Source organism: Desulfogranum japonicum DSM 18378, from assembly GCF_000429945.1.
GTDB classification, from domain to species: Bacteria; Desulfobacterota; Desulfobulbia; order Desulfobulbales; family Desulfobulbaceae; genus Desulfogranum; species Desulfogranum japonicum.
This window is the reverse complement of sequence record NZ_AUCV01000034.1, coordinates 1-57,671: the sequence shown is the minus strand read 5'-3', so window position 1 is coordinate 57,671 and position 57,671 is coordinate 1. Positions and strand designations below refer to the sequence as shown.

53 protein-coding genes and 2 rRNA genes (1 of these 55 running past the window's edge) are annotated in these 57,671 nt (G+C 44.5%); 36 read left to right on the top strand and 19 right to left on the bottom strand.

What is annotated here, in order from left to right; translation table 11 throughout:
• The 5 genes from G493_RS29575 to G493_RS0115590 form a co-directional block, all read left to right on the top strand.
• Window positions 1-466: the 3' portion of a CpsD/CapB family tyrosine-protein kinase gene (locus G493_RS29575; protein WP_051309353.1), read on the top strand. 353 nt of this gene lie to the left of the window's left edge; the window shows 466 of its 819 coding nt (coding positions 354-819); its start codon lies beyond the left edge, outside the window; its stop codon occupies window positions 464-466.
• A 580-nt stretch (window positions 467-1,046) separates the two neighbouring features.
• Window positions 1,047-1,640, top strand: coding sequence for a carbonic anhydrase (locus G493_RS0115610; protein WP_028581147.1), 594 nt, complete (start codon window positions 1,047-1,049; stop codon window positions 1,638-1,640).
• 720 nt (window positions 1,641-2,360) lie between these two features.
• Window positions 2,361-3,800 carry an exodeoxyribonuclease III gene (locus G493_RS33065; protein ID WP_167332852.1) on the top strand — a complete coding sequence of 480 codons (1,440 nt, stop codon included), beginning with the start codon at window positions 2,361-2,363 and terminating at the stop codon, window positions 3,798-3,800.
• Window positions 3,801-3,813: 13 nt separating this feature from the next.
• Window positions 3,814-4,467, top strand: a complete 654-nt coding sequence (locus G493_RS0115595; protein WP_028581145.1) for a response regulator — start codon at window positions 3,814-3,816, stop codon at window positions 4,465-4,467.
• Between the two features lie 239 nt (window positions 4,468-4,706).
• Window positions 4,707-4,979: an HU family DNA-binding protein gene (locus tag G493_RS0115590; RefSeq protein ID WP_028581144.1), complete on the top strand. Its 273-nt coding sequence runs from the start codon at window positions 4,707-4,709 to the stop codon at window positions 4,977-4,979.
• Between the two features lie 34 nt (window positions 4,980-5,013).
• Here the strand turns inward: G493_RS0115590 and lgt are convergent, their stop codons facing one another.
• Together lgt and mnmG are read right to left on the bottom strand one after the other, a co-directional pair.
• Window positions 5,014-5,835 carry a prolipoprotein diacylglyceryl transferase gene (gene lgt, locus G493_RS0115585; protein ID WP_028581143.1) on the bottom strand — a complete coding sequence of 274 codons (822 nt, stop codon included), beginning with the start codon at window positions 5,833-5,835 and terminating at the stop codon, window positions 5,014-5,016.
• Window positions 5,836-5,844: 9 nt separating this feature from the next.
• On the bottom strand, window positions 5,845-7,722 hold the full coding sequence (mnmG, locus tag G493_RS0115580) for a tRNA uridine-5-carboxymethylaminomethyl(34) synthesis enzyme MnmG (protein WP_028581142.1): 1,878 nt from the start codon (window positions 7,720-7,722) through the stop codon (window positions 5,845-5,847).
• A 364-nt stretch (window positions 7,723-8,086) separates the two neighbouring features.
• On the opposite strand from mnmG, the gene rpmH reads away from it, so the two are divergent.
• The 6 genes from rpmH (at window position 8,087) to mnmE (ending at window position 12,958) form a co-directional block, all read left to right on the top strand.
• The gene (gene rpmH, locus G493_RS33060; protein ID WP_084813609.1) at window positions 8,087-8,224 is read left to right on the top strand and encodes a 50S ribosomal protein L34; all 138 of its coding nucleotides are present in this window, start codon (window positions 8,087-8,089) and stop codon (window positions 8,222-8,224) included.
• Window positions 8,225-8,229: 5 nt separating this feature from the next.
• Window positions 8,230-8,577 carry a ribonuclease P protein component gene (rnpA, locus tag G493_RS0115575; protein ID WP_028581141.1) on the top strand — a complete coding sequence of 116 codons (348 nt, stop codon included), beginning with the start codon at window positions 8,230-8,232 and terminating at the stop codon, window positions 8,575-8,577.
• An 83-nt stretch (window positions 8,578-8,660) separates the two neighbouring features.
• Window positions 8,661-8,873, top strand: coding sequence for a membrane protein insertion efficiency factor YidD (gene yidD, locus G493_RS0115570; protein ID WP_035274739.1), 213 nt, complete (start codon window positions 8,661-8,663; stop codon window positions 8,871-8,873).
• A 63-nt stretch (window positions 8,874-8,936) separates the two neighbouring features.
• Window positions 8,937-10,577, top strand: coding sequence for a membrane protein insertase YidC (gene yidC, locus G493_RS0115565; protein WP_028581139.1), 1,641 nt, complete (start codon window positions 8,937-8,939; stop codon window positions 10,575-10,577).
• A gap of 22 nt (window positions 10,578-10,599) precedes the next feature.
• Window positions 10,600-11,592: a Jag family protein gene (locus G493_RS0115560; RefSeq protein WP_051309352.1), complete on the top strand. Its 993-nt coding sequence runs from the start codon at window positions 10,600-10,602 to the stop codon at window positions 11,590-11,592.
• Window positions 11,567-12,958, top strand: a complete 1,392-nt coding sequence (gene mnmE, locus G493_RS0115555) for a tRNA uridine-5-carboxymethylaminomethyl(34) synthesis GTPase MnmE (protein WP_028581137.1) — start codon at window positions 11,567-11,569, stop codon at window positions 12,956-12,958. Before G493_RS0115560 ends, mnmE begins: the two co-directional genes overlap by 26 nt.
• Window positions 12,959-13,383: 425 nt before the next feature.
• On the opposite strand, the gene G493_RS32335 is transcribed toward mnmE, so the two are convergent.
• The 5 genes from G493_RS32335 to cmoA all read right to left on the bottom strand — a co-directional run bounded on the left by G493_RS32335 (window position 13,384) and on the right by cmoA (window position 17,441).
• Window positions 13,384-13,887 (bottom strand): bactofilin family protein, encoded by a 504-nt coding sequence (locus tag G493_RS32335; RefSeq protein WP_051309351.1) that lies wholly within the window; start codon window positions 13,885-13,887, stop codon window positions 13,384-13,386.
• Window positions 13,888-13,907: 20 nt separating this feature from the next.
• A complete protein-coding gene (locus G493_RS32330) occupies window positions 13,908-14,855 on the bottom strand; it encodes a M23 family metallopeptidase (RefSeq protein WP_153306544.1) in 948 nt (315 codons plus the stop codon).
• Between the two features lie 259 nt (window positions 14,856-15,114).
• Entirely contained in the window at window positions 15,115-15,669 is a 555-nt protein-coding gene (locus G493_RS0115540; protein WP_028581136.1) for a hypothetical protein, read from the bottom strand.
• Between the two features lie 72 nt (window positions 15,670-15,741).
• A complete protein-coding gene (cmoB, locus tag G493_RS0115535) occupies window positions 15,742-16,695 on the bottom strand; it encodes a tRNA 5-methoxyuridine(34)/uridine 5-oxyacetic acid(34) synthase CmoB (protein ID WP_028581135.1) in 954 nt (317 codons plus the stop codon).
• A gap of 5 nt (window positions 16,696-16,700) precedes the next feature.
• Entirely contained in the window at window positions 16,701-17,441 is a 741-nt protein-coding gene (cmoA, locus tag G493_RS0115530; protein ID WP_028581134.1) for a carboxy-S-adenosyl-L-methionine synthase CmoA, read from the bottom strand.
• 88 nt (window positions 17,442-17,529) lie between these two features.
• Between cmoA and G493_RS0115525 the strand changes: the two genes are divergently transcribed.
• Both G493_RS0115525 and G493_RS0115520 read left to right on the top strand, forming a co-directional pair.
• Window positions 17,530-18,036, top strand: coding sequence for a hypothetical protein (locus G493_RS0115525; protein ID WP_028581133.1), 507 nt, complete (start codon window positions 17,530-17,532; stop codon window positions 18,034-18,036).
• A 535-nt stretch (window positions 18,037-18,571) separates the two neighbouring features.
• Complete coding sequence (locus tag G493_RS0115520) at window positions 18,572-18,946, top strand: PDC sensor domain-containing protein (protein WP_028581132.1); 375 nt, start codon at window positions 18,572-18,574, stop codon at window positions 18,944-18,946.
• 484 nt (window positions 18,947-19,430) lie between these two features.
• Here G493_RS0115520 and G493_RS32325 read toward each other — a convergent pair whose 3' ends face one another.
• Window positions 19,431-20,876 (bottom strand): sensor domain-containing diguanylate cyclase, encoded by a 1,446-nt coding sequence (locus G493_RS32325; protein WP_028581131.1) that lies wholly within the window; start codon window positions 20,874-20,876, stop codon window positions 19,431-19,433.
• Window positions 20,877-20,884: 8 nt separating this feature from the next.
• Complete coding sequence (galE, locus tag G493_RS0115505; RefSeq protein ID WP_028581130.1) at window positions 20,885-21,901, bottom strand: UDP-glucose 4-epimerase GalE; 1,017 nt, start codon at window positions 21,899-21,901, stop codon at window positions 20,885-20,887.
• 606 nt (window positions 21,902-22,507) lie between these two features.
• Here galE and G493_RS0115500 point away from each other — a divergent pair.
• The 4 genes from G493_RS0115500 (at window position 22,508) to G493_RS0115485 (ending at window position 25,444) form a co-directional block, all read left to right on the top strand.
• Window positions 22,508-22,693, top strand: coding sequence for a tautomerase family protein (locus G493_RS0115500; protein ID WP_028581129.1), 186 nt, complete (start codon window positions 22,508-22,510; stop codon window positions 22,691-22,693).
• Window positions 22,694-22,698: 5 nt separating this feature from the next.
• Window positions 22,699-24,708 carry an NAD-dependent DNA ligase LigA gene (ligA, locus tag G493_RS0115495; RefSeq protein ID WP_028581128.1) on the top strand — a complete coding sequence of 670 codons (2,010 nt, stop codon included), beginning with the start codon at window positions 22,699-22,701 and terminating at the stop codon, window positions 24,706-24,708.
• Between the two features lie 66 nt (window positions 24,709-24,774).
• Complete coding sequence (locus tag G493_RS0115490; RefSeq protein WP_028581127.1) at window positions 24,775-25,050, top strand: acylphosphatase; 276 nt, start codon at window positions 24,775-24,777, stop codon at window positions 25,048-25,050.
• A 139-nt stretch (window positions 25,051-25,189) separates the two neighbouring features.
• Complete coding sequence (locus G493_RS0115485) at window positions 25,190-25,444, top strand: hypothetical protein (RefSeq protein WP_028581126.1); 255 nt, start codon at window positions 25,190-25,192, stop codon at window positions 25,442-25,444.
• Window positions 25,445-25,512: 68 nt separating this feature from the next.
• Here the strand turns inward: G493_RS0115485 and G493_RS0115480 are convergent, their stop codons facing one another.
• Complete coding sequence (locus G493_RS0115480) at window positions 25,513-25,833, bottom strand: TusE/DsrC/DsvC family sulfur relay protein (protein WP_028581125.1); 321 nt, start codon at window positions 25,831-25,833, stop codon at window positions 25,513-25,515.
• Window positions 25,834-26,085: 252 nt separating this feature from the next.
• On the opposite strand from G493_RS0115480, the gene G493_RS34730 reads away from it, so the two are divergent.
• The 3 genes from G493_RS34730 to G493_RS29555 all read left to right on the top strand — a co-directional run bounded on the left by G493_RS34730 (window position 26,086) and on the right by G493_RS29555 (window position 34,422).
• Window positions 26,086-27,960: a SurA N-terminal domain-containing protein gene (locus G493_RS34730; RefSeq protein ID WP_028581124.1), complete on the top strand. Its 1,875-nt coding sequence runs from the start codon at window positions 26,086-26,088 to the stop codon at window positions 27,958-27,960.
• 258 nt (window positions 27,961-28,218) lie between these two features.
• Window positions 28,219-32,379: an SNF2-related protein gene (locus G493_RS0115465; RefSeq protein WP_028581123.1), complete on the top strand. Its 4,161-nt coding sequence runs from the start codon at window positions 28,219-28,221 to the stop codon at window positions 32,377-32,379.
• A gap of 297 nt (window positions 32,380-32,676) precedes the next feature.
• A complete protein-coding gene (locus G493_RS29555; RefSeq protein WP_051309349.1) occupies window positions 32,677-34,422 on the top strand; it encodes a methyl-accepting chemotaxis protein in 1,746 nt (581 codons plus the stop codon).
• A gap of 158 nt (window positions 34,423-34,580) precedes the next feature.
• On the opposite strand, the gene recO is transcribed toward G493_RS29555, so the two are convergent.
• The 3 genes from recO to G493_RS0115445 are packed head-to-tail and all read right to left on the bottom strand — an operon-like array spanning window position 34,581 to window position 37,184.
• Complete coding sequence (gene recO / locus G493_RS0115455) at window positions 34,581-35,357, bottom strand: DNA repair protein RecO (RefSeq protein ID WP_028581122.1); 777 nt, start codon at window positions 35,355-35,357, stop codon at window positions 34,581-34,583.
• Window positions 35,357-36,163, bottom strand: coding sequence for a helix-turn-helix domain-containing protein (locus tag G493_RS0115450; protein ID WP_028581121.1), 807 nt, complete (start codon window positions 36,161-36,163; stop codon window positions 35,357-35,359). The genes recO and G493_RS0115450 overlap by 1 nt, the downstream gene beginning before the upstream one ends.
• A gap of 4 nt (window positions 36,164-36,167) precedes the next feature.
• Window positions 36,168-37,184: a SurA N-terminal domain-containing protein gene (locus G493_RS0115445; protein ID WP_028581120.1), complete on the bottom strand. Its 1,017-nt coding sequence runs from the start codon at window positions 37,182-37,184 to the stop codon at window positions 36,168-36,170.
• A gap of 177 nt (window positions 37,185-37,361) precedes the next feature.
• Between G493_RS0115445 and G493_RS0115440 the strand changes: the two genes are divergently transcribed.
• The 10 genes from G493_RS0115440 to G493_RS0115395 all read left to right on the top strand — a co-directional run bounded on the left by G493_RS0115440 (window position 37,362) and on the right by G493_RS0115395 (window position 44,883).
• Window positions 37,362-37,715 (top strand): flagellar basal body rod C-terminal domain-containing protein, encoded by a 354-nt coding sequence (locus G493_RS0115440; RefSeq protein WP_028581119.1) that lies wholly within the window; start codon window positions 37,362-37,364, stop codon window positions 37,713-37,715.
• Window positions 37,716-37,999: 284 nt separating this feature from the next.
• The gene (locus G493_RS0115435) at window positions 38,000-38,497 is read left to right on the top strand and encodes a TlpA disulfide reductase family protein (RefSeq protein WP_028581118.1); all 498 of its coding nucleotides are present in this window, start codon (window positions 38,000-38,002) and stop codon (window positions 38,495-38,497) included.
• A 123-nt stretch (window positions 38,498-38,620) separates the two neighbouring features.
• A complete protein-coding gene (gene extJ / locus G493_RS0115430; protein WP_028581117.1) occupies window positions 38,621-38,821 on the top strand; it encodes a selenite/tellurite reduction operon protein ExtJ in 201 nt (66 codons plus the stop codon).
• 162 nt (window positions 38,822-38,983) lie between these two features.
• Window positions 38,984-39,793: an undecaprenyl-diphosphatase UppP gene (gene uppP, locus G493_RS0115425; protein ID WP_028581116.1), complete on the top strand. Its 810-nt coding sequence runs from the start codon at window positions 38,984-38,986 to the stop codon at window positions 39,791-39,793.
• A 42-nt stretch (window positions 39,794-39,835) separates the two neighbouring features.
• Window positions 39,836-40,525, top strand: a complete 690-nt coding sequence (locus tag G493_RS0115420; RefSeq protein ID WP_028581115.1) for a class I SAM-dependent methyltransferase — start codon at window positions 39,836-39,838, stop codon at window positions 40,523-40,525.
• Between the two features lie 78 nt (window positions 40,526-40,603).
• The gene (locus G493_RS29550) at window positions 40,604-41,272 is read left to right on the top strand and encodes a precorrin-2 dehydrogenase/sirohydrochlorin ferrochelatase family protein (protein ID WP_051309348.1); all 669 of its coding nucleotides are present in this window, start codon (window positions 40,604-40,606) and stop codon (window positions 41,270-41,272) included.
• A complete protein-coding gene (gene ccsB, locus G493_RS0115410) occupies window positions 41,269-42,087 on the top strand; it encodes a c-type cytochrome biogenesis protein CcsB (protein ID WP_028581114.1) in 819 nt (272 codons plus the stop codon). The genes G493_RS29550 and ccsB overlap by 4 nt, the downstream gene beginning before the upstream one ends.
• Window positions 42,077-43,372: a glutamyl-tRNA reductase gene (gene hemA / locus G493_RS0115405; RefSeq protein ID WP_028581113.1), complete on the top strand. Its 1,296-nt coding sequence runs from the start codon at window positions 42,077-42,079 to the stop codon at window positions 43,370-43,372. Before ccsB ends, hemA begins: the two co-directional genes overlap by 11 nt.
• Window positions 43,369-43,890 carry a hypothetical protein gene (locus G493_RS0115400; protein ID WP_028581112.1) on the top strand — a complete coding sequence of 174 codons (522 nt, stop codon included), beginning with the start codon at window positions 43,369-43,371 and terminating at the stop codon, window positions 43,888-43,890. The genes hemA and G493_RS0115400 overlap by 4 nt, the downstream gene beginning before the upstream one ends.
• A gap of 18 nt (window positions 43,891-43,908) precedes the next feature.
• Entirely contained in the window at window positions 43,909-44,883 is a 975-nt protein-coding gene (locus tag G493_RS0115395; RefSeq protein WP_028581111.1) for a Gfo/Idh/MocA family protein, read from the top strand.
• A gap of 198 nt (window positions 44,884-45,081) precedes the next feature.
• Here G493_RS0115395 and G493_RS0115390 read toward each other — a convergent pair whose 3' ends face one another.
• The 3 genes from G493_RS0115390 to G493_RS0115380 all read right to left on the bottom strand — a co-directional run bounded on the left by G493_RS0115390 (window position 45,082) and on the right by G493_RS0115380 (window position 48,607).
• A complete protein-coding gene (locus G493_RS0115390) occupies window positions 45,082-46,371 on the bottom strand; it encodes an IMP cyclohydrolase (protein WP_028581110.1) in 1,290 nt (429 codons plus the stop codon).
• A gap of 232 nt (window positions 46,372-46,603) precedes the next feature.
• Window positions 46,604-47,614 carry a bifunctional UDP-N-acetylglucosamine diphosphorylase/glucosamine-1-phosphate N-acetyltransferase GlmU gene (locus G493_RS29545; protein WP_035274710.1) on the bottom strand — a complete coding sequence of 337 codons (1,011 nt, stop codon included), beginning with the start codon at window positions 47,612-47,614 and terminating at the stop codon, window positions 46,604-46,606.
• A gap of 36 nt (window positions 47,615-47,650) precedes the next feature.
• Entirely contained in the window at window positions 47,651-48,607 is a 957-nt protein-coding gene (locus G493_RS0115380) for a helix-turn-helix transcriptional regulator (RefSeq protein ID WP_028581109.1), read from the bottom strand.
• 88 nt (window positions 48,608-48,695) lie between these two features.
• Here G493_RS0115380 and G493_RS0115375 point away from each other — a divergent pair, with 88 nt between their 5' ends.
• The 5 genes from G493_RS0115375 (at window position 48,696) to G493_RS32320 (ending at window position 54,283) form a co-directional block, all read left to right on the top strand.
• Window positions 48,696-49,046 carry a hypothetical protein gene (locus G493_RS0115375; RefSeq protein ID WP_028581108.1) on the top strand — a complete coding sequence of 117 codons (351 nt, stop codon included), beginning with the start codon at window positions 48,696-48,698 and terminating at the stop codon, window positions 49,044-49,046.
• Between the two features lie 293 nt (window positions 49,047-49,339).
• On the top strand, window positions 49,340-50,263 hold the full coding sequence (locus G493_RS0115370; protein WP_028581107.1) for a homocysteine S-methyltransferase family protein: 924 nt from the start codon (window positions 49,340-49,342) through the stop codon (window positions 50,261-50,263).
• On the top strand, window positions 50,260-52,710 hold the full coding sequence (locus G493_RS0115365) for a methionine synthase (protein WP_028581106.1): 2,451 nt from the start codon (window positions 50,260-50,262) through the stop codon (window positions 52,708-52,710). Before G493_RS0115370 ends, G493_RS0115365 begins: the two co-directional genes overlap by 4 nt.
• A gap of 2 nt (window positions 52,711-52,712) precedes the next feature.
• Entirely contained in the window at window positions 52,713-52,892 is a 180-nt protein-coding gene (locus G493_RS0115360) for a rubredoxin (RefSeq protein ID WP_028581105.1), read from the top strand.
• Between the two features lie 212 nt (window positions 52,893-53,104).
• The gene (locus G493_RS32320; RefSeq protein WP_028581104.1) at window positions 53,105-54,283 is read left to right on the top strand and encodes a S1C family serine protease; all 1,179 of its coding nucleotides are present in this window, start codon (window positions 53,105-53,107) and stop codon (window positions 54,281-54,283) included.
• A 245-nt stretch (window positions 54,284-54,528) separates the two neighbouring features.
• Here the strand turns inward: G493_RS32320 and G493_RS0115350 are convergent, their stop codons facing one another.
• Entirely contained in the window at window positions 54,529-56,508 is a 1,980-nt protein-coding gene (locus G493_RS0115350; RefSeq protein WP_028581103.1) for a hypothetical protein, read from the bottom strand.
• A gap of 46 nt (window positions 56,509-56,554) precedes the next feature.
• Here G493_RS0115350 and G493_RS0115345 point away from each other — a divergent pair, with 46 nt between their 5' ends.
• Window positions 56,555-57,241 carry an RluA family pseudouridine synthase gene (locus tag G493_RS0115345; RefSeq protein ID WP_051309355.1) on the top strand — a complete coding sequence of 229 codons (687 nt, stop codon included), beginning with the start codon at window positions 56,555-56,557 and terminating at the stop codon, window positions 57,239-57,241.
• A gap of 154 nt (window positions 57,242-57,395) precedes the next feature.
• On the opposite strand, the gene rrf is transcribed toward G493_RS0115345, so the two are convergent.
• Together rrf and G493_RS0115335 are read right to left on the bottom strand one after the other, a co-directional pair.
• Window positions 57,396-57,512 (bottom strand): 5S ribosomal RNA (rrf, locus tag G493_RS0115340).
• A gap of 59 nt (window positions 57,513-57,571) precedes the next feature.
• Window positions 57,572-57,671: ribosomal RNA gene (locus G493_RS0115335) — 23S ribosomal RNA — on the bottom strand; the annotation flags it as partial.

Here is a 57,671-nt window from a genome sequence, read left to right as displayed (position 1 = left end):
CCAGCATAGACTGTTCGGCGTATCAAATTTAAAGGGGGTATCAGATTACCTCCAGGCACAAGTACCACTGGAAAACCTTATTTGTAAAAGCGGTGTACCAAAACTTTCAATATTACCCTGTGGCTCGTTACCTGAAAACCCGTCAGAGCTTTCAGGCTCGTCGAACATGGTAGCCTTGATTGAAGAACTTGAAGCAAGGTATGACGACAGATTGATTGTGTTGGACAGCCCGCCGTTAAATGCAGCGGCTGAAACTGCTATTCTTGCCCAGCAGGTTGATGGCGTTGTTTTGGTCGTCCGTCATGGACAATCTCGCCGGGAACATATCAGGGCTTTGGTGGAAACCATAGGGCGTGACAAGATTATAGGCGTAGTTTTTAACGCATATAAAACAAACCTTTTGGATTACAAAGTGTTTGGGTATTATTCTGATTATCAGAGTAAATATTATTATACCGACGAATAATGTCTCGTCGGGAGATGATATGAAGCCGTTGTCTCGTTGTCACAAGGAGATGGGCAAACCCCGTGATATAACATCTTCAAGGTAACAGGTTGTTTTTTGCCTTGGTATAAAACAATGGCAATTTTTTATGGTTGTTCTATTGATTACCTTTTTGATATGACAGATTGTAACTCTGTGAAAAGAAGAGTGAAGAATGCAACTATCAGTTTCGTTGAAGTATCATATTACTTCCCTTTAACAGTAAAAACGTGTAAATTGCCCTGTTAATTAGCAGTCATGATCCTGAAGAGGGATTTTCCAGGTTGTTAATTGGCCATTTAAAAGGATTTTTTATTAATGGCGAGGTAAGGGTAATGCTCGTCCGGAAATGATTACTCTTTACTGTGGTGTGCGCAGGCTTACATGCTGGCGCGTTCGATCTTTCGAAGAGATATATTTGTTTTATCTGTATCTCATTCCATTTTTTGCTAACAGAAGATAATTTGTGCGCAAAAAAAAGTAGATTGATCATCATCTGCGAGTGTGTCGTTTCTGGAGGGATACCGGGCTAAGGAACACCATTTACAACAAGGATAATGTGATGCAGACGGCAAATGTTAAACGATCCGGAGATGAAGTATTGGAGATGCTTCTCAACGGTAACGGGCGATTCATCGCTGGCAAGTGTGAACATCCCAATCATTGTGAAGAATCTCGTAAGGGGCTGATAAATGGTCAGGAGCCACTGGCAGTGGTTCTCACATGTGCGGATTCTCGTGTCCCGCCTGTTGATGTGTTTGATCAAGGTTTGGGAGACCTGTTTGTGGTTCGAGTCGCAGGCAATATTATTAATGACCAGATACTGGGAAGTATCGAATATGCGGTAGCTCATTTACATACTCCGCTGGTTATGGTCATGGGGCATTCCTCCTGTGGAGCCATAACGGCAGTATCTCAAGACGTGAAACTCAATGGACACATTGCCAGTCTCACTGCGCCCATAGATGCAGCCTTGAAAAAAACCAAAGAATTGGAGGGAGACTGGACAAACAATGCTGCCAAGGAACTAGCCAAAAATATGGCTGACAAAATTGCCTCTTCCGAGCCAATTTTGTCAGATCTGGTTCAAGCCGGTAAGGTGAAAGTTGTTGCGACATATTATGATCTCGCCTCTGGTCTAGTTACTGTTCTATAAGATTTTAACACGGGGAAAACATGTCTTTTCTCCGTGTTTTCTTTTTTTATTCCATCATATATCTCTTTTCCTAGAAGACTTTTGTACGGTAATAAGTTGCCTGATATATCAAAGTCGTGATACTTTAAAACTAGGTGAATTGCTCGCTTGTACTTTATCACCGGACAAGAACAGTTTGCCGAGGTTACATATGAGCCTCTGTCCGATAATAATTGTTCACGTTGTTGGTAAACATTGTAAGGAGACGGCCAGTGTGTCGCTGTACATCCCCTGTGAGTGGTCACAAAATTGTTTTTCATTGTTGGTATGGCCCTGCACCAGCTCAGCGAACATACCGGAACCTCTTCAAGATTTTGCCTCAGCATAAAATTGATCTCGGAGTCTGTCTCTCCCTCCGAGAATTTACATTGAGGATAACAAGGTCATCATGCAGCCTTGCGTGTATGATATCCATCATATACGCTTTTAGCCTGCGACGTGTTACTGTGGAGACACGTTTTGTGGCTGTAGGGATGGCTCCGTTCCGTTACATTTTTTCCTGCATTGCCAGGCGTGCAGTTGCGTAATCCTTTTCTGGCCGGTCAGATGAAAATCTGTAACAGGTGACATCCGTTTGTTTTTTTATTTCAGGATACCACGTAATTGGTTGTTTATATTTCTTATTACCTCAGCAATTAATAGCTGGGCAGAAATTTTTATTTTCACTTCAGGTAGACTACATTGGCCAGCATCGACATTGAAACTATTTTACCTATACTCAAGGAAGAGGTAGCCCAATATCAAGTACCGGTGGTCGATTTGATAGCCACCCAGAGTCAGGATCCTTTTAAAATACTTGTGGCCACAATTCTTTCCGCCCGTACCAAAGACGAGGTAACTGCCGCTGCTGTTCGCAGACTATTTCAAGAAATACATGGACCAGATGACTTAGCCCGTATTGGTAAAGAGCAACTGGAGAAAATCATATACCCAGTTGGCTTTTTTCGTAATAAGGCAAAGTATCTTGAGCAGTTGCCAGAGGCTTTGAATAGGAAGTTTCAGGGGCAGGTTCCCGCCACAATGAAAGACTTGCTTAGTCTTCCAGGAGTCGGGCGAAAAACCGCCAATCTTGTTTTAGCTGTTGCCTTTGGGAAGCCTGCCATCTGTGTGGATACCCACGTGCACAGGATCATGAACATCTGGGGATATGTAGAGACGGAAACTCCTTTACAGACAGAGATGGTGCTCCGTGAAAAGCTGCCGCAGAAGTACTGGATAGAAATCAATTCCATACTGGTTGCTTTTGGACAGGGTACATGTACGCCCCAGCGTCCCCATTGTGATCAGTGTGTAATCGCAACGCATTGTCCACAAATTGGGGTTATTCCCAGGACGATAAAGCCAGAGAAGAACACTGATGGGAGAGTGTTTGTATCCTGGAATGTGAACGGGCTGCGAGCTGCTTTGAAAAACGGGTTTATAGATGTGTTTGCTTCATTCAATGCAGATATCTTTGCTCTTCAAGAGATCAAGGCGCTGCCTGAGCAGCTCCCGGCTGAGATTGTCGATATGCCCGGGTATCACGTTTATATCAATTCCGCCAAACGTAAAGGTTATTCTGGAACCGCTATTTTCAGCAAAAAGGAACCTGTAGACGTTTATTACGGTTTAGGAGAGGAAGCTTTTGATGAGGAGGGACGTGTACTGACTTTGGAGTATGACACCTTTTTTTTCGTAAATGCTTATTTTCCCAATGCCCAGCCTGGCTTGAAAAGACTTTCCTTCAAGGAAGCCTTTAACAGTGCTATGCTCAAGTATCTGCAAAAATTGGAAGAGAAAAAAACAGTTATACTTTGTGGAGATTTGAATGTAGCTCATAAGCCCATAGATTTGGCTAATCCCAAAAGAAACGAGCAGAATCCTGGATTTTCTCCTGAAGAACGTGCATGGATGGATAAATACGTAGAGGCCGGACTTGAAGACACCTTTCGTATGTTTTCAACGGAAGCTGAACGGTATACGTGGTGGAGCTACCGTTTTAATGCCAGAGAAAAAAATATTGGCTGGCGGATAGACTACTTCCTTATTGATAAAGCTAGTCGTGACAGAATAGCTGAAGCGTCTATTCATGAACATGTAATGGGATCAGACCACTGTCCTGTCAGTATCAGGTTTCAGTGATTGATTGGCTAATATGGGAACGTATAGAGTAGTTATTGCCGATGACCACAGTCTGGTCAGACAGGGGATTAAAAGTATACTGGCTCAGGACCAGGCAATAAAGGTAGTGGGTGAAGCTTCAACAGGGATTGAGTTGCTAGATTTTCTCCGGGGTAATGAAGCTGATCTTATTATTCTTGATATTACCATGCCGCAAATCAACGGGCTGGAAGCTGTTTCTCAGATAAAAAAATCCCAACCTGATATGAAAATCCTTGTTGTAACCATGCATGGAGGCAATCAATATTTTTACCAGGCAATATCGGCTGGTGTCCATGGGTATTTGATGAAAGATGATTCTGAAGCAGAACTTTTGCAGGCCATTGCCTGTGTCAGGAGAGGTAAAACGTATGTTTCTCCCCAGTTGAGTCAGGATATTTCAGGAGATATTATTTCAGCTTTTCGTAACCAAGCTACATTACCTAAAGTGTCTTTGTCAAAAAGAGAAAAGGAAGTACTTGGTCTGGTGGTTCAGGGGCATACCAGTAAGAAGATTGGAGAGCTTTTAAAACTGAGTCCCCGGACAGTAGATCATCACAGAGCGAATCTACTCAAAAAGTTCAATATGAAGAATACTGTTGACCTGGTTAATTATGTTGTGCGCAATGATTGTTTCATTGATGGCTAAATGAAAAAAATCCTTCTCGCAGAAGCTTTTTTTTAGGATGCATACCAGTTACTAACTTCTCTCTATTAAAGGTTTTTTTTGCAAAAATAGGTAAAATTACCTAGGTGGATTTAGGTAATTCCCTCAATTGTCTTTTCTTTTAATAAACGTATAATTGCACAATCTCAAGGCAGGGCCGTCTATATGGGCGGTGTTAGGCGTGAAAAAAAAAGGAAATATGAGTTGAGAAGGAGTTTGTGATGAATAAGAATGATCTGATTGAGACAATAGCTGATACGGCACAAATCAGTAAAGCCGCTGCAGAAAGAGGGCTGAATGGCATGTTAACCATGATGTCAATGGCCATGGAAGATGGTGAGCGAGTGACATTGGCTGGTTTTGGCAGTTTCACTGTTGTTGACCGCGCCCCCCGGACAGGAAGAAATCCCAAAACAGGCGAAGTGGTACCCATTCCTCCTCGTAAGGCTGTTAAGTTCAGACCTGGCAAGCATTTGTCCAAGAAACTACAGTAAGCGCTGAACTTGCATAACCTTCCTGTTCTTCGAATCAGCTCAACCGTTGCTGTCGTGAATGTGGGTAACAGCGTGCGATCCACAATCCGAGGCCGATTATGATCATGAAGAGACTAAGAATCTGTCCCATGGTGAATGCTTGAAAGACAAGCCCTAGCTGTGGGTCAGGTTCGCGAAGGTTCTCCACGCTAAATCGAAAAGTTCCATACCCAATAAGAAAACAACAGAGAATCGAGCCGTGAATCCATGGGGGGCTTGGCGAAGATTTCCATGGTTTGGACTTGATACTCCAGAGTAAAATAAAGAGTAAGAGGCCTTCAAGAAGGGCCTCGTAGATTTGTGATGGATGACGAGGGAGTGGCCCAGCATCAGGAAATACCATTCCCCACGGTACATCGGTCACTCTCCCATATAACTCACCATTAATAAAATTACCCAGACGACCGAAAAATAATCCTATGGGTGCTGTCGCAACATAAATGTCAGCAGCTTTCAAAAATGCTATACCATGACGCCTGCAGAAAAGAAGACCAGCTATGAGGGCTCCCAGGCATCCTCCATGAAATGACATTCCTCCTTCCCAGACAGCAAAGATGTGCAGAGGATGGTCCATATAATATTGGAGATTGTACAGGATGATATATCCCAACCGACCCCCAAAAATTACTCCTATGATGAGTTGCACATTGAGATTGTCAATTTGCTCAATGAATTCATGCCATTTGAATTTTCTAGCTTGGTATTGCACCAGAATATATGCTGCAGTAAACCCGATTACATACATCATACCGTACCAGCGAAAATGTAAAGGGCCAATGGAAAAAATTTCAGGGTCGATAACCGGGTATTGCAACATGGTTTACTCTCAGGCGAGTCCTTTTCGTTTGAGGTGAATCTGAAGAATGGATATTGCCGCCGGAGTCACTCCTGATATACGTGAGGCCTGACCAAGAGAGCGGGGCTGCACTGTGGTCAGTTTTTCTACAACCTCGTTGGAGAGTCCAGGCATCCCTTTGTATGTGATGGTGTCAGGTATTTGTATTCGCTCAAGTTTTTTGAAACGGCTTACCTGTTCTTCCTGGCGCTTGATGTATCCTGCATACTTTACCTGAAGCTCAATTTCCTGGCTAAAAGAAGATGCGCGTGAAATGTCTTCTGTCTGAGTGGATTGCAGTAACTTATACAGTGTATTGAGGGTAATTTCTGGACGACGTAGTAAGTCCGCCAAGGTAAGGCTTTGGGTAATGGGAGCAGAGGGAATGGATTGGAGAAAGGTGTTGACTGTGTCTGATGGCTTTATTCTTGTCGTATAAAGATGTTGAACTTCTGTGTCGATTTGCTGTTTCTTTTCACAGAATGTGTTCCAGGTCGATTCGTCAACAAGACCTAGTTCATAGCCAATTTTTCGCAAGCGGATATCTGCATTATCTTCCCGCAGTAGAAGGCGATACTCAGCACGGGAGGTGAACAGGCGATATGGTTCTTTCGTGCCGAGCGTAATAAGGTCGTCGATAAGTACGCCAATATACGCCTGGGATCGATCTAGAACGAGCGGTTCTTTGTTTTTAACGAGTTGAGCGGCGTTTATACCGGCAATAAGTCCCTGACCTGCGGCCTCCTCATATCCAGATGTGCCGTTAATCTGACCAGCGAGGAATAAACCGGCGATTTTTTTTGTTTCAAGAGTAGCCTGTAATTCTCTTGGATCAACGTAATCATACTCTATGGCATAACCTGGCCTGATTATGCGCGCGTTTTCCAGGCCTGGTATGGAATGTACCATGTCTATCTGCGTACTGAGAGGTAGACTGGTTGGTATGCCGTTTGGGTATACTTCAACAGTATCGAGCCCTTCAGGTTCTAGAAAAATCTGGTGCCTGCTTTTTTCGGGAAACCGCATGACCTTATCCTCGATGGACGGGCAGTAGCGTGCTCCAATTCCCTCAATAATTCCGGCGAACATAGGAGATTGATCAATTGATTCGCGAATAATCCGGTGTGTATTTTCGTTGGTGTAGGTTATGTAGCAGGGCTTCTGCTCTAATACCGGTCCTTTTTGAGAAGAGAATGAGAAAAGATTTGGCGGGTCGTCGGAGTGTTGGGCTTCAAGCTTGCCATAGTCAATGGTGTTGCCGTCGAGTCTGGGGACAGTACCTGTTTTCATCCTTCCTACGTTAAACCCGTACTTCCTGAACCACTGTGCCAAGTGGAGGGATGGCACATCCCCCATACGACCGGCAGGAAAATTTTTCAGACCAACGTGTATCAACCCATTAAGAAAGGTACCTGTTGTTACAATCACTGTGTGTACACGGAAGATTTCGTCAAGGGAGGTGCGCAGGCCTGTAATTTTGCCATTTTCGACCAGTATTTCATCTACAACTGTCTGGCGGATTTGAAGGTTTGGCTGGTTTTCGAGCACAGTCTTCATGCGAAGCCTGTACAATAAACGGTCAGCTTGAGCCCGGGAACTTCTCACCGCAGGACCTTTGCTGGTGTTAAGCTGCCTGAACTGAATACCTGTTGCATCGATGTTTTTAGCCATTTCGCCACCAAGAGCATCGATTTCCCTCACCACGTGACCTTTTGCCAGACCACCGATTGCAGGGTTGCAAGACATCGCACCGATTGTGTCGGCATTAATCACACAAACCAATGTCCGGCACCCCATACGGGCTGCAGCGAGTGCGGCCTCGCATCCGGCATGCCCTGCGCCAATAACAGCTACGTCAAATTCTGTCATATATAATACTTGTTTGCTTTGAATATCTGGAAAGAGTAAATATGGAGGGCATACGAACCTACTTCAGGTGTGAGCAGAGAGCCGAATGCAAAGCTTTATTATAGAATGTATGTTGATTTTTTGCAATGGAAACACCAATCGTATGAAATGATTTGACAGAATGGTTGTACTGTGATTATTATGTGCAGTTTCGAAAAGGTGCTCGATATGCCCAGAGTTAAGGGCATATCTCCCAGCCTTGCCGCCATTTGTATACATTGCACACTGTGAATTTATGGGGCAGGGCAAACTATTCGACAGAAATCGGGAGAGTAACGGGCCGAACTTTTAAAGAATTTCTCACAGTTTTATAAGGAATCACGCTATGAGTAAGAGAACTTTTCAGCCAAGTAACACCAAACGACACCGTACACATGGATTTCGCGTGCGAATGAAAACACATGCCGGCCGTGCTGTGATTAAAAGACGCCGTGCACGGGGGCGTAAACAGTTAGCTGTCTAACCCCTATGAAACAATTTGGACTCCCAAAATGTTGTGTGCTTAGGAAAAACGGGGAGTTCAAAAGAGTATACCAGGCTGGTCGACGTCTGTATGGCGAGGGATTTGCAATAATATATCTGGCAAATAATCTGCCGCAGAGTCGCCTGGGGATAAGTGTACAGCGAAAAGTGGGGAATGCTGTGAGGAGGAATCGCATCAAGCGATTGGTGCGTGAAGTGTTTCGTTTGCATCGTGCTGAATTCCCGCAACAGGCGGATATCATTATCACTGTGCGGCCAGGTATCACCATAAACACCACAGCGGATATGTATGCGGCCATGGGTTCTGTACTATTGTTGTCTGAGAAAAGATAATGCGTAAAAATACAGAACCAGCGTGCAATATGTCTGAGCCCGGGAAAATTTCAAAGAGAAATTTTTTGGTACCTTCTGGAAAGGTGGGTGTCAAACTTTGTCTTTTTTTTATTCGTGGGTACCAGTTGTGTATTTCTCCCCTTTTTCCTCCCACATGCCGCTTTAGTCCTACCTGTTCCCAATATGCCATGGATGCGGTCAAGAAATATGGTGTATTTCGAGGTGCGGGAATGGCTATCTGGCGTGTTCTTCGTTGTCACCCGTTTTCCAAAGGTGGCTATGACCCCGTGAAATAATCAAGGAGCAATGTTGATCTGTCATAGGCTTATAGCTTTATGCAGCTCCACAGAGGATCTACAATGGATTTACACAGAGCCATATTGGCCGTTGCGATATCTTTTCTTATTCTTTTTGGATACCAGTATTTTTTTGTGAAACCTGCTCTTGAAGAGCAGAGTAAAGCTGTCCAGGAGCAGGTTGTAGAGGCGGGACAAAGTGCTGATGCGCAAGTATCTGCTGCGTCTACCTCCACTGATACCACATTACCGACTGTCGCCGTGGACTCCGAGGCGCGTGATATAACCATAGATACACCGCTGTATACCGCGGTCGTTGATGAACAGGGCGGAGGCTTTAAAAGCTTTGCATTAAAGCAATACCGTACTGATATTGATCCTCAATCAGGACCCATGCAACTGATCGTGACTGATAATCCCGCATATTCAGCAGGTGTATTCACGCTGGATAACGGCAACGGCGTGATTCCAACTTTTAGGGCAAATATGGAGAAGTTGACCCTGAAGACGCCTGGGGAATCAAAAACTTTGGTTATGAAAGCCACAATGCCTGGAAACATTCGTCTCGTACGTACATTGGTTTTTCATGCAGATACGTACTTGATAAATGATTCCTATGTGGTTGAGAATGCTGGGGATGCTGTTCAGCAGATTTCACCAGCCATATCAATGGTGAATAGGCCTTTTTCACATTCCAATGTGAATAGTCGTTACCAATTTTCAGGGCCTACAGCCTTTCATAACGGAGAATTGATTCAGACTAAGATCAAAAAATTACAGGACGGCCCCCTAACTCTGCCTGGAGGAATTACCTGGACAGGTTATGTTGATCACTATTTTATGACCACCATAATTCCCCGTCAGGGAGATCTTTCATCGGTTTCTTTGTTGAAAAATGATGACCGCGTGCGAACATTGCTTTCCCATGGTTTGAGTACGCTAAATGGGCAGGAGAAAAAGGAGTTCGGATACGATCTCTATCTGGGACCCAAAAAACTGGATGTGCTCAAACAGGCTGGAGATCAGTTGGATGCTGCTGTGAATTTTGGTTGGTTTGATATGTTAGCCAAGCCGATGCTGTGGTTACTGAACTTCTTTCACGATTATCTTAAAAATTATGGCGTAGCCATTATCCTGGTAACCGTGATTATCAAAGCTGTTTTCTGGCCCATCACCCAACGGGGGATGAAGTCCATGAAAAACATGCAGAAGCTGCAGCCAAAGATGGCAAAACTCAGGGAAAAATATAAGGACGATCCTGCCAAAATGAACCAGGAGATGATGGCCATGTACAAAACCTATAAGGTTAATCCTTTAGGCGGTTGTCTCCCTATGTTTATCCAAATTCCGTTCTTCTTTGCCCTTTACCGTGTACTCATGGCCTCTATTGAACTGCGGCATGCACCTTTCATGCTTTGGATCAATGACTTGTCAGCGCCCGATAGATTATGGATAGGGGTAGACATTCCATATCTTCATGGAATACCTGTTTTAACCTTGCTTATGGGGGCATCCATGTATCTGCAGCAGAAAATGACTCCGACCACTGCAGACCCGACACAGGCAAAGATAATGCAGTTTTTACCTGTTATTTTTACTGTTATGTTTCTTAATTTTGCCTCCGGACTTGTTTTATACTGGTTTGTAAACAACCTTCTTTCTATTTTGCAGCAGCAGCTGATAAACCGGGAAAACAAGGCCTGAGTCACCTCAAGGATATATGTCTATGACAAAAGGAAAGGATTTTTTTGGTAAAGATATAACAGATGTAATCGAACAGGCATGTAGCACGTTTCAGACCACCCAGGATGAACTGGATATCGAAGTACTTGAAACAGGATCGGCAGGGATTTTCGGATTGTGTAAAAAGCAGGCGCATATACGTGTTACACGAAAACCCTGTTCCGAAGGAGAAAGCGAACCTGTAAAGGAGACGAGCAATACAGCAGCACCTTCTGGCAGCGATAAGGTGGAAGAAACTCTTCCTGCGGAGAATGATCAGAGCGGGGAAATTGAGAAGGTGCAGGAAACTCTTTCGTCAGCGCCAGAAAATACAGAACTCCCAGAGGAGCCATCTGTTTCTGGAAAGAGTGACTCTGACCAGGGAAATGAAATTCCTGAAGAAACAGACGTGGAACAGGTAACCATTCCTGTTCCCCCTTATGGTAGAAATACCATGGAGGTTGTAGAGGTTCAGCCGCCCAGCCAGGATGTATTGGACTCTATTCAGGAGACACTTAGCCAATTGCTTGGGCATATGCAATGCCCTGGTACAGTTGACGTTCAATTTGTTACCAATACTGTTGAATGCCAGATAACCAGTGAATATGAAACCGATATTATCGGCCCTGATGGAAGAACACTTGACAGCTTACAGTATTTATTAAGAAAAATGATCGCAAGACAGCTTCCTGATCGAGCTTTGTTAGCGGTTAACGTCGGTGAATTTCGAGAGAAACGGGCTGAAGAATTAAAACAGAAAGCTGTTAAATTGGCAGCATTGGTCAAAGAGGATGGGAAGACCCAGGCCATACCTGCATTGAACCCATCTGAAAGACGAATTGTTCATATTGCGTTACAGGATGATAAAAGCGTGCGCAGTCGTTCCGTAGGTGATGGCCTGTTTAAAAAGGTATTGATCTACAAACCAGGGAAGAGCCGTAGAGGGCCAGGAAAAAAGAAGCGAGGCCAACATGGGAATAGGCGGTCGAACGACTGACACCATTGCAGCCATAGCAACTCCCCCTGGCACAGGCGGGATTGGTATCATACGGATATCCGGCGACAATGCCCTCCCGATTCTCAAGAGGATTTTTGTTCCGAAATTACCGTTTGACACGTATGATAGCCACAGGTTGTATTACGGAACGCTCATCAATAGAGATGGACGTATTCTGGATGAAATCCTTGCTGTATATATGCAGGAGCCAGCAACGTATACCCGTGAAGATGTTGTTGAGCTACACTGCCATGGATCGTATCTGCTTTTACAGACTGTTTTACAGCAGATTTTTGAATTTGGTGCTCGTCCGGCCGACCCAGGAGAATTCACCAAGAGAGCTTTTTTAGCTGGCCGCATAGATTTAACTCAGGCTGAAGCTGTGATTGATCTCCTTCAAGCCCGTACCGAAAAAGGCGCCCATCTCGCGGTTAAGCAGTTGCAGGGGAGACTGAGCGTAGAGCTTGAACCGGTTCGAGCGGCTTTAATAAGCATTTTAGCCCGGTTAGAGGTAGCTATTGATTTCCCTGAGGATGATGTTGAGCTCGTTGACCGCAAAGGTATGTTGCTAGAGGTTGAAAAGAGCATACTCAAGCCCATTGATAAGTTGATTTCACTTGCATCTCAAGCTAAGATCTACCGAGAAGGCATTAGCGTTGTGATCGTAGGGCAGCCCAATGTGGGAAAGTCCAGCCTGTTAAATGCGCTTTTACGAGAAGAACGTGCTTTAGTTACCGATCTCCCAGGTACGACCAGAGATACCATAGAAGAATTGATAGCCATTCAAGGGATTCCCGTTCGACTCATTGATACAGCAGGGATCAGAGCGCATACAGATGTTGTTGAAGAATTGGGAATTGAAAGGGCGCTCGCAAAAATGCGCCAGGCAGACCTTGTGCTCTATATGCTTGATGGTACTAAACAGTATGAACAAAGGGATGCGGAACTCTATGAACTTATTCAAGAAATACCTCATGTTATTCTTCTTAACAAGATGGATTCCGCTGCTGAAGAACAATTAATTGCTCTTGGGCAACGCTTTGCCCCTCAGCAGTGTATCCCTATTTCAGCCAAAAATTCTCTGGGCATAGATGTGTTGCAGGAGGCTATGTACCGGATAGTTCTTGGAGATACTACTCATAAGGATGCTGCAGAATGTGCCCCGAATACGAGGCATCTCTCTGTGCTTGAACAGGTCAGGGAAGGTGCCTTCCGTATGCAGGAGGCCTTGCAGTCCGATGCCTCATACGATTTATTGGCAGTTGAAGCACAGGCTTCTCTTGACTGTCTGTCGGATATTGTTGGTATTACGACACCGGATGATGTTTTGGATATCATCTTCTCTCAGTTCTGCATTGGTAAATAAATCCTGATATAGTAATCTGAAGCAGACCGCAACCATTTACTCTGATTTCTCCCCAATATTTAGGCCGTTGCACCGAACACATAGTGAACTAGCGAAGTCTTCTACGTTTACCTTTGAGGTAAAATTTTGAAGAAAACGCGACTATCGGAAGCCGCTAAGCAACAAACAAGACTGCAAAAAGGCCTTTTACTGACAGGTATGAGATAACAGGGGGATGGATATCTCCACCTCACCCATGGTGAGGTATCTAATACCTAACTACTCATAAGGGAAATGGATAATTTTGAAACTCCCCCGTATTTGTAACGGGTTACAGGGTGCCTGAGATTTTCGCAATCAGGCTGGTACAGCGTATTGGATATACGTAAACCAGGCTGATCGCGGAAAGATCAGTCACACACTGTGAGCAGTTCATGAATCCTTCTTTATTTTGCACCAGAGACGGCTTCTTCCTTTTTTTTGTTCTTTGGTTCATCGTTGGCCGCAATACTTCTTTTAGGCGCATTTAAAACTGGGATTTCCTGTGTCCTGGCTCCTTTATCTGCAGCTGATATTTCTCCACTGAGAAGAGCTCCAGGTTCCACGGTCAGGCTTTCTGCAATAAGTTTTCCTTTGATACATGCACTGCTGTGAACAGTTACGACTTTCGCTGTGATGTTGCCAGTTACCTTCCCGTGGCAGATAAGACTTTCTAGAATCATATCACCGTCCACACGGCCGGATTTGCTTAAAACCAATGCCTCTCCATGGAGATTACCATGCAACTGGCCATCAATTCGAGCTTTCCCTTTAAAGCGTAACTCACCGGTAATTTCCATCTGCTCAGCAATAACAGAAGATATGACTTCTTTATTGACTGACACCTTTGGTTGACTGGCGGCAGGGACAGATGATGGAGAGTCGTTTTCCTTATTTTTGAAGATACCCATGTTTCTAAGACTACCTTGTATTAGTGTATGGAAAATTTAAGTTTGGAGATTTTTACGTATTTCATTGGATTAACAGGTTTGCCATTCAGGTGAAGTTCGTAATGCAGATGTGCACCTGTGCTGCGTCCTGTGCTGCCTACGAGGCCGATGATCTGCCCCCTGTGGACTTTATCTCCTTTTTTTACAAGCCGTTTATGTAAGTGCGCGTAAAGAGTTTTATAACCGTTTTTGTGCTTCACAATAATGATGTTGCCAAAATCTTTTGAATAAGCAGAACGGGAGACCACACCATCAGCGGTTACTGAGACATTGGCACCTTGCCGGCCTCGGAAATCGAGGCCTTCGTGGAATGCTCTCCGTTTATTTAACGGGTCGTTTCTGGAACCATATCCTGAGCTGATGGATGTATTGATAGGTTTTCCCAACGGAGTGTATTTGAGGAAATCAAGATATTGATCTGTCTGGAGGATAAGCTTGTCGCCAAATTGCTGGCCTTTATCGGGAATAAAAATTCCGCCACTATGTTCTGGGTCTTCCTCGATCTGTACATCAATGCCCAATGCATCGATGATGGTTTCTATGGCTTTTGAACGTTCATCCAGCCGACTTACACTTTTTGCAAGCATGGCATCATGTTTTTTCTGCAGCTTGGCCAATTGTTTTTTATATTTCTCAAGTAAGGCATCCTTGATTTTGATATCTGCGATTTGGGCCTGGCTTTCCTGCTCTTGGGAGAGACACACCTGGGAGGAATTATCCAGTTTAGAGTGCAACTGAGCCAGTTGATGCTCCAGTGTGTATGCGGATGCAAAAAAACTGATACCGCTGATGGTTCCTATCAGGAGGACAAGAAATACTCCGAGAGAAATAAATAAAACCTTCTGCACTAATATTTTGGGGACGATAAAAGCGCGTCCGGGACCTGATTCGCCGGTTACGATTATATGGAGTTGTCTATCTATAAGCATTTTTCTCAAGGTAAATGCCTGGAACCTCTGTTCCCCTGGTAAGGTGAACACAGGAACCAAATTGATGGTCGATTGATGCAATATCCGATACTACTGAATTGAGAAAAGATTCTGCTGAAGAACAAAATCGTATCTTCGATTTTTATACCCGGAGGAGCACGCAATTGCAAGGTTAAGGCAGGAAGCGGATGATTTTTCAGTATCCGCTTCCTGGCGAAGAAATATTCTGTTGGGTGTTCAGGAGGGGCTGTACAGCTGGTTATGAACGTTCGCCAAAGCTACGGCTGAAGAGCTCTTCTATGGCTACCAGGCCGTTTTCACTCAAATAGCGGGTTCCGGAGCCTACGAAGGTTGTATACCCGATTGTAGGGCTGTCTTCCTGCCAGGAACCATCTTTCCAGGTGAACCATTTAGAGTGTCCCTGGTCAAAGACGTGCAGAGGACGATTGAAAAGTTTCGCAAGTTCTACAGCCCAGCCTGTACCACCCTTTACAGAATTATCATCCAGAATAGTGCCGATAACAAAAATCTGGTGACCTTTGTTGACCATATGAAAGATTGTTTGCAGGACTTTACGAATTTTTTCCGTTTCATAATATGTCCTGTTCATCATTCTGGAGGCAATTTCCATGCTTATATCACCACGCTGTAATTCTTCTTCTGAGAGGATTACAGCATTGCGGTCGCGATTCAGGCGATGACCTTCAAATGAGAAAATAACTTCACTTGCGCCATATTTTTCCGCTTGCTCACCAAATACAGTTTCTGCTCCTTTGAGGCCTCCGTGGTATAGGGTGCAGTCGCTTGCAATCATTCTTGGTCACCTATTTGTGTTGGTTAAAAGTAAGGCACGATTATACCTGAATGTGCCGTTTGTAGTTTGGAATTATCTTGTTACCTTAAAAAATACACGATAGGGGGCAGGATATCCCTCTATAGTAAGCGTAGGGTTGTTCTTGTCAATAAAATCTTCATAGGACTCGAAAATCATCCAGGAGGTTTTTCTTTGTTCCAAATTACTCATGGGGTGTTGACAAAACATTTCTGACGAAGAGAAACCAACACGCGCAATCCAGTTAGCAAGACACGCAGCTGTCGGAACGAACCAGGTTCCTGGTACTTTTGCATATGTGTTTTCTGGAAAAAGGGCATGGGATTGGTCCCCGGGGATGATTTGCGATTCAATGATTGCCGTCCCACCATCGACTAATGCATTGCGGAGGTCAGCGAGAGCCGCAATGGGAGAGGGACGATGATAAAGTATGCCCATACAGAAGATGACATCGAAGCAATCAGGAAAGAGTGGAAGGTGCTCTATGCCGAGAAGCTCGACATCCAGGTTCGGTTGTTGCGCAAAAGTGTTGAGCGTTTTAAATGTGTAGTAATGGTGTACATATGGTTCAAAACCCAGAACAAACTTGGGAAGATGATGTGCCATGCGAAACATGTAGTAGCCATTGTTACAGCCAATGTCGGCCACAATTTTGTCTCGTAAGTCTGGTAAATGAGGAACTATACGATTCCATTTCCTATCACTGCGCCATTCGGAATCAATCTCCACTCCAAAGACAGAAAAAGGGCCTTTGCGCCAAGGGATGAGATTTTGTAGAGCCTTGACTAACAGTTCATGCTCTTCATTATTAATATCTTCACGTAAACCTATCTGAACCGTATCTCTGCCAAAGTCGCACAGCGTTGCACGGAGGTGAGCAATATTTTGCAATGGGGTTCTGTAGCGTAAAAAACCTTTTTTGGGTCTGGATATCCATTTTTCTTTTTCTGAGAGGAGATTGTTCAATTGATGATGATTGGCTTTTGGAAAAAGCTCTTTACAGTTCATTGATATCATTTAATTGCTACCCAGGATGAAAAATTGAACCAGGTGAAGAATAGCTCCACTTCACTGAACCCTGTCTCTTTAAGGAGATGTGTATTTTCTTGAACGGAAAAAGGTATAAGAATATTTTCGAGTGCTTCCCTTTTTGCAGCTATCTCTAACTCCGAGTATCCCTGTTTCTTCTTAAATTGATGATAAATGGAAATGAATTCACGATTAAGTTGTTTAGCATGGGAAATGGTTTTTTCACTCAAAAAGAGCAGGCCGCCATCAGGGAGTGCTGTGTAAAGTTTTTGGAGGAAATCCTGCCTTGTAATAGGCCGTAAAAATTGCATGGTGTAGTTGCATATAATAGCTCCTGCATTGGGTAAGGGGGCACTGGTGATGTCTGCAACTTCAAAGGACAGCAGGTGTTCTTTTTGGTATTGAGCACTTTTTCGTGTGGCCTTTTCAATCATTGGCACTGCGTTATCCATCCCGACATAACGCACCTTCATGTGTTCCAAGCGTCTACTTAACGCTAGTAGGGTTGCTCCTGTTGAGCAGCCGAGGTCATAAATGACCTGGTTATCTTTCAGTCTCCGTTCAAGGAGGTCGGCGGTTGCCTGAGTAACTTGTTCGTAAAAAGGGATGGAGCGATTGAGCATATCGTCAAAAACGTCAGCAACCTGCTCTGAAAAGGAAAAATCTTCAGTAATCGCCTTTTTTGCAAATAAACGATCCTTGCCTTGTAGTTCTCTATCTGTCATATTCCTTTAACGGTAATTGTATCCTGAGTTTCTTTTTCTTTCCCACATCATGTGGACGATTGTTTTCTCTAGCATAGAGGAGCCTGTTATGAACATGAAAAAATACGCAAATGTGGCGATTAGTTGTATCGCACTGCTTTTATTTCTCGTTTTTATTGCCTTTCTGGGCACGTATCTTGGGCCGCATGGTTTGTTTACAGCAAATACATCAGAGGGGTCTGGCGGTAAGGAGAGACCCGTATTAACCTTGAACGAGGCCGTGCTGGAAAAATTCAGCGGCCACCAGGTCGAGGCGCGGTTCCATCTGTCCAATAATAGCGTACACAGCATTTCATCTGTTACCGTTGTCTGCTCTTTTTTTGATAAACATGGGAGGTATGTTGACACCGACAGATGGCTGATCCACGAACAGTTGCTTCCCGAGACCAATATCTCCGTTGTATTAAAAGAAAAAAAATACCTCCATACTCAAAGTGTTTCCCAATCGTGTTCCATAGAGTCATATTCCCTTCAATCTCAACCTTTATTTGTTGTCCGGCGAAGTGATCCTGGTATTCATTCAGACGAAGGTGTTACCGATCATGGGCAGCATTGATACCTGATCACAGGGAACCTGTCGGAGAAAGCTCTTTGGCCCCATTTTTGTGTTGTTTGCAGAAAATCAATGCTCGCAATATCAACTATATGGCTATGCTTGATTTTCTGTAAATGCCTTAATCTGAAACAATAGCAATTCTCCGATAGGCTCTTAGGCCAATAAAAACAGTCCATCAGTTGCAGGTTGTCATTTTTTTGCGACGGAATACTTGCGTCTTTGATCAAGTATCAGGGCTGTATTGGTGCATGAAGGTATGCCTCTCTCTGTTTTTTTGTCTCCTGAAAGAGACGACGGTCTGCCCTGTTGAGTAAAAGGAATTGATGTTCGGACACTATTTTTTTCAGGACAATTTTTAACGAAAAAGATGGCTGTCCGAATGCGCATCAAAATTGTCGAATTGTTCAAGAAAGTATGAGAAATTATTACTATCGGTGTGTCTTTTGCAAGTGAGCAGCTTCAAGAGTGAGTCAGAGTTTTCGAATACCTGCATGGGGCGGGTGATTCGAGATATAAAAAAACCGGAGGAGGGATTATGAAACATTTGGTTGCAGTAGTTTCCTTTGTTGCAGTGGTATTTTTCTCTGTACTGGCAGTTGCAGCGGATAAAGTGTCCATAGCCAATCATGTAGATGAAATTGTTTCTGCAATTGATGGCGGAAAAGAGGCCGCAAGTTTTGCTCCTGATGCTTATACACCATATGCTTTTATCATGGACTCCTCTGGAACATTGCTGGTTCATCCAAGTCTGGCAGGTCAAGATCTCAAGGAAAAGGCTATGCCAATTTACGAAGCCCTTCAGGCTGCCACTGATAAGGGGCAATGGATAACCTATGAGTATAATGGCAATGAAAAGAATACCTACGCCAAAAAAACAGCAAGTGGCCTGATAGTTGGGAGTGGTTATTAACGGGTACAACGAGGCTGTAAAGTTATTTTGCAGTTTTCAAGCAGTTTTGCATAGGCAATCTGCTTTATTACCAGGAGATTGAAAAACAGTTATGGGGCTTCACTTCATTCGAAGCCCTGTATTTATCAGCTGGCTAGGCGCCTGTCGGAGGAAGCTTTTTACCTTCATATTTGTGTTGTTTGGAGAAAGTCAATGCTCGCAATATCAACTATATCGCTGTCTTGATTTCCTGCAAATGCCTTAATCTGGGTAAAAATAGCAATCTTCCGATAGGCCTGGCGCCTGTCCATGAATGGCCTTTTTGTCCAATTTGTTCGTTATGCTCAAAATGTTATCCTCGAAGGCAAGCGAAGACTTCGATATCTGCAAAATGCCTGCGGTAAAATATATCGCATGCTCGGAGTCTACGCTTACCTAAACTTGAGCAAAAATCCTCATGTATGGACAGACACTGGCTAAAGTTGTAAAAAAAGGAAAATACGGGCTAAATGGTTTCGACCCTGTTTCTACCGTTATTTTTTGCTTGATAAACGGCTTGCTCAATTCTTTGAAGAAGCCACTCCATATCTTCACTCTTCTGTTTTTCCACTATGCCTATGCTTACCTGCACATGAATAGGATCGTTTTCAAAAAAAATCGTGGTTTCTTCCACTTCCTTACGTATCTTCTCAACTAGCATCATTCCGGATTGCAGGCTGCAGTCATTAAGCAGGAGAAGGAATTCTTCACCTGCCCACCGGCACAGGCAATCTGTTCTGCGAACTGCACGACTGATAGATTCAGCTATGCTGATCAATACAGCATCCCCTGCGAGATGGCCGTGGATATCGTTGAGTTCCTTGAATTGATCCACGTCGAAAAGGGCAATGGTTAACGGAGACTGGTTGCGATCTGCTTCTCGTATGGCATGTTCAAAAAGAGGTTCAAAAGCGTGTCGATTGGTGAGAAGCGTGAGCTTATCTGTTGTTGCCATAGAGTCGAGTCTTGTTTGGTACTGCTTGAGACTCAAAGCGCAGAACGCTGCGATACATCCACCAAAGGTGAGAAAAATCAGGAGGTTTTGAAAAAGTGCAGGTAGCAGCATATGCGCGACATCAGTTTCTCTTTGCCGGACCAATACATAGGCATCGAGTTTTTCCATATATACTGCACGGGCCTGGATCTTGTTGATAGTATGTTTATGTCTAATGTCGGCGTGATTGTTTTTATCAGTGTAGGCCATGGCATATAACGGTTGAATGCCTTGTATTGGAGAAGAAAGGGTAGATTGGTTGTTACTGTTCGAAAAAAGAATTTCACCTTCCATATCAACAAGGTAGACATCGACCGTATTTTTTCCTGAATCGGTTGCAATACAGTTCTCTAGAGTTGAGAGGGGCACTTCAAACCTCAAAGCACCAATACTAACCTGATTGCGATCGAATAGTTTACGGATTATGGAAATGCGTGGCGGGAGGTGTATATCTGAGTTGGGTATAAGTTGTATTTCGTAAGGGCGATCCAGAGAAAGGGCTTTGTGAAACCAATGATTCTCAGATATTCCAGAGCTGACAGCCTTGATTGTCTTGTTCCCTGAATAATACCGCTGTGATTTTTTAGCAACAACGGTAATCGTGCTCTTGTCGTATGCTTGTTGTATCTGTCTGATGTAATTGTTGATTTCCTTGGGGGGGTCATCTTTTGACAGCAGCTCCCTGAGAACAATATCCTCGGAAAATTTTTCAGATACATGAATTAGGGTTTGGGTAGCTTTCTGAATGGTTGTATTTACCAAATCGGCTGACAGGGGAAGGACCTCCTCACGCAGTTGCCTGTGGTAACTGCGTGAGCCGTTATAATATATAACCAGACTGGTTAAAAGATAGCCCAAGGCAAGAAGGGCACCTATTACACTTATAACCAGACGGTTTGTACGCATTTTATCAGCCATGGTCTATGTTACCCTGCATATCCGTTTGGGTTGGCAGTCTGCCAGCGCCAGGTATCGGCACACATCTCTTCAATGGTCCGCTCTGCCTGCCAGCCCAGTTCTTTTTTGGCAAGGTCCGGTGCTGCAAAACACTCAGCGATGTCACCATCTCGTCTAGGAGCAATTTTGTAGGGGATGGGGTGGCCACAGGCTCTTTCAAAAGCACGGACCATTTCCAGCACAGAATATCCACGGCCTGTACCCAGGTTATACGTGACGACACCCGGTTTCTCCTTGATTTTTTCAATGGCCTTTAAATGACCAAGCGCCAGGTCCACAACATGTATATAATCTCTTACTCCTGTGCCATCTTTGGTAGGATAATCGTTTCCAAACACTGAAAGTTGGGCAAGTTTGCCGACAGCCACCTGGGCAATATATGGCATAAGGTTATTGGGGATACCGTTTGGATCTTCACCTATCAGCCCGCTTTCGTGTGCTCCCACTGGATTAAAGTAGCGGAGGAGGGCTACATTCCACCTGCGATCAGCTGTGTGTACATCTCTCAGGATTTCTTCTGTCATGAGCTTCGTTCGACCATAGGGGTTGGTGCAGGATAACGGGAAATGCTCATAAATAGGGACACTGGCCGGGTTTCCGTAAACTGTTGCAGAAGAACTGAAAACAATGCTAAACACCTCGTGTTCAGTCATTGCTTTGCAGAGGTTTGTGGTACTTGTAAGGTTGTTGTGATAATACATCAATGGGTTGGCAACAGACTCTCCCACAGCTTTCAGGCCAGCAAAATGAATAACCGCATCAATAGCTTTGCAGGAGGTAAAAACCTGTGTGAGAGATTTCATATCCTGCAAATCCACATTGTAAAAATCAAGGGACTTGCCACTTAATTCTTCAACCTTTTGAAGCGCGATTTCGCTACTGTTGCACAAATTATCAACCACGCTGACTGAGTAGCCTGCTTTTAAGAGTTCCAGGCACGTGTGGCTCCCTATGTAACCCGCACCACCGGTAACAAGAATATGCATATATTTTCCTTTTCTGTATAATTGTATGTCAAAAGGCTGTTTTTGACGAATACCTGTCCATATATGGCCTTCTCGGAGTCTCGTTCCTCGCTTATCTGCTCGTGAACTAAAATTCTCTTTTATGGATAGGCATCAGCCAGGACTTCGGTCTCTTGCTTTTTGTCGGAATGTATGTTGTTGGTTAAATTGCTAGTCTTGATAATACATGCTCTATGCCGGCCATTGTTCGCCGGCACTCCAAGGAGTCTCCCTTCGCTTTCTTAGCTCTGCAGATGGCACTTTTTGGGGCAAGGCTTAAAATTCTTTTAAAGATGTTCTCTCTGGGTAGTCGTGGTTTGGGAGTTCGTCCCCGTATACCACCTCTTCGTATCGGTTTACGGATACCCGTTTGGGAAGCGAATCCGATGCTGTTATAGAAAAATGCAAATACATTCGCAATGCATCTGGTAAAGCTCGCATGCAAATCATTATCCATAATGCCACAAGCTGATCGACGAACCGATAATTATTTGCTATGAAGAAAGCGCTAGTAGTACTCTTCACCAGAATTGTGTTGCTGGCAAGAATATTTTTATATCAGAATCGTTAAAATGAGGGAGGCAAGTTATGCCCTATGTCAACATTCGAGTTGCAGGAACTCTGAGTAAAGAGCAAAAACAGAAAATAGCTAAAGGGGTAACTGATGTTATTTCTGAGGTTGCCAATAAGCCTAAGGAGGCCATTCTTATATTCATTGACGAAGAGTCACGTGAAAATATTGCTAAAGCAGGTGTTCTGCTTGAGGATATGTAATATCCATGAATAACAAGGTGGCCCAGCGGGCTGAATGGCTTCGCCGAGAAATCCAGGATCACTCCCATCGGTATTATGTTTTGGACGCACCGATCATCGCGGATGGTGAATATGACACTCTTTTTCAGGAATTGCTTGCTCTGGAGAAGCAATACCCTGAACTAAGAACCCTCGATTCCCCCACACATCGTGTGGGGGGGCCACCCCTTGAAGAATTCAACTCTGTTGAACATAAGCAGCCCATGCTCAGCCTTGACAATGTTTTCTCTGCTGAAGAATTTGGGGCATTTGCAGATCGAGTGGACCGCTACCTTAAAGTGAGCACTCCGTTGCAGTGGGTTGTTGAACCGAAACTAGATGGTCTTGCAGTAGAACTGGTGTATGAAAATGGGATGTTGACTGTAGGTTCTACCAGAGGCGATGGTGTTGTTGGGGAAAATATTACGGCCCAGTTAAAAACTATACACACTATTCCTCTTCAGCTTTATCCTATCTCTGATGTTCGGGTGCCCTCCAGCTTGGTAGTACGTGGCGAAGTATATTTTCCCAAACAGGATTTCAGGCGCCTTAATCGATTGCGTGAAGAAAATGGTGAGGCTGTGTTTGCCAATCCTCGAAATGCTGCAGCAGGTTCACTTCGCCAGTTGGACCCTAGGGTGACTGCACAGCGATCCCTGGCTTTTTTCCCCTATGCAGCCATATATCTGGGGGAATCAACCTGTTCGACTCAGGAAGAAATGTTTGCCTCTCTTCGCAACTTGGGTTTTAGGACAAATCCTCTGGTCTCCCTCTGTGCTTCGATGCATGATGTTGTGGAACAATATGCCCATTTTCATGAAATTCGTCACAGTCTTGATTATGAAATTGATGGGATGGTCATCAAGCTCAATGATTTTTCCCTCCAGGATCGAATGGGGAATACCGCGCGAGCGCCCAGATGGGCTGTGGCCTGGAAATTCCCGGCAGCGCAGGCGACAACTGTTGTTGAAAAAGTGGATTTTCAGGTGGGGAGAACAGGTGTTGTGACACCAGTAGCCTGGTTGAGGCCGGTAACTGTGGAAGGGGTTGTGGTTCAACGTGCGACCCTCCACAATCGTGATGAAATCGAACGTAAGCAACTCAAGGTCTATGATACCGTTCTTGTGCAACGTGCCGGCGATGTGATTCCTGAGGTCGTTCAGGTTATTTTGGAGAAACGCTCCGGGGCAGAGGAAGACATCATCTTTCCAGAATATTGCCCTGTGTGCGGGTCAGCATTGATCCAACGCAACGGTGAGGTGGCCGTTCGCTGTGTAAATAGTGCCTGTCCTGCAAAACAGATTCAACAACTCATATATTTTGCAGGAAAAAATGGGTTGGATATTGATGGGCTTGGTAAGAAAAACGTCGAAAAACTGGTTGCGGAAAATTTAGTTGCCGAGATCGCTGATTTCTTTTTTTTATCCCAGGATCAATTGTCTCAACTCGATGGCTGGGGAGAAAAATCAGCACGAAAAGTTATTGATGCCATAGAGCGGGCCAAAACACCAAAACTTGGGACATTCATAAGGGCGTTGGGGATTCGGCATGTTGGCGAAGTGACAGCTGAGTTATTGGCCGCGCATTTTGGCACACTTGAAGCTTTCATTATAGGTAACAAAGAGGACTTCATCCAGATAGAAGGTGTTGGGGAGCAGGCAGCTGAAGCTTTAGAGGTGTTTGTGCAGAGTCCCTCCACCAAAGAAACGTTTGATAGGCTACACCTGGCCGGCATGCAGGTTCAACCTTTTGAACAGAGCGAATCTCCCCTTTCCCAAAGAGTCTTCCTCTTTACCGGCACACTGTTGAGTTTGTCCAGAAATGAAGCCAAACAGTTGGTAAAAAACCAGGGGGCTCAAGTGGTTTCTTCTCTGAGCGGCCGTGTAACAGACCTGGTTGCAGGTGAAAAGGCTGGTAGTAAACTTACCGCTGCACGTGAAAAGGGTATAACTGTATTGGATGAGGGCGATTTTTTGAGACTTGTTGGCAAAAAATAGGTTTGAATGCATGGCATAAAAATCAGGGGCAGTTCCCTTGAATCAGCGCAGGATGAGGAGAATAGGATGGAGATAATTGCCATGCGAGCTTACGTGTCCGGGAAGGTTCAGGGGGTCTGTTTTAGAGAATACACTCGAAGAAAGGCTGTTGAATTGGGGATTGATGGATGGGTTCGAAATTTGTCCGATGGGCGGGTTGAAGTTTTAGCACAGGGCGAGAGAGCGTTGATCCAGGAATTCATAAAATGGCTGCATGTTGGTTCGCCATATGCTCAGGTGAGTCATGTTGAAACCAAAAGAGAAGATTGTCTTGAGACAATGGGTTTTTCCATTCTTTTTTAGCCCGGGCTGCTTAGCAAAGTCATGAGTAATCGGATTGAAACACCATAATTAGGGATAGGGAGAGATACTTTATGGAGTGTCTGAAGCCCTTGTTGATAACAATAACAGTGAGTAATTTGGTAAAGGCCATTACGATTGTATGAAAAAAAAGGTACAGATACCGGTCGGAGACCCAGCGGGAAGAATTACCTGCAATAAATGCGGCAATAAGAAGGATTTTGTAGAGATTGCAGAAAATGTATTAGTGACCACAAGGTATACACAGAACAGCGATGGTTCATTTACCCCTGAAGAGAATGATACGGAAGTTTTCGGTGCGGTAAAATTTATCTGTGGACAGTGTGGAGAGGATCTCTCTCGTTATCATTCACACTTTTTGGAAATGTCTTTTTAAGACCAAGAAAAAGGAGGTTGCCAGGCAACCTCCTTTAATGTTGTTCGACTGTACTCTACGAGTAAAAATCAGACACAACCTGTAGGTTTAGGAAGACCAGCCATTTTACAAGCGCCTTTACCTGGTCCAGAGGGGAACAGTTCGTAGATTCGCTTCAGTGGAAAACCAGTTGTTTTGGAAAGAATACGAACCATAGGAGCAATACCATTTTTCTTGTAGTACTCCTGAAGAGCATCGATAACTTTTTGGTGCTCGTCGGTGATGTCGGCAATGCCTTCAACACCCTTTACGTAGTCAACCCAGTTTTCGTCCCAATCTTCAGCACCTTTCAGCAGGAAACCGTCTTCGTCTACCTCGTAGGCTTTTCCGTTGTGCTCGATTGTTGCCATGTGTTCCTCCTTGGCCAAGTGATTAATATGAATGAGTAATGAAATCCTATTTTTAAAAATTCATCAGTTTCTTACTATAGGGGTAGGTGTTTGTCAAGCAAACACCTCTTTTTTTGAGTGAATGATCAATCATTTTTTCACCGATTGCAATGTATGCATTTTTCCCTGGTAACTTCTGGAAAAATTGAACATAATGATCCATTTTTCGTGCCAGATAATGCGTTCGATATATGAGGAGGAAATCATTTTATCATGTTGAATATATTTAGAAAAAAACGACAATCCATAGTGAGTCAAGGTATTGTGTTGATCATTATGATTGTTTTTGTCTTTTGGGGTGTTGGTACGTACATGAACAAAGGTGGCAATGCTGCTGCCATTGTGAATGGAACGGAAATTTCCCGCCAGGATTTTGGACAGAGCTACGAACGGACTGCAGACAGATATCAGAAGCAGTTTGGCGGACAGATGACTCCTGAAATGATGAAAAGTCTTGGTTTAAGGAGACAAGTGCTGGAACAACTCATCCAGAGGGAGTTGCTTCGCCAGGGAGCGGAAGAGTTGGGATTGCAGATCAGCGAAGAAGAACTTCAACGAACAATTCTTGAAATGGATGCTTTTCAGGCAGAGGGTGCATTCAGCGAAGAGTTATATAGAGGATTGCTGAGCGGCAAAGGTTTTACACCTACCTCTTTTGAAAAAGGGTTGAAAGAGGACCTTATCATTCAGAAGGTGAGCGGCACACTAGGAACATTTACTGATGTTACTCCTGCTGAGCTGGAGGCCTGGAAGGATTTTGCACGCGAAGAAATTCGACTGGGGTATGTTGCTTTTTCAGCCGATTCCTATACCGAAGAAGTTGAAGTAACCGATGAAAAACTCACAGAATGGTATAAAGACAATGGCGAACAGTTTAAGACCGATCCCCAAGTACAACTGAAATACCTGTATTATACCTTTGCAGATGCTGCGGCAGCTGTGCATATAACCGAAGATGATGTCCGCAATCGCTATGATTCCCGTAGCAGCGAGTATCAAACACCCGAAGAACGCCATGCGCGTCACATCCTTTTCAAGGTTAACAGTAGTGACTCTGATGAAGTCAAGGCAGCAAAGAAGAAGGAGGCTGAGGATATTCTGGCTCGTGCCCGCAAGGGAGAAAATTTTGCAGATCTTGCCAAGCAATACAGTGAAGGACCAACCAAAGATAGAGGCGGTGATTTAGGCTTTTTTCAGCAGGGCCGTATGGTACCGGCTTTTGATAAAGCTGTTTTCAGCATGAAGCAGGGTGAAATAAGCGAACCTGTTCTTACTCAGTTTGGGTATCATATCATTCAACTGGAAGAGATAAAACCTGCTCAGGTTACGTCTTTTGAAAGTGTGAGGGATAAAATTCAGGAAATTATGCAGGAAGAAGCTGCTCATGATATTGTTTACAATGAGGCTGCCAAGGCGTATGAGGATATTATGCTCGCCGGAAGCCTTGAAAAATTTGCTAAGCAAAATAATCTAGTCTTAAAAACTACAGATCTTTTTGATAGGGAAAATGCTCCGGAGGAAATTGCCAGCCAGCAGGCTATGCTTGATGCTGCCTTTTCCTTGCAAAAAGGCGAATTGAGTTCCTCTGCTCTTGAAGTAAAGGATGGGTATGTGATTCTATTTGTAGAGGACCGGAAAGAACCATCTGTACCAGATCTGAATACGGTCAAAGATGCCGTTGCAGAAGCCTACGTGAAAGAGCAGAGCAAGGAACTGGCTCGCCAGGCAGCAGAAAAATATTTGCAGGAATGCAGGGAAAAAGATACCCTCGTCGCAGGACCAACTGTTAAAGAATCCGCTTTTATTAAACGAAACAGCACTTCTGATATTCCACCACAACTTGTACAGGCAGCATTTTCATCTGATGGAAAGCAGCATCTTGGTGGCAATGTCGTAGATGTGACGAACACTTTTTACGTCTATGCTGTTCTTGAAACCAGGCTGGGAAAAGATGAGTTGCCAGAAGCGCAACTGGAGCAGTTGCAACAACAATTGCTTGAAAGTAAAAAGAATCGTCTGGTGAATCAATGGTTGCAGAAACTTCACAATGAAGCAAAGATTTGGGTAAATCCAGATGTCTTGCAGTAGTTGCTTGAAATAACTGAATATCAGCCCGTTACAATGCGAGTTGCAGCCCCGGCATAACATTGCCGGGGTTTTTTGTTGTAGGTATCTTTTAGATTTATCGATGAAAAGAGATAAAATAGTGTGTGTTCAGAAAATGGGAAAGTTCTTCGAATTCGGGATGCCCAAGTATTGAAGATGAACATTTCTGACTATCTGCAAGATACTGTCGTCTGAAAATCCTCTGAGGATAACCTCTTAATAAAATTTTAGAAAAAAACTATGTCGGAAACGAAACAAGCAAGCATCTTACCAGAGATCCTGACGCATTTAACTTCCCATGAACAGCTCATACTCCAGCTTGTTTCCATTATTTACGAGCCAGTCTCCATTACTTTTCTAGCTAAATGCATGGCCGCAGTTGATCTGGGGATACCTAAAGAACAGAAGCCGGTCAAGGAAAACATCAGCCGGCTGGTGAAAACGCTGAAAAGTGCCGGTGTGCTGAACAGCAAGAACCAACTCTCTGCCAACACTGCAGAATATTATACCAGACTGGCCATGAAACAAGGGTATTTTGCAGCTCTGGCAGCTGTTGTTGAAAAAGAAGCCCCGGTTTCTTTTTCGTATGGAAAATGGCCTACAAGATGCTGGCGTGCGTTGCGTCAGTTCAGATTGGGAGTATATGAGCAGGATTTCGATAAACTCGATGAAGCACTGATGTTCATTGAAGATTCCTGTGCTAAACATCTCCACACAGAGCCTCCGGCCGTGTTGGTAGTTGCCCATTGTTTCGATCCTGAATGGCTTGGTCAACTACCCAGTTCCCTGCAGTTTTATTTACTCGAACAGGTTGTTCGTTATTCCCTGGAGAGTTTGAACCATTATCCGGAAGTGTTGACATATCTGGAAAATGAAGTGGCTAACTCTATTTCAAAAATCGAACTCGTTCCTTTTCATCGGCTTCTGGCAAATTATTACCTGTTGCAGGGCCGTTTTACAGACCTGGAAAAACTCATTGAGCGCTATGTCGATTCATTTCAAGGTTCAGGTTATGCCGGATGTGTTGCCTTTCTCTGCAGAGATGTGGAGGAAGCCTTAACGCTCTTTGAAGAAGATCTGGTCGTATTGCGGACGTATACTGAGGACAGTTCCAGCTTTTTCTACGGAATAACGGGGTTGTTCTGCCTTTTTGCGCTGCTGGCGAGGAATGCTGAAGGGGATCAAGAGCGTATTCTACAGGCTATTTATAGTGTTTTGCAAAGATGTGCGGGATGCCCTGAGGAAATTCCTTACCTCTTTTTGGATGCAGTGATCCATTCTCCGGTTGGGAAACTCCCGGATATGATGAAGCTGACAGAACGTCTGGCTGCGGATGATCGAAGCCTGACTACCTTGGTTGCGGTATTGTCTCTTTATTGGATTGGAGTAGAGATTCCCGAGGATTTTCAACAGGGATTGGAGGCCTTGCATGAGCAGGCTGTAGCCAATACCTTTGATTGGTTGGCAATGGAAACCTTGGAGCTGTTGGCTGCCGTTGATGATAAACACGCGGCAAGGGGTGAGGAAGCCCAAGCAATGGCTCAATCCATCGGTTGTCGTACCCTCACTCATATACTGCAGCCCCATGATTCCTGGAAAAAGAGTCTGGATGAGTTGATTCGTTTGACCAGTCATGAACGTGAGACAGATCAGGATGTCCGTCTGGCATGGTTTGTTCATTATGAAGATAATCATCTGTCTCTATTGCCCAAAGAGCAAAAACGTACATCGTCAGGGGGCTGGACAAAAGGACGCACCGTAGCCCTGAACAGGCTGGCTATAGCTGAAGATTTCGAATATCTCACCAGTCAGGATAAACGGGTTTGCTCAACCATACACCAGGTTGCAGAACCCACAGCGAAAAATGGGGGGTGTGATTTTGATTATGAGAAAGCACTGCCACTCATTGTTGGACACCCTTCGGTATTCTTGGAAAAATCACCTCAAATCCCGGTTGAACTCGTAGCTGGCGAGCCGGAACTGGTTGTTGAACAAAAAGGTGATTCACTTTTTATCCATTTTACCCAGGAGATAGGTGAAGGTAAAATTGCGGTATGGAAGGAAACCCCTACACGCTTCCGGATCATTGAAATCAACGATGATCATCGTAAAGTCGCTGCCATAACAGGTGAAAAAGGCCTCTATGTCCCTATGGAGGCCAGTAAAAAAGTACTTGATGCCATTGGTAATATTGCATCATTTATGACTGTGCACTCCGCCATTGATGTTTTGGGAGAAGAAAAGCAGGTTGAATTTGTTGAGAGTGATCCCAAAATACACATACATATCATCCCTTATGGTAGCGGATTTCGTCTGGAAATGTTTGTGCGACCGTTTGCAACAGACGGTCCGTATCTCAAACCAGGGGACGGCGTGGCCAATGTCATGGCTGAGATCGAAGGGAAAAGATTGCAGACTCGTAGAAATCTCCTGTTGGAAGAAAAAAAGGCAAGGGAGATTGAAGAAAGCTGCCCTATGCTTGACTTGGCTATTGACCTTGAGCAGGAAAATCAGCGGGAATGGCATCTGCTGGATCCTGAAGAATGTCTGCAGGTGTTGCTGGAGATAGAAGCAATACGCGACCGGATAGTACTGGAATGGCCGGAGGGTGAAAAACTTGCTGTGCGTCGGCAGGTTGGTGTCAATCAGTTGAATCTCAATATACGGACCAGCCAACAGGATTGGTTTGCACTGTCTGGGCAACTGGAAGTTGACCAGGATGAGGTTATAGAGCTGAAAACTCTTTTAGAACGGATGATTGAGGCCAAAAGCCGTTTTATTCCACTGGGTGACGGTCAGTTTTTGGCACTTACCCAAGAGTTTCGTAACAGGCTCGAAGAGTTAATTTTATACGGGGATACCTCCCAGAAAGAGCCTGGCGAGATTGGTATTCACCCTCTTGCTGCAATAGCGTTGGAAGATCTTACCCATCAGGCCAAAACTTCAGCCGATGATGGCTGGAGAAGCCAGATCCAGCGAATTACCGACTCCCAGGAATTTGTGCCTCAGGTGCCCTCTACCCTGAAAGCTGAATTGCGCGATTACCAGAATGAGGGATTTGTGTGGATGAGTAGATTGGCCCATTTAGGTATCGGAGCCTGTCTTGCAGATGATATGGGACTTGGCAAAACCTTGCAGGCAACCACTGTTATTCTGAGCCTTGCAGACCAGGGGCCCACCTTGGTCATAGCTCCAACATCTGTTTGTATGAACTGGGAAACCGAAATCAATCGGTTTGCCCCTACTTTTAATATTCATTTTTTTAGTGGGCAGAACCGGGAAGAGACCATCAAGGATTTGGGTAAATTCGATTTGCTGATCACCAGCTATACGCTGTTGCAACAGGAAATAGAATTATTGAAGCAGGTATCCTGGCAGTCGGTGGTGCTTGATGAAGCACAGGCAATTAAAAATGCTGCAACCAAGCGGTCCAGAGCTGCCATGCAGCTTAAGGCCAAGTTTAAATTGATTACGACAGGTACACCTATAGAGAACCATTTAGGTGAACTCTGGAATTTATTCAGTTTCATTAATCCCGGATTGCTCGGTACATACAAACAGTTTAACAGTCGTTTTGGAATTCCTATTGAAAAATATCATGATCGAGATGCCAGGAAATCCCTTAAGAAATTGATTCGTCCGTTCATGCTTCGGAGAATTAAATCCCAAGTTCTTGATGAATTGCCGCCACGTACTGAAATTACCCTCAGGGTGGAAATGCAGCCTGAAGAATTGCAGTTTTATGAGGCGCTTCGTCAGCAGGCCATTGAAAATATTGAAGGCAGTGCAGAAAAGAGCGGCAGGCATTTGCGTATTCTGGCTGAAATTATGCGATTACGACGGGCATGTTGTAACCCCAAACTGATCAATGAAAATGTGAAAATTCCATCGACTAAGCTGCAGGTTTTTGCCGAAGTTGTTGAAGAATTGCTTGAAAGCAGGCATAAAGCATTGGTATTTAGCCAGTTTACAGGGCATTTAGCTCTTATTCGGGCATTTCTCGATGAAAAAAAGATAGCGTACAAATATTTGGATGGAACAACTCCGGCCAAGGAGCGTCAGCGTCAGGTGGAAAGTTTTCAGGCTGGAGATGGCGATCTTTTCCTGATCAGTCTGAAGGCCGGTGGTCTGGGTCTGAATTTGACTGCTGCAGACTACGTTATTCACATGGATCCCTGGTGGAATCCTGCTGTAGAGGATCAAGCTGCTGACCGTGCCCACCGAATAGGTCAAAAACGTCCTGTAACTGTATATCGCCTGGTGACGGCTGGAACCATTGAAGAAAAAATCGTTCGGCTTCATCAGGAGAAAAGGGATCTTGCCAATTCACTCCTTGAAGGAACCGATGTCAGCGCCCGCATCAGTGCTGAGGAATTACTGGAACTGATACGGAGTAGTTGAGCCGCATTGTTCATTTTGACCGGGCTTGAGAGTCCGGTCAAAAGAAAATGGTTGCTGTCTATTCTGTTACTCTATTTTTTTTGCAACTCATCACGGGGTTTTATCTATACGCTTACGTTTCCCCCCAGGCTGTCACACAGTGGTAAAGAACTGGTAATTATTTCAGAATGTCGTTTTTTTCCCTTCTTGAGGCTTCTTCATTGCGATACTATGAAGTAAGGGTATTTGGCAGTAATGGAAGTTTTCAGTTGCTTTTTGAGAGGGTCTTTCCCTTTCGCGCAGGCAGGAGGTCGAGTTATGATAAAGTCTTCATTTCCAGTTCGTTTGATTTCTCGTTTATTTCCTTCATACTATACGCTCGTAAATGGTTGTGTCACCTCACTCTTGCTGGGAATGGGAATATGTATTGCGCTGTTGCTGGGTGCCATATTTTTGCCAGGTATAGCGGGGATATTGAAGGTTCTTGCTGGCCTGCTTTTCTGCCTGTTAGTTGTGTCAGGTATTTTTTTTGCGAAAGCGTTGAAAGATGCCATGCAGTGTACTCTGACTGAAGTAGAGTCTATTTTTGCCAGTCTGAAAGACGGTGAGATTGATTTGTCACCCTCCTCTTTGAAAACGAGTTCCCAGCTTACCGGAGACATCCAACGCAAATATGATGAATTTCTTGATGCGATGCGTCATTTGGTCGAAGAGTTACGCAGAATCGGAATAGATATAGCTATAGATTGCGCTAAGGTAACAACGTCAATTATCGATACTACTCAAAAAACTGCTGAACAAAGTGAACTTTCTTCCGTGGTATCTTCTGCCAGCGTTGAGGCTGATACTGCCATTGCTGAAGTGTCTGAATCTGCCCAATATGTCTCTGGAAGAACTTCTGAAAATTTAGAACTCGCTCAAAATTCTTATCAGGAGTTGATGGCTGCAGCTGATAAGTCTCAGCAGATAAATACATCTGTTGAATCATTCCGTGTCACTGTACATGAGCTTGGAAAAAGTGCCCAGGCTATCTTGCAGTCCGTGTCGATTATTAACGATATTGCAGAGCAAACTAACTTGCTTTCTCTCAATGCCACCATTGAAGCAGCACGTGCCGCTGAGCATGGAAAAGGATTTGCTGTCGTTGCAGAAGAGGTTCGTGAGCTCGCCAGAAGTATTGGTCCTGCCACCGAGGAAATCACGTCCAGCGTAAAGTCCATGATATCAATAGTGGAAAAAACTCAGCGTGAAACTGCAGAAATAAGCACTTTTGCAGAGCAGACCAGTTCAACAATCACGCAGACATCGGAGAATTTTCACACCATGATAAGTGACTTCGAGGATGCGAATCAGCAGTTTATTAAAATTGCTGCAGCCATCGAAGAATTGTCCACCAATAATACAGAGGTAACTGAAAAAGTTGGTGGAATCAACCTGCTGAGTCAAGATATTGCTGAGGATATGCATACTTCCGAACTCTCGGCAGAAACCTTAAGCAGCGAAACTGAAAGAATGCTTGAAATGGTAGCTACTTTTAGAACAGGTAGTGGCCCTTTTGATCAGATGATTACCTATGCAAAGGAAAAGAAAATATTTTTCCAGCAGGAGATCCAGGCGCTGAAAGATTCTGGAGTGTCTGTTTTTGATACGAATTACAAGGAGATTCCTAACACTAACCCCCCTAAGTTTTTGACTTCCTACACCAAGGAATTTGAGAAAAGGATGCAGCCTCATTTTGATAAGGCCCGTTCGGAAATAGAAGGAGTGGCGTATTTTCTTGCGATTGATAAAAACGGTTACCTGCCTGCGCATCATGCAGCTTTTTCCAAACCACTAACTGGAAACTTTACCCATGATGTAGCCAATAGCAGGCATCAGCGTATTATCTTCACCACTAAAACCGAAAAGAGACGATGTACACATACGCAGCCTATGTTGTTGCAGACTGTTAAGAGAGATACAGGCGAAATCCTCAATGACCTTTCGTTGCCTGTCTACGTTGATGGCAGGCATTGGGGGGCAGTTATTATAGGATTTGATCCAGCCATATTGTTCCATACATAATATCGGACATGGGGAAATTTTCAGCAACAGGTTGTATGGCATGTAACTTTTGGTTTTCTCCGCATCCTGGCGAATAAGATGGAGTGTGCCGCCTATGCAGATCTGGTGACTTTATTCCACTGTATGACCTGCCGTTGATAACATATTTGTAAGTAATATCACCTGTCATGAAGCAAGGGAAACAGCGATTTTAACCCCTTCCACCCTGTTATATCCTGCTGTAAAAGGTGAAGTGAAAAACGATGTAACGTTTCAATAGTCTGCTGGATGGCTGAGGCTGGCATTTTGAGGCGATTAAGACGCCCTAACTGTACTTCCTGGGCAAGGTGGAGAAATTTCAGCGTTTGTACAGAGATTTGTGCCTCATCGTATCCCCGTGAATAAGGTGTGCATGTGGAGCAGGTTATGGCTCCCCCACTTGGCTGTAAGCGATAGGTCTGGCCGTTCCGAACAGGTTGTCCGCAAGTGAAGCAGCGCTTCAATTCCGGCTGATATCCTAGTAAACCCATGAAGCGTACGTGAAAAAGGGCAACCACTTTCAGTGGCTTTTCTTCTGTTGTCAGAGTAGAAAATGCCCAGTCAAGAAGAGCGAAAATACCTTCATCACTGTCATTTTCTCTTGTGAATTTGAGAATGAGTTCCGTGATGAAAGAGGCGGCCAGGTAGCGCTCATAAAACTGTCGTAGCGGAAGATAGGCCTGGACTAGCTCGGCTTCACTGAAAAACAAGAGTGTGCCTTTCCTTGGCTGAGAATAGACGATATTCAATTTAGTGAACGGTTCAAGTTTGTTGACGAATCTTTGCTTGCTTCGTTTTGCTCCCTTGGCTATACCTGCTATTTTTCCACGATCTCTGCAAAAACATGTAATGATTTTGTCTGATTCACCGTGATCAGTGGTTTTGAGTACAAAACAGCAGGTTGTGCATGTTTGCATTATTCAGGTCGAAAAGTCTGTATATGGAGAGGGTAGGAATTATTCTGTTGGCTTGGAAAGTGATGGGGGGAGCCATTGAGCACTATTTCAGCACTGTCTGGATGTGGAAAGACAACAAGAATTTCATGCTTTGCGTTCCATATTGCTTTTGTTCCCTTTGTATACAGTTCTTTTACAGGAGTCTGGTTATCTATGGTAACCTCAACAGGGCTATCCAGGTGAAAGGCTGCTTCAAGCTGCAGTGACTCTGCCTCCACCACTTCGGGTTTGGGCTCCTGGGTTGGCTGGATAGTTTCTAAAACGGTTGAAGAAAGAGTTTTAGTCTTGTCCGTAATGAAGTTAAATGGATTCCAGCCCGTGTAAAGACAAAACGCTGTAAAGGATAAAACGATCAAGCAGAGTATGATAACTGCCACTGTTGACGAAGGGATGTGGCTGGGCTCAGCCAGTCGTTTTGCTGAAAGGGTTTGCGAGTCTCGAAAAGTTTCCTTCGGAGTCTGCACAGGATTTTTACCTTCTGCATTGCGCTGCTGAAGAAATTTGATTGCCATCTCCGGACCATCAAGACCGAGGTATTCAGCGTAAAGTGCCAGCAAGCCTTTGGTGAAGGTGTCAGCTGGAAGTTTTTGATACGCGTTATTTTCCATGGATTTCAGGTTTCCAATGGAAATTTTGGTGTCTTGGGAAACCTGTTCGTAACTGATCCCTTTTTCTTCGCGTACCCTTTGAAGCCGTTGTCCAATGCTTTGCGGCACCGAGGGCTCTCCGGTTGTTTTTTCTTGTCCCCGCATGGTATCTTTAATCATGTATTTACAGGATTCTGATGTAAGCTTTTTCCTTTATGTCTTTAAACCACTGCTCAAATTGGGATTGCAGTTCCTGGTCGTATAGAATATCCCGTATTTCATCCTTAACAGAATCGTAGGGAACTTTGGATATGATTTTACCTTCTTTTGAAGAGAGTGTCGTGAAAAATTGGTACCCGGAAGGGGACTCTACAACGGAACTGATTGCTCCCGGTTTCAAGCCTACCACCGCCTTTTTCATAAAGGGAGCCATTTCCTTTTCCTGAAATGTACCCAGGTCTCCTCCGTCATCTGCTGATGGGAGTTCGGAATAACGCTTAGCAAGTTCTTTAAAGTCTTTTCCTTGAAGTGCAAGGTCATGTATTTTCTTTATTCTTTTTCTAGCCTCTTGTTTAGCCGCATCACCATGCAGACCATCGGATTTACTTGTTTCCGTACCTATCTGAAGGATATAATAACCATCGTCCTGAAGATGTTCCGTGTAGTGTTCGTCGTAATAATCAATAATCTTTTCTTCCGGGATGATTATTTTGGATCGTACCTCGTATCCAACCAATTTGGACGAAAGGATCTGTTCTTTAAGATCTTCCCTGTACTGGGTTTCGTCCATGCCGATATCTTTCAGGTCTTCAAGGAACTGGTCTCTGGAAACCCTGTTTCGTGAAATGATTCTTTCTATGGCATTGTTTACTTCAGCGTCAGATACACTGATATTGAGGCGTGCAGCCTCTTGAACAAGAAGTTTACGGTCGATAAGCTTTTGAATAACATTCTGTCTGATTTGTGCCATCACTGTGGGCAGCTGCTCCGAAGGTACTTCGGTCGCGGCTTTCTGAAACATAGGCTGACCTAGTTCATTAACCTCTGACATTGTTATAATATCGTTATTTACCACAGCCACACTTTTATCGACCACTTCAGCGTTGGAAGAGGTGAATGGAAAGAGGGCGAGACTGATCAACATAATACAAGAAGTGAAGAATTGCATGGCTCGTGAGGGGGCATGGTTAAGGCTTTTCATATGATTAGCGGAACATCCCTGTATGCTATGGTAGCTTCCTTTACCATAACAGCGCATACCTTTCTAATCATTCGCGGTAAAAGGCGCAATAGATTTTGGCTGGCTTGACAAAACATCTCGTATATGGCTGGTAATTTGCATGTGTTTTGTTATATGCTATTCGTATGGAGGAGAAATATGATATCAGGACTAAATAGTGCACTGTCCGGCCTGCAGGCTGTTGGAACCAAGGTGGAAAATAATGCTAATAATGTAGCCAATCTGAATAGTGATGGCTTTAAAAAAGGGAGAGTCATACTCAGCGAAAGGGCGCCCCAGGGGGTAAAGGCAAATTTTGAGAAAGTTAACACACCCGGGTCTTATCAGATTGAAGAAACCAATAATGGTCAGGAGATGGTTGAAAAGTCCAACGTTGACCTTGGTGAAGAAATGCCTGAAATGATTATGAATAAACATACCTATAGTGCTAACCTTAAAACTATCGAGACGGTTGATGAGATGATGGGACAGTTGTTGAATACCAAAGCTTGAGTTCATACAGGAGATGAAATGGACTCGATTACGGAATCGTAATTCAAATTGCAACATTGTTCTTTTGTCACACTCTCTTTTCTGTTAAAATACACCTCGTTATTCCCCCTGCAAAAGATGTATGTTAGGTGGGACTGATATCAATGAGTGTTGAGTTCATTGATATCACAGCATATAATACGTGGTGAGCTGTTGCTGTGCAAGATCCTCTCAGGTTCAATTTTTTGTATCGTCAACGGGCTGCACTGGTCTGAAGTACAATTTTTACTGATTGATACGATTTCATGGTTAGGAATGTAAAATACCTCGTTCTCAGTTTGTTCATGGTCATTGTGTTTACGGCCTGCATCAGGTCACCTGTTTCTGCCGGTGTGACGATGCCCTCTTTTACACTATCTTCTGTTTCTGAAGGTAAAACTGTGAGAAGTGCCGATTTTGCTGGAAAAGCTATGTTGATCACCTTTTTTGCCACCTGGTGCACTCCATGCAGAATGGAAATTCCCGTGTTGAAAAGTGTACACGGCGAGTATGCCTCCCAGGGCTTTACTGTGGTCGGCTTGTCTGTTGACGAATCTGGTGCCGATGTGGTTGCCCGGCTGGTTGAACAGGAACAGATACCATACCCCGTATTGATGGCTGATAAAGCAACTGCCAGTAAATTTGGCGGTGTTGCGGCAATTCCCACATCCTTCCTGGTGAACAAGAAAGGAGAAGTTGTAAAAACATATCCTGGCTATATCCCCATTGGTTTGTTAAAAAAAGATATTAAATCAGTTCTTTAACTTTTTCGATAATCCCTCGAAAGCCTGGGATTATGGTTGACAAGAAGTCTGTAATTGCGTACCTTCGCATCCTAAGAGGTACAGGGCAATAAGCCAATATTACATATCAATAAGGAGATCATTATGAAAAAAGTCGTATCTGCTGTTATGGTTGCTGCGTTTGTAGTAAGTGCCGGTGTTGCGTTTGCTGCTTCAGTCAAATGCACTGTTGATAGTGTTGAAGGCGATAAAGTTACCATGACCTGCGAAAAGGCTGACAAACTGAGCGCTGGTGATGAAGTAAAAGTAAAAGCAAGCAAGAAAAAAGCTATCGAAGGTTGCTAATTTTCGTGTCTGCTCTTGAACGCGAAACCTGCATTGTTCTTTGAGATAACTCAATACCCAATCAGGTAGTTTTTCGAGGCACGGAACGAGTACTCATTCTCTTATGAGAAATATTTTGCGGGTCGGTGATTCATCGCCCCGCTTTTTTTTGTCTGGATATCCATGGAAATCATAAAAGCTATAATTTTGGGTGTAGTTCAGGGGCTTACAGAATTTCTTCCTATCTCCAGTTCCGGGCATCTGGTCATTGGCTCAGAGATCCTTAATTTTCATGAATTGGGGATAGCTTTTGAAGTCTTTTTACATCTGGGCACTCTATTGGCTGTCCTCATCGCCTTTTATAAAGATATTCTTTTGATGCTCAGGGCACTTTTTGTTTCACCGGAGACAAGAAGATCGGATCCGCAATTGCGAAGGGCTTTCATGTGGGATATATACATTGTGATAGCGACTATTCCGGCGGTGATTGTCGGCCTGTTTCTCAAGGACTCAATTGATGCCATCTTTGACAACATTCTAATAACCTATGGAATGCTGGCTGTTACCGGAACCATTATGCTGCTTACCCGCAGGATAAAGGACCGTGATGTGCAAATAAATGCTCCTCGCTCAGTGGTTATAGGGTGTGCGCAGGCAATAGCTATTTTACCGGGGCTTTCCAGAAGTGGGTCAACCATTTTTACAGGTATGCTGCTTGGGGTTCAAAGGGAAACAGCTGCACGGTTTTCTTTTATTATGTCGATTCCCGCCATACTGGGAGCAGGGGTACTCAAGCTGAGTGATCTGATTGCAGTTCCACCGGCCCGAGAGCAGGTTGTTGCACTGGGCATTGGCACCATCGCTTCTATTGTATCCGGTTACCTGGCTATACTTTGTCTGATGCGCTTTGTACGCCGTGGGCAACTCCATTGGTTTGGCTATTATTGTTATGTCGTTTCGGCATTGGGCTTTTTACATTATTTTATGAGCTGACGGCCAACGTGAGGTTGTCCGGCGCAGAGAGCTAGAATTTATATGGATCCACAGACTTTACCAGAAGACGCTCTGGCCATCTATAGTGAGCTTCAAAAACAGTATAAAGTTGCTTTTGAACCTCTTACGGTTAAAACTCACCGGTTGAACGTCCTGAAACCCTCAGACCTGGAACAGATTCTTGATGGCAAAGATCCTTTTGAGAATGTTTCTGAATTTCCTGTATGGATTAAGCTCTGGGAGGGAGCCATTGTATTGGCTGATTATTTTGCCAGTCAACTGGTTGAACCAGGAACAACCCTGCTTGAACTTGGCGGAGGTCTTGGTGTCACTGGACTCGTTGCAGCTGCAGCAGGATATAAGGTGACCATGACCGATTATGAGGAACATATCCTCAATTTTCAACGTATTAGTGCTGCGGCCAGTAAAATAGACAATGTCCAGTTTGAACTGCTTGACTGGCTTAATCCTCCCAAAATGAAACAATACGATATTATAGCCGCCGCTGAAGTGTTGTATCGCGAGGAGTTTTTTCAACCTTTACTTAACGTCTTTGAAAAAGCACTTAAGCCTGGTGGCGTGATTTTTCTGGCCCATGATGAAAAAAGAAAAAGCGTTAAACCTTTTCTTGAACTGGCTCAAAAAGATTATGTCATCGGGATGGCCAAAAGACGGCTGAAAAGTCTGGAGGGAGATACCACCATCCTGCTGACGAGAATGATGCGGCGATAACCTCTTGCAGGCACGTTCCAGTGAAAAAACTTTGCTGCCTGAATTTTATTACCGACAAACGGACTGTTGTGGCCAAATATGTATCCCATTTCCGTTGATATCAGTAACAGACTGTGTGTCATTGTTGGCGGTGGCAAGGTAGCTGAGCGGAAAGTTCAAGGTGTCCTTGCTCAGGGAGCCAAGGTGCGACTTGTCAGTCCGCAGATAACTTCACTGTTATACTCAATGGTAGATCAAAAGCATATTGAGTGGCGCAGGAACTGTTACAAACCGGGTGATCTGGAAGGCGCATTTTTGGTTTTTGCAGCTACTTCTTCGCCAGAGACCCAGGAGAAAATTCTGCGTCATGCCAGGGCGCAGGAAATTCTTATTAATCTGGCTGATAATCCTGAACAAAGTGATTTTCATGTGCCGGCATCATTTACCCGCAATGATCTCTGTGTTACTGTATCCACCCATGGCAAAAGTCCAGCTATGGCAGCAATGGTGAAAAGACTTCTTGAGCAGGATATGGGATCTGAATATGGCATTCTGTTGCAGCTTATGACCCAGCTTCGCGTCCTTGTACTTACGAAAGGTTCTCCGGTAAGGGGAACGTCAAGAGAACTCTTCCAAGCCATCTTGCTGCCTGATATACTGCAGTGGATCAAAGACAGGCAATGGGAGAAAATTCAGGAACATATTTCTGATGTTTTGGGCTATGCTCCTGATATTGACTGGGATGCCTTACAACAGGAAATATTATGAGTTTTGTACTTTTTCAGCTAAGTTTGGCAGGTTATTGCCTTGCTACCGCAGGGTATTTAGCCTTTTTTTTCACGCAGAAAAAGAAGATTCGACCTGTGGCTCGAAAGTTATTTTTCATCGCTGCCATATTACATACGTTTAACATTGTTTTTCGTTACATTGAGGCGGGTCATACGCCAATCACCAGTCATCATGAGACTATTTCTTTTTTTGCCTGGTCGGTTTCCTGGTGTTATCTTTCCTTTCGCTGGCGCTATACGGTAAAAAACCTTGGCACCTTTGCTGCTATTCTCGTACTAGTGCTCATGACCGTTGCCGCAATGGCTTCCCGCGAAATTATTCCTCTCTCCCCCACCTTTCAATCCTGGTGGCTGCCGGTGCACGCCTCTGTTACTCTTGTGGCCAATGCATTTTTTGCCATTTCCTGTCTGGGCAGTGTGATGTATCTGTTGCAGGAAAGAGAAATTAAAGGCAAACGTTTCGGGCTGTTCTATTCACGTTTGCCATCTTTGGATGCTCTGGACAATTTGAATCATCACTGTTTGAGTATAGGGTTTCCGCTTCTGACCCTGGGATTGATCACAGGTGTACTTTGGGCAAAACAGGTATGGGGGGCGTATTGGCATTGGGATCCCAAGGAAACCTGGTCTCTTATTACCTGGTTTCTCTATGCCGCAGTCATGCATCAGCGTTTTACGGTGGGATGGCGTGGACGCCGAGTGGCGATTTTAAGTATTGTGGCCTTTGTTTCTGTTCTTTTTACCCTGTGGGGAGTCTCCTTTCTGTTGAAAGGTGTGCATAATTATGCATCGTGATGCCATTATTCTTCTTGGAGTTAATCATAAAACCACTCCACTTGCTGTTCGAGAACAGTTAGCTCTTGCCGGTGGGTACGAAGATCCCTTGCGCGATCTTGGGCAGCTGTCAGCCATCAAAGAACATTTTCTGCTTTCCACCTGCAATCGCGTGGAAGTGCTTTTTACCTGTGCCCGGGAGCTGGTTGAAGATGCAAAAAAACAAGTGCTTGAATTGCTTTTTGCAAGTCGTGTGAGTCAGCGGGAACTGCAACAATATGTCTATGCGCATTTGGATGATCGTGCTGTGGAGCACCTGTTTGAGGTGGCTTCAAGTCTTGATTCAATGATCGTCGGAGAAGCGCAGATTCTTGGCCAGCTCAAAGAAGCATATCGATTTGCATCTAAGCATAGATCCAGTGGATTGGTACTGAATAAGTTGCTGCATAAATCGTTTTCCGTGGCCAAAAGGGTACGAACTGAAACCAGGATTGGTGCCAGTGCAGTTTCCATCAGTTTTGCAGCTGTGGAGTTGGCTAAAAAGATTTTCGGCAACCTTACTGATAAAAAAGTACTGCTCGTCGGGGCAGGTGAGATGGCCGAATTGGCGGCGGAACACCTGGTTGGCCAGGGGGTTGCACAAGTAGTGGTTGCCAACCGAACCCTGGAAAGAGCTGTTAAACTTGCCCGTTGTTATAATGGTAAAGCTGTAGCTCTTGAAGAACTCCTTGATCAGTTGGAACATGTTGACATTATCATCAGTTCAACTGGCGCTACAGATTTGATCTTACATAAACGGGATGTTCGCTCCGTCATGCGTGAGCGTCGTAATCGTCCTCTTTTCTTCATAGATATTGCTGTCCCAAGGGATCTTGATCCGAATATTAATGAATTGGACAATGTCTATCTTTACGATATTGATGACCTGAACAATGTCGTAGAGTTGAACAAGACAGAGCGTGATAGAGAGGCTTTAAAAGCAGACAGAATAGTGCAGGAAGAAGTTGTGAAAATGCACCAATGGCTGGAGGGGATGGCAACGACACCGACCATTGTTGAACTTCGTAACATGGTAAATTGTCTGGTGGAGAAAGAGGTGGCCAAAACCCTTGGGCGTCTGTCTGGCTTAAACAAAAACGAACAACAGGCCATCGAACGTATGGCAACCTCCATAGCCAACAAAATATTGCACCATCCAATGCAGTATTTAAAAACAGATCATCACTGTATCAGCCAATCGGAACGGATAGGCCAGGTTCGTAATCTTTTCCAGCTGGATCATAATAAACAGGACTTTGCCAGATGACACCCCCGAGTCGGGAGCACATTCTCGAGGAGGAAGTGCTCATCGTCCGTCACTCCGGTGAGTTACCGGAAGTGGTATATCATTCATCGCTTGTATATCTTTGTGAAGATCCTGAAGGACCACATTTCCGGTTAACTCAGGCTGAGTTACAGATTTTACAGCGAGCGGCAAAAGAACGTTACCTTGAGATTGTTTGTCGAGATCTAGACCCCAATAATCGTGATCTTTCACTTTTTAGAGGTATGGAGCGGGCATACGTTAATTGGCAGCGGTTTGTGCGGTTTTGTGAACGAATACAAAATGATGCTTCACCACATTTGGGCAAGGTGGCTACCTGTCTTACCTGTTTTCTGCAACAGGAACTTGTAGATGTTACTACTGGAAAACGAACTTCTTCACTTAACTGTTCTCCAGAGATCGTGATACAATTTGCAGAGCTTCTTGGCCTAGGGCCTGAAGATTTACCGTCAGGTTGGCAATCGCTTGCAGAACCTGAAATAAAGGATCCTGAAATGTGAGAGTAACAGGGAGAACTTGTGCAGAAACAGTTACAGCCTTTATCTGTCGGTATCATTGGCACCGGAAATCACGGTGCCAGATATGCAGGCCATGTAATTCAGGACTGTCCATATTTACAACTCGCCGCTATATCCAGGCGTTCGTCGGAAGGGATGAAACAGGCTGCTCAATGGAACTGTAGCTGGTACCCGGAATGGCAGGAGCTCGTGCTGGATTCACAGGTAGATTGTGTTATTTCTGTGGTTCCACCGACTCTCAATCTTGGTATTGCCAGGTTATGTGCTCAGGTTGGTAAGCCGTTACTGCTTGAAAAACCATTGGCAGGCAGTAATAAGGATGCTGAAGCCATTGTTCTTCTGGAAAAAGAAGAGGGGCTCAAGATTACTACTGGCCAGACATTGCGATATAACGCGGTTATTCAGGCGCTTAAAAAGCAGTTATCATCTGTAGGCACCTTATATACATTTTCCGCCAACCAACGTCTTGAACCATCGACTCTTCACTGGCACCATCAGCCAGAAGTCGCAGGCGCTGGGATAAGTTTTCATACCGCAGTTCACGTTTTTGATGCTTTGCGCTATATAACGGGTCTTGAAGTTAAGCGGGTAATGGCTTTGACCAGACAACTGTATAACAGTGCTCTAGAGGATGTGTTGCAGGTACTTGTTGAGATGGAGGAGGGCGTTACCGGAACTCTTGACTGTTCCAAGGTAAGTCTGGCACGTTCAGGCCAGTTTGAATTTATCTGTGCAAATGGGATCTTGCAGGGAGAGCAGATTTATAACCGGTGCAGAGTAATCAACGGAACGAAAATCACTGATATAAGTCCTGAGCATCCAGTGAATACCATCGTTCCCCTGTTGCGGAATTGGGAGAGCTTTTTACGAGGCAGTGGCGTCAATCCTGTAACGGCCAGGGAAGGATATGCCTCTGTGCATCTTTGTCAGGCCTGTCTGCAGTCTGCAAAGGAACAGCGTTGGATAGACGTGTAGAGAATGTCTGGCAATAATACAGGTCCTTCTCGCCAGGTAGCTGTATCCTGAAATATCAATAATACGCCTCGGCTTACCTGCTCAACCAAAAGTTCCCATTTCTGAAGAGACTTTAAATATTATTTTGTTCTGAGTGTTGCCTTGAGATTGGGTGACACCTGACCAATACAGGGGATATACAGGTCAGGTGTAAATACCTTAATGTTTAAAGGAGCGCTGGCCTGTAAACATCATGGAAACTTGCGGTGAAGCCTCGTTGCAGGCTTCTATTGCTTCAAAATCGCGAATTGATCCGCCTGGCTGCAGAATAGCGGAAACTCCTTCTCGAATGCCTACGTCCACACCGTCCCTGAAAGGGAAAAATGCATCGGAGATCATAACGGAACCCGCAATTCCGGCGTGATCCTTCTGTACCTGTTGGTCGATGGCTTCCAATTCACTCTTGTCTTTCTTGTTCTGGACAACCTGCATGGCCAGTTCTGCATAGGGCATTTTGTGCTGGTCAAAACACAGCAGGTCTGCATATTTGACATAGGCTTTGTGTACAGCAATTTCTGCCACCCCAACACGATCCTGTTCACCTGTGCCAATGCTGACAGTACAACCGTCTTTCACATAGAGAACGGAATTGGAGGTAACACCATGCTCTATGGCCCAGCCAAAAAGCATATCATCTATTTCCCGGTCACTGGGTTGTCTTTCGCATGCATAGCGTACACCTTTGCGCTCGGTGATTGCTGGCAGCAGATCTTCTTTTCTACGGATGGTATTGATGGCTGATTGTTGAATGATAAGCCCGCCGTCAATGAGAGATTTGAAATCCAGGAAGCGATAATTTTCAAAATCTGCCAGTTTGTTGATCCCTTCCATACGGATGATGCGAAGATTTTTACGGGAAGCAAGAATTTCCAGTGCACCTTCTTCAAAATCAGGAGCACAGACCACTTCGAGATAGTTTTCAGCCATCAATGCGGCAGTCTCTTTATCAATGGCAGTGCTGGTCACAACTGCACCACCAAAAGCGGCAATTCTGTCTGCCCGGTTTGCCTTGTTGTAGGCTTCGGCGAGGGTTGGGGCCACTGCAGCTCCGCTGGGGTTGTTATGTTTGAGGATGACTGCAGCAGGTCTGTCTACAAGGTATTTGATGATGTTCAGCCCGTTATCCACATCGGTCAGATTTATTTTTCCCGGATGCTTGCCAACCTGCAGCATGTCTTCCACCGTGATACCACTGACAAGACCGTTGCCAGGATTGATAAATGAGCACTCTCCCAAAACAAGATTGCCGTTTACCAGTTCGTATAAGGCTGCTTCCTGGTTAGGATTTTCTCCATAGCGAAGTCCTCGCTCCTCACCAGTTCCATCAGCCTGTTTAATATTCCAGGTTTTTTTACGATATACCAGGGTTTGGTCACCAAGGGTAATGGTCATGTCCATGGGGAAGGCGTCACCAAGGATGGACGAATACATTTTTTTTATATCACTCATAGGGGGATTCTCCACGTTGGGGCGTATGCAATAATCGGGTTAGCAAAATGGACCTTGCATCTGCATTATACATGTCTATCGCAGGCCTGACAAAATTTGCGATGTAAATGAAAGTGGCTTCATAACACAATAACACGTAAATTTGTACCATGTTATCTCAAAAAGGCCGGTTGTGAACGGCGCTTGTGTAGCAGGGGAAAGGCTTGCGCAACTGCCACAATGTGTTGCTGTATCATCCCACACGATGCACCAGTGGGGGGATATGTTCGCAACTGCCGATGGAGCAGTTCTCCAGTACAGCATTAGGACCTATCACGGCCTCGTCATCAATGGTGCAACGGTGAATGACAGCTCCCCTACGGATGACGCATCCTTTCCCAATTCGAGATGAACCGGTGATACTGACCCCGGCTTCAAGAACACAGTCAACTCCTATGGAGCAGTTCGGTTCGATCTGAATAGTTTCCGGGGCCAGCATGGTTACACCCGCCAGCATGAGGTTTCTGTTGTGCCTCATTTGCAGTTCTGTATTTGCCTGGGCCAATTCTACTCTGGAATTGACGCCGAGCACATCAACGGGGTGGGGATGTACAAAACGTTCAACACGTTGGCCACTGTTTACGGCAATGGATACGATATCAGTAAGATAAACCTCTCCCTGGCTATTGTCCGTGCCAACCTGTTTCAGGGCTTCAAAGAGAAAAGAGCGTCTGACAAGATAGATACCTGCATTGATTTCGTTGATTTGTAATTGTTCAGGAGATGCATCTTTCTGTTCAACTATGGCGGTGACAGCTTCTTGTTCGTTTTGAACAATCCTGCCATATCCAAAAGGGTTCTCCAGTCTGGTGGTCATCAGGGTAATGGTAGCCTTGGAGTCCAGATGCTGATCAATCAATGTATTAAGAGTGGCACTCTCAATGAGAGGAGTATCTCCGCAGAGTATAAGCACATGGTCAGTATTTTTGCACATTTTTTCCGAACAAAGAACCGCATGTCCGGTGCCAAGTTGTTCTTTTTGCTCCACGGTCAAACAGTCGTATGCTTCCAGGGTATCGAGTACCGCATCTTTCTGGTGGCCGATAATGAGAACAGTATCCTTTGTTTGAGAATTGGAAACAGCATCAAGCACATGATGAACCATGGGTTTGAAAAAAACCTCATGCAGCACTTTTGCCTTATTGGACTTCATGCGGGTTCCTTTACCTGCAGCCAGGATCACTGCAGTTATTGAAGGGGCCATTATTTACTCCTTGTCTGTAGTATCATCTTGATTGTTTTATTGTTTTTTTGGGCTGTCAGCAGTGGCTGCATAGAGTTTTTCCATGGCAGATATTTCCAAAGCGATCTGGCGTTTCAATGATTCGGGTTTCAGCACCTGGGCCTGAGAGCCAAACTGGAGGATCTTCATAAGTATCTCACGTTCATCTGCCACAGGCAGTGTAAGTATTATTCCCTTATCATTTTCCTCAATGGTCTGAAACGGGTGCCAGCGCTGATAACGTACACTTTGTGCTGCATTCCCTGTAAATTGAATACGGACTGTAGTTTTAGCCTTACCTTTGAAAATGCCAAATACCCCTGTAATATCGTTGATGTCATCAGTGGGCACATGGATTGCCTGAGTAGCCTCAACCTGGGCTTGTTTGATGCGCGAAAGATGAAAGAGTCGTTTACCCCCTCTGAGCATACACCATCCGTAGAGATACCAGCGTCCCTGATAATGGATAAGCTTGAGGGGATCAACAGTGCGCTTTGTTACAGTCTCAGCTTTTTGATAATAGATTGTAAGCTGACATTTTTCCTGAAAACTCTGTAGCACTGCCTGAAAAACATCTGTGGCTACAGGCTCTGTTTCAATCCATTCACAGTGGATGATTTCCTGCAGGTTCGTTTGTCCGGGTGCGGCAAGATACGTCAGTTTTTTCCGCAATTGCACAAGTTCAGGCAGGTCAGCCAGTCCGGCTTCTTGTCCAATGGAGGCAAGAAGGCCTAGGAACAGGATAATCTTACTGCTATCTTCAAAGGGGAGGCGAAATCCTTCTGCTGTATAATAATAACCATTCTTTTTCTGGTTAAAGGCCAATGGGGCCAGCAGGCGATCCCGGAGATATCCGATGTCACGATGTGCCGTTGCCTGGGATATCTCAAATTCCTCGATCAGATCAGACGCATTGGGAAATCTGTTCTGCTGTATTCGGTCGTGTAAAAAGTATATACGTTCAAGCAGGCTCATTTTTTTTGCAAAAAATAATAGGGTTGCTCACTATATGACAAACCTCCCCTGGTAGAGTCAAGAAAAACGATTCTTAAGGAGGGTCACCATGGAATTTAAAATGATCATTAGTCGAGCACTGTTTACATTTAAAGGTATCGAAAAAGGAAGAGCAAAGCTGCAATCAGTTCGCTTTCTTTCCGATGAAATGATGGAGGAGCAAAACTCGGTACTTATGATAAAGGGATCCACAAGGGTTGATTTTTTTATAAATGGAAACGCCTTGCTCACCAAAATGAGCCACGAACAGTTTAAATATCTGGCGGCAGCTTCAAGATTTTTTGGACACCTCCCTGGCAGTTCTGGAAAAATCGCCATGTGGGTATGTACAGCGTCACTGCAATCACCTCTTCCCAAACACTGGGGCGTCCCCGATATGCCTGTCTTTAAGGCGGCCTGATCAGTGGGGCGTGGTTTTAAGGACAGCCGATGTGCCCGAGAATTTATCCTTATAGAGATGAAAAAATGTTTCTCCACGTTTTGACGTTGTTTTTCTCTTTTCTTTCGTGACCAAAATGTTAGGGTGCACATCCTGTCTTTTTTACAACTCGTTCTTATACGTGTAGGTATGATGAAACTGGGTTGAGCGTAATCTGGACAGATGTGAAAGGTATATAGAATAACACAACAAGAAAATATTTTCTCTCCAGTGTGAATCTAGAGAGAGGAAATCAGCTGAAATAGAAGTAACGTATGAAACCTACGGACCATGATCTACTGATTTTAGACGGAGCTTGCGGGACCAACCTGCAGCAGATGATTATACCTCAATCAGCCTGGCAGGGAAAAGAAGGCTGTGTGGAGATACTTAATATTTCAGCACCAGAGGTGTTGATAGAATTGCATTCACGGTTTGTCGATGCCGGTGCCATGGTCCTGGAGACGAACACATTTGGTGCCAGCAGGATCGTTCTTGAAGAATACGGGTTACAAGACCAGGTTGAAGAATTGATTTTTGCAGGAGTGGAGAATGCCAGAAAAGCCATAGGCGGTAAACCTGATGTGTATATTGGTGGTTCCGTCGGGCCAGGTACCAAGCTGCCCTCTTTGGAGCATATTTCTGTGGAAGAGCTGGCCAGTGCACATGGGGAACAGGTTCGAGCGTTGGTTAAGGCTGGGGTGGATATGTTGATTGTGGAGACCTGTCAGGATATGCTCCAGGTCAAGACAACCCTGGCCACATGTTTTGAGGTGTTGGAAGAAATGGACAAGGATATTCCGGTGATGGCATCCATTACCATAGAAAAAACCGGTACCATGCTTGTTGGTTCCGATATTGCTACAGCGGCAGTGACCTTTGAGCCATTTCCTCTTTTTTCCTTTGGGCTCAATTGCGCCACAGGGCCAAGGGATATGGAGTCCCATATCCGTTACTTGAGCCGACATTGGCCAGGCAGGATTTCCTGCGTTCCAAATCAGGGCCTCCCCGAGGTTATTGATGGGCAAGTCTGCTACACGCTCACTCCTGAGCAGTATGCACAGGAAATGAAACGTTTTGTCACTGATTACGGTGTCAGCGTGGTTGGAGGCTGCTGCGGTACCACACCGGAGCATACCAGAGAACTTGTGAAAACCCTTAAAGGGGTGAAGCCTGGTATTCGGGAGGTGAGCGCATGAAACCTTCTGTATCCAGTCTGTATCGAGCCGTAGAACTTCAACAGGAAATCCCCCCGTTATTAATAGGTGAGCGTGCAAACACCAATGGATCGAAAAAATTTCGAGAACTACTGCTTGCAGATGACTACGATGCATGTCTCAAAGTGGCCTTGGAACAGGAGACCAAGGGCGCGCATGTCATTGATCTCTGTACAGCGTATGCGGGGAGAGATGAGCTTAAAGACTTGACCACTCTGGTAAGGATGTGTGCACAGTCACTGAAGTGTCCGGTGATGATCGATTCCACTACGCCAGATTGTATTGAAGCATGCCTGAAGATTTATCCCGGTAGGGCTATAATTAATTCTGTGAACCTTGAAGATGGGGGAAAGACGCTCAAGAGAGTTTGCCAAGCTGCAAAAAAATATGGTGCAGCAGTGGTAGCCCTTACCATTGGGGAAAAGGGCATGGCCATGACCGCGGATGAAAAACTCAACATTGCAAAGGGCATATATCAAATTGCCGTTAACCAGTGTGGGCTTCGTCCCCATGATCTGCTTTTTGACTGTCTGACCTTTACTGTGGGGTCTGGTGATGAAAAACTGGAAGACGCTGCTATCCAGACCCTGGAAGGAATACGACTGGTAAAAAAAGAATTGCCAGGATGCCTGACTGTTCTTGGGTTGAGTAATATCTCTTTTGGTTTACCCCCAAAAGCTCGCCGCATTCTCAATTCTGTCTTTTTACATGAGGCTGTTCAGGCAGGGCTGGATGCAGCCATTGTCGATGCCGCAAAAATTTTGCCTCTGGCAAAAATATCTGATGATGACAGGGAGGTTTGTCGAGATTTGCTGTTTGATCGCAGGAACGGTCAAGAACAAAAACCTTTGATGCGATTCATTGAATATTTTCAAGATATTGGTGAGGAAACCGAGCAGAAAGACAGTGAAGGCAACAAAACCACTGAAGAGCAGATGTTTGCTAAAGTGGTAGAAGGAGATAAAGACGGTCTGGAAGACTTACTTTTCATTTTGATGGAGCGCTTTAAACCCATAGCCATAATTAATCAGATACTGGTGCCTGCCATGCGCCATGTGGGAGAATTGTTCGGAAGAGGTGAAATCCTTCTCCCTTTTGTTCTGCAATCTGCAGAAGTCATGAAATTGTCGGTCAAAGCGTTGGAACCCCACATGGATAAAAATGAAGCCGGAAGTACAACCAGTATTCTTTTGGCCACTGTTCAGGGGGATGTCCATGATATCGGTAAAAACCTGGTTGATATCATCCTCAGTAACAATGGGTATGAGGTTCACAATATTGGAATCAATGTGCCTACTGAGATGATCATCGAAAAAGCCCGTGAGCTCAATGTGGATGCCATCGGGTTGAGCGGTCTGCTTGTGAAATCAGCAATCGTCATGCAAGATTCTATGTCCCAGTATAGAAATGCGGGTATTAACGTACCCATATTGTTGGGTGGCGCGGCGTTAACACCAAGATTTGTAGCTGAAAATTGCGTTCCTCATCACAGTGAGCCGGTGGTGTATTGTCCAGACGCTTTTGCGGGATTAAAGGCTGTACGAGAACTTGAAGAGGGAACCCTGACTGCAACCACATTCAACAGCGGAAGGGTACCGGAACAGATGAAACCCGGGGTGAAGGATTCGACTGTCTTGAGAAATAATCCTGTTCCAAAGCCGCCTTTTCTGGGGAAGAAATATGTTGAGCATGTAGATCCTGAAAAGTTTTTATCCCTGGTCAACACCCAGGCCCTGTTTAGAGGGCGATGGGGATACCGCAGAGGTAAAATGACTGCCAATGAATATCAGGAACTGATTACCGGGACAGTGGAACCTCTTTACGAAAAAATTGTTCGTGAGTCCTTGGAGAAAAATTTAATCTGTCCTAAAATTACATATGGGTATTTTCCCTGCTATGCTGAAGGGGAGACCCTGTATGTTGAGGCAGATGGTCAACAGTACCCTTTTGCCTTTCCCCGGCAGAGCGAGGCTCCACATCGCTGCATTACCGATTATTTCAAGACTAAGGAAGAAGGTGGGGATATCGCTGGATTTTTTGTGGTCACCATTGGGGAAAAAATGAGCGAGGAAACAGCAATGCTCTATGCCGCCGATGCTTACCATGACTATCTTATGTTGCATGGATTCAGTGTAGAGGCAACTGATGCCCTTGCCGAATACTGGCATGGAGTTATGCGAAACGAGATGGGAATCAGCGGGGATGAAACCGGTGATATCGCTGCAGCAGTACGACAAGGATATCAGGGAAGTCGCTACGGGTTCGGGTATCCTGCCTGTCCTGACCTGGATGTGCATCAGCCACTCTTTGCATTTTTACAGCCCGAACGATTGGGTATCTCCTTGACGGAAAATATGCAAATGGTGCCTGAACAGACTACTTCAGCTATTGTAGTGCATCACCCACAGGCAAAATATTTTGCGGTGTAGAAATGGATCAAGAAAACGGTACTGGCTGGTATATTTGCGTGAACTGCGGCTACGTTTATAAGCCTGAAAAAGGAGATGCAATGAATAATATATCTCCTGGTGTGGCCTTTGAAGAGTTGCCGGATGAATGGGTTTGTCCCATGTGTTATGCAACAAAAGATCTGTTTGATCCAATGGATTGATATAACAGCTTACCAAGGTCTAAGGATTTCGACATGATCTTACGGACGCTACCATGCATTCGTTCAGGCATATCTCTTTGTGAATATATATGCGATGAGGCCTGATCGAAGGATGCCGGTTCATGGTTATTGCTTAATAACATGTCTGATGTTGCTGCAATGTCTTGTATTGTAATGAGATTCAATAATATTTGTTTCAAAAGTGAAGTGTGATGAAGTGTCCTAAATGCGGATTTCGGCAAGGCGATGTCAAAGAGTGTCAGAAATGCGGTCTTATTTTTGCTAAATATGAGGCTGCACAAAATAAAAAACAGCGACTTTCTCAGCAGCCTGCAGAGGCAGGAGGCTCAAAGGGACTTTCGCTTTTTTTACTGTTGGCAATTGTTGCGGCTGCACTGGGTGTTGGCATTTTCATCGGACAAAAAGGAACAGAGACAACCAGTGTTGAGCAAGCAGACACCTCCCTGTCTGCGGTGTCGGAGACAGAGAAAGAAAAAACAGTTGTATCCGAGGATGTGTCTCTGAAAGCGTCTGTGGGAAACGCTGCTGCTTTTCAGCAACGTCGATCTGCAGGTACCAGCGGGTTGGTTGGGCAGTTGGAAGAATTTTCACCGACTCACAGTCCCGTTGAGGTGGCACGTAATGCTACCGTCTCCCTTGTAAGCCCTTGGGGAAGTGGATCTGGCTTTTTTATTGATAGCCACGGTACGATTATTACCAACCGGCACGTGGTGGAAGTGGATAACCTGCAACTCGGCAAGTTGCAACAGGAGCTTCGACAGTTTAATGAATATTTGGAGAATGAACGACGAAACCTGACAATGATTCGAAAAAGGGTTCCTGACATACAGGACAAGGCCTATAAAGACCAGGTGTTAAAAAACACTGCGCTGCGAGAACGGGAGTACAAGAGCAATAAACAACGGTACGAAAAGCTCAACGAGCGTTTTCAGCTCATGAAAGATGCCGATTTTGCTCGTGATGGCAAAGTAGTGTTAATAGATGGTACAGAGTATCAGGTTTCAACACTGCAAGTGAGTCCCGAGCATGATTTGGCGATGATCTCTGTGTACGTATATAATTCTCCATTTATCAAACCTGCAACCAAGTCAGAGTGGCCTGCTCAAGGCGAGAAGGTTTTTACCATTGGCAGCCCGGTCGGTTTGAGACATACTGTTACCTCCGGGGTTATTTCCGGATACCGCAGCTATGATGGCAAAGAGTACGTACAGATCGACGCCCCAATTAATCCAGGCAATAGCGGAGGACCATTAATCACAGAAACAGGAAAAGTTCTTGGGGTCAATACGATGATCATCAAAAATACACAGGGAATAGGATTTGCAATCCCCATCGAAACCGTTGACCAGGCCTTTTCCATTTACAGATAAACAGCTTTGACATTCTTTTTCAGATTCTCACCGTTGTATTTACCTAGGGTACATAACGGATATGCATCTCATAGCAAGGGTAGAATCAAGTTCCTCCATTCTAGGAATCTGTCGGAGAATTGCTATTTTTTCTGAGATTTAGGCGTTTTCAGGAAATCAGGCGCAGCCATATAGTTGATATTGCGAGTACTGATTTTTTGAAAACAACACAAATATGGGGAAAAAGAGCTTTCTCCGACAGACTCCTAGGAACATGGCAAAAGTATACCGTGCTGTATCAGTATTTCCATAAGTTCTTCGTGGAGCTGGAGGTCAATGCCTGGAAGTTCACGCAGGCGAGAGATATATTGAGCTTTTGATAGCTGCTGTTCAAAAAGACGTAGCGTTAAACGGTAGGTCTTATGAGGAAGGGAAATAATCCGGTCTTTCAGGAACAGGTATACTGTTCTGTCATATCCCTTGAGGACACCTTGTTCATTGTAGATATGATTGACAAAATTTATGGTATCTACATAATTGTAAGAATGGGTGGAAACTCGTTCTTGGTCAAGTATATAACAATCCGTATTTTTTGAATTTTCTGTTCGTTCGATGTGTATTTCTTCAAGAGTAAGTTTCTGCAATGTATAGCGAAACAGATCTGGGAAATAATGCCTCTGCTCTCTGGAGTATCTGGTAGCCAGAGTCTCGCTTAGTGTTTGAATCAGGTCTATGATGGGGACCTGTTGAAAATAATCTCTTCCATCCTTGTCAACTCGAGCAGCAACGATCTCTTTTACAACTGTAACCCATGAAGAAGAAAAAGCTGCAAAGAGAATATGGAAGAGTTCACTTGCTCGTTGCTCCAAAGTATCAAGGGTATGTATAAGAGCTTCAAGGGAGGCAAGTTGCTCATGGGGAATTTCTTCAGGCAGGTAAATGCATAAATTGTCCATGGGAAAATGATAATGACTCTGTTCGTCAATTGCCTGTTTCTTCTCAAGGAACAGGGAAAAGTCTTCTATACCCTGTGTGTGTGTGTTCCAATAGTTCGAGGCAACATCTGTAGAAAGATGGTCATAACAAATATGGGCTGAGAAAAGGTGCTCTTTAAAAAGTTGGTGCTTGAGCATATAAATTTGTATGATTTCCGCTAAAAGCAGGGAGGGTTGATTTTCGGTCGGATGATAACGACTGAAAAAAATCTCTATTTTTACCTGACCATGTAACCTGTTGTGTATTGCTGCTACAGATTCAAGAGTCTTTTTTAATGTAGTGGCAAGAGTACCTTTAATGGTAGCTCGACTCCGGTCAGAAATTACTTCCGGAGAAAATTCAAAAATCGGTTTTTTGTCATCAATACGGAATGCTTGAACATAGGCATTGAGAAAAATATCGTCGATGGGATGCCACGCACCATAATTGAGCGTGAAATGTTGACGTAAGCCCACGTCCTGCTCAATAGCTTGAAAGAGATCAACGAGGTATTGTTGATCATTTTCATAGCAGATGTAAAGTGTATCTGTGTATTGTTTGAGAATATGTAAATCCTGTAATATAGCCTCAATGGAGCGTTGTACCGGTTTGTTACGCGAGGAATGGGTGCGAAAGGCTGTTCTACCTCCGCCGCAATAAGCACAGTCGAAAATACATCCTCGGCCAATGAGTAATGGAAAGCCGAGCTTTGTATTGGTTTTTTCTATATATTTTTCCCAGTCATTGAGATGTCGGAGATTTGAGTACGAGAGAGTACTCAGAAGCATCTCGTCCATGAGCCACACAGAATCGTTTCTGGCAATAATATCGCCAGTTCTGTATGACAGGTTGTCTATATGAGTCAGCGGCTTGGCGGTCAACAAGTCCAATAAAGGTTTTTCTGGGTCACCTTGAATAATGAAATCCAGGTCTGGGCAATGTCGCATGAGGCTGGAGGAAAAATATGATGCTGTGAATCCTCCTGCTAAAAGCTTTACATTCGGTTCAAGTCCTTTAATCAGAGACATCATTTCAAGAAGCCCATGTACAGTCTCTTGCCAATGGCAGACAATGGCTACATGGGTAGGTTTGAATTGCATAAGCTGTTCGTGCAGTAGGGTAGGAATTCGGGCGCTGGAATAGAGTGCAGGGTTAAATATTTTTGATTGAATATTATGTTTGCTGAGGAAATCGCAAACCCCAAAGCTGCCCATGGGAATATAAAAAAAATAGGGACTTGGAGCACTGATTATAAGAAGTCTGGCATTCATATGAGGCAGTTGAAAAAGTATATGTAGCGTTCAGGTATATATGATTATGGATTGTTGTTCGCAAATAGTTAGTCAAAAAGGGGATACCATACCAATTCTTTACGAAGACAACCATCTTCTTGTTGTGAATAAAGCCGCAGGAATACTTGTGCAAGAAGATGCCACCGGCGACCAAGATATACTGACATTGGCAAAACAGTATATAAAAAAGAAATATAAAAAACCTGGTAATGTTTATCTGGGACTTGTACATCGATTAGATCGACCTGTCTCGGGTGTTATTGTCCTTGCAAGGACATCTAAAGCCGCACGAAGGTTATCCGAGCAAATAAGGGAGCGAAAGGTTGGAAAGCACTATATAGGCCTTGTTGAAGGGCGCCTGCCAGCAAAAGGGATGTGGATAGATAATATCAGGCGAAAAGGAAAACACGCCTGGATTGATCCTGCAGGTAAGAAAGCTGTTCTGGAGTTTAGCGTCGGTAAGATCTTTCAGAAAAAGATTACTCAAGTAAATATTGATCTTAAGACTGGAAGACACCATCAGATACGTCTACAGTTCAGCCATCGCGGGTACCCCTTACTCGGAGATTACAGGTATGGTAGTAAAATACGAGTTCCTGGAGGCAACATTGCCCTTCATGCAAAAGCGTTAACCATTGAGCATCCCACACGAGCATGTGCGATGACATTTTTCTGTGAGCCCCAGCCATGGTGGCGCTGCTTTTCCGATTGATTGACTCCGGAAAGAGGGGAGGGGATTGGAGAGTAATGATCGAGGATGAAACAAATTCGTACAGGGCAGGGTATAGCGTATATTATCGGTACGTATATTGATAGGCAAAAAAAAACCGCTTTAAGGAAATCCCTTAAAGCGGTTTTGAAAAAAGAGACGGCAGCGACCTACTCTCCCACATAGTCACCCATGCAGTACCATCGGCGCTGAAGAGCTTAACTTCCGTGTTCGGAATGGGAACGGGTGGGTCCTCTTCGCTATGGCTACCGAAAAATCTATGTAAAGTCATAACAATTAAAATAGCAGGGTAAACTTTGTTTACAAAAGGATATGGTTAAGCCTCACGGCTAATTAGTATCGGTTAGCTCCATGCATTACTGCACTTCCACACCCGACCTATCAACGTTGTAGTCTCCAACGAGCCTTGAGG

Coding starts and splice junctions, on each gene's coding strand:
- rpmH (WP_084813609.1), top strand. CDS start 8,087: ATGAGTAAGAGAACTTTTCAGCCAAGTAACACCAAACGACACCGTACA.
- cmoA (WP_028581134.1), bottom strand. CDS start 17,441: ATGACAGATAGAGAACTACAAGGCAAGGATCGTTTATTTGCAAAAAAG.
- mnmE (WP_028581137.1), top strand. CDS start 11,567: ATGGGAATAGGCGGTCGAACGACTGACACCATTGCAGCCATAGCAACT.
- G493_RS0115370 (WP_028581107.1), top strand. CDS start 49,340: ATGAAACCTACGGACCATGATCTACTGATTTTAGACGGAGCTTGCGGG.
- G493_RS32320 (WP_028581104.1), top strand. CDS start 53,105: ATGAAGTGTCCTAAATGCGGATTTCGGCAAGGCGATGTCAAAGAGTGT.
- G493_RS0115450 (WP_028581121.1), bottom strand. CDS start 36,163: ATGATTAAAGATACCATGCGGGGACAAGAAAAAACAACCGGAGAGCCC.
- G493_RS0115435 (WP_028581118.1), top strand. CDS start 38,000: ATGGTTAGGAATGTAAAATACCTCGTTCTCAGTTTGTTCATGGTCATT.
- extJ (WP_028581117.1), top strand. CDS start 38,621: ATGAAAAAAGTCGTATCTGCTGTTATGGTTGCTGCGTTTGTAGTAAGT.
- cmoB (WP_028581135.1), bottom strand. CDS start 16,695: ATGAACTGTAAAGAGCTTTTTCCAAAAGCCAATCATCATCAATTGAAC.
- G493_RS0115500 (WP_028581129.1), top strand. CDS start 22,508: ATGCCCTATGTCAACATTCGAGTTGCAGGAACTCTGAGTAAAGAGCAA.
- G493_RS29550 (WP_051309348.1), top strand. CDS start 40,604: ATGTATCCCATTTCCGTTGATATCAGTAACAGACTGTGTGTCATTGTT.
- G493_RS29555 (WP_051309349.1), top strand. CDS start 32,677: ATGATAAAGTCTTCATTTCCAGTTCGTTTGATTTCTCGTTTATTTCCT.
- mnmG (WP_028581142.1), bottom strand. CDS start 7,722: ATGACAGAATTTGACGTAGCTGTTATTGGCGCAGGGCATGCCGGATGC.
- G493_RS0115525 (WP_028581133.1), top strand. CDS start 17,530: ATGAACATGAAAAAATACGCAAATGTGGCGATTAGTTGTATCGCACTG.
- G493_RS32335 (WP_051309351.1), bottom strand. CDS start 13,887: ATGGGTATCTTCAAAAATAAGGAAAACGACTCTCCATCATCTGTCCCT.
- G493_RS0115400 (WP_028581112.1), top strand. CDS start 43,369: ATGACACCCCCGAGTCGGGAGCACATTCTCGAGGAGGAAGTGCTCATC.
- G493_RS32330 (WP_153306544.1), bottom strand. CDS start 14,855: ATGCTTATAGATAGACAACTCCATATAATCGTAACCGGCGAATCAGGT.
- galE (WP_028581130.1), bottom strand. CDS start 21,901: ATGCATATTCTTGTTACCGGTGGTGCGGGTTACATAGGGAGCCACACG.
- G493_RS32325 (WP_028581131.1), bottom strand. CDS start 20,876: ATGGCTGATAAAATGCGTACAAACCGTCTGGTTATAAGTGTAATAGGT.
- G493_RS0115560 (WP_051309352.1), top strand. CDS start 10,600: ATGACAAAAGGAAAGGATTTTTTTGGTAAAGATATAACAGATGTAATC.
- G493_RS0115375 (WP_028581108.1), top strand. CDS start 48,696: ATGGAATTTAAAATGATCATTAGTCGAGCACTGTTTACATTTAAAGGT.
- ligA (WP_028581128.1), top strand. CDS start 22,699: ATGAATAACAAGGTGGCCCAGCGGGCTGAATGGCTTCGCCGAGAAATC.
- G493_RS0115365 (WP_028581106.1), top strand. CDS start 50,260: ATGAAACCTTCTGTATCCAGTCTGTATCGAGCCGTAGAACTTCAACAG.
- G493_RS29545 (WP_035274710.1), bottom strand. CDS start 47,614: ATGGCCCCTTCAATAACTGCAGTGATCCTGGCTGCAGGTAAAGGAACC.
- yidC (WP_028581139.1), top strand. CDS start 8,937: ATGGATTTACACAGAGCCATATTGGCCGTTGCGATATCTTTTCTTATT.
- lgt (WP_028581143.1), bottom strand. CDS start 5,835: ATGTTGCAATACCCGGTTATCGACCCTGAAATTTTTTCCATTGGCCCT.
- G493_RS0115480 (WP_028581125.1), bottom strand. CDS start 25,833: ATGGCAACAATCGAGCACAACGGAAAAGCCTACGAGGTAGACGAAGAC.
- G493_RS0115595 (WP_028581145.1), top strand. CDS start 3,814: ATGGGAACGTATAGAGTAGTTATTGCCGATGACCACAGTCTGGTCAGA.
- G493_RS0115390 (WP_028581110.1), bottom strand. CDS start 46,371: ATGAGTGATATAAAAAAAATGTATTCGTCCATCCTTGGTGACGCCTTC.
- G493_RS0115420 (WP_028581115.1), top strand. CDS start 39,836: ATGGATCCACAGACTTTACCAGAAGACGCTCTGGCCATCTATAGTGAG.
- G493_RS0115380 (WP_028581109.1), bottom strand. CDS start 48,607: ATGAGCCTGCTTGAACGTATATACTTTTTACACGACCGAATACAGCAG.
- G493_RS0115590 (WP_028581144.1), top strand. CDS start 4,707: ATGAATAAGAATGATCTGATTGAGACAATAGCTGATACGGCACAAATC.
- G493_RS0115520 (WP_028581132.1), top strand. CDS start 18,572: ATGAAACATTTGGTTGCAGTAGTTTCCTTTGTTGCAGTGGTATTTTTC.
- G493_RS0115360 (WP_028581105.1), top strand. CDS start 52,713: ATGGATCAAGAAAACGGTACTGGCTGGTATATTTGCGTGAACTGCGGC.
- hemA (WP_028581113.1), top strand. CDS start 42,077: ATGCATCGTGATGCCATTATTCTTCTTGGAGTTAATCATAAAACCACT.
- G493_RS0115445 (WP_028581120.1), bottom strand. CDS start 37,184: ATGAAAAGCCTTAACCATGCCCCCTCACGAGCCATGCAATTCTTCACT.
- G493_RS0115345 (WP_051309355.1), top strand. CDS start 56,555: ATGGATTGTTGTTCGCAAATAGTTAGTCAAAAAGGGGATACCATACCA.
- G493_RS0115610 (WP_028581147.1), top strand. CDS start 1,047: ATGCAGACGGCAAATGTTAAACGATCCGGAGATGAAGTATTGGAGATG.
- G493_RS34730 (WP_028581124.1), top strand. CDS start 26,086: ATGTTGAATATATTTAGAAAAAAACGACAATCCATAGTGAGTCAAGGT.
- G493_RS0115350 (WP_028581103.1), bottom strand. CDS start 56,508: ATGAATGCCAGACTTCTTATAATCAGTGCTCCAAGTCCCTATTTTTTT.
- G493_RS0115540 (WP_028581136.1), bottom strand. CDS start 15,669: ATGATTGCAAGCGACTGCACCCTATACCACGGAGGCCTCAAAGGAGCA.
- G493_RS0115440 (WP_028581119.1), top strand. CDS start 37,362: ATGATATCAGGACTAAATAGTGCACTGTCCGGCCTGCAGGCTGTTGGA.
- G493_RS0115465 (WP_028581123.1), top strand. CDS start 28,219: ATGTCGGAAACGAAACAAGCAAGCATCTTACCAGAGATCCTGACGCAT.
- rnpA (WP_028581141.1), top strand. CDS start 8,230: ATGAAACAATTTGGACTCCCAAAATGTTGTGTGCTTAGGAAAAACGGG.
- uppP (WP_028581116.1), top strand. CDS start 38,984: ATGGAAATCATAAAAGCTATAATTTTGGGTGTAGTTCAGGGGCTTACA.
- G493_RS0115485 (WP_028581126.1), top strand. CDS start 25,190: ATGAAAAAAAAGGTACAGATACCGGTCGGAGACCCAGCGGGAAGAATT.
- ccsB (WP_028581114.1), top strand. CDS start 41,269: ATGAGTTTTGTACTTTTTCAGCTAAGTTTGGCAGGTTATTGCCTTGCT.
- recO (WP_028581122.1), bottom strand. CDS start 35,357: ATGCAAACATGCACAACCTGCTGTTTTGTACTCAAAACCACTGATCAC.
- G493_RS0115490 (WP_028581127.1), top strand. CDS start 24,775: ATGGAGATAATTGCCATGCGAGCTTACGTGTCCGGGAAGGTTCAGGGG.